The organism is Maritimibacter sp. 55A14, assembly GCF_003122205.1.
Taxonomy (GTDB): Bacteria; Pseudomonadota; Alphaproteobacteria; order Rhodobacterales; family Rhodobacteraceae; genus QEYE01.
This window is the reverse complement of sequence record NZ_QEYE01000027.1, coordinates 1-40,700: the sequence shown is the minus strand read 5'-3', so window position 1 is coordinate 40,700 and position 40,700 is coordinate 1. Positions and strand designations below refer to the sequence as shown.

39 protein-coding genes and 1 pseudogene are annotated in these 40,700 nt (G+C 68.2%); 23 read left to right on the top strand and 17 right to left on the bottom strand.

Annotated elements, in window-relative coordinates:
* The first annotated feature begins 233 nt into the window (after positions 1-233).
* Entirely contained in the window at positions 234-887 is a 654-nt protein-coding gene (locus tag DDZ14_RS17305; protein WP_109426228.1) for a pseudouridine synthase, read from the top strand.
* On the opposite strand, the gene DDZ14_RS17300 is transcribed toward DDZ14_RS17305, so the two are convergent.
* Positions 884-2,860 (bottom strand): FAD-dependent oxidoreductase, encoded by a 1,977-nt coding sequence (locus DDZ14_RS17300; RefSeq protein ID WP_109426227.1) that lies wholly within the window; start codon positions 2,858-2,860, stop codon positions 884-886. The genes DDZ14_RS17305 and DDZ14_RS17300 overlap by 4 nt on opposite strands.
* Positions 2,861-3,061: 201 nt before the next feature.
* On the opposite strand from DDZ14_RS17300, the gene DDZ14_RS17295 reads away from it, so the two are divergent.
* Positions 3,062-3,286, top strand: a complete 225-nt coding sequence (locus DDZ14_RS17295; protein ID WP_109426226.1) for a hypothetical protein — start codon at positions 3,062-3,064, stop codon at positions 3,284-3,286.
* A 9-nt stretch (positions 3,287-3,295) separates the two neighbouring features.
* Here DDZ14_RS17295 and DDZ14_RS17290 read toward each other — a convergent pair whose 3' ends face one another.
* Together DDZ14_RS17290 and DDZ14_RS17285 are read right to left on the bottom strand one after the other, a co-directional pair.
* On the bottom strand, positions 3,296-4,174 hold the full coding sequence (locus DDZ14_RS17290; protein ID WP_109426225.1) for a crotonase/enoyl-CoA hydratase family protein: 879 nt from the start codon (positions 4,172-4,174) through the stop codon (positions 3,296-3,298).
* Positions 4,171-5,613: an aldehyde dehydrogenase family protein gene (locus DDZ14_RS17285; RefSeq protein WP_109426237.1), complete on the bottom strand. Its 1,443-nt coding sequence runs from the start codon at positions 5,611-5,613 to the stop codon at positions 4,171-4,173. The genes DDZ14_RS17290 and DDZ14_RS17285 overlap by 4 nt, the downstream gene beginning before the upstream one ends.
* Before the next feature lie 141 nt (positions 5,614-5,754).
* Here DDZ14_RS17285 and DDZ14_RS17280 point away from each other — a divergent pair, with 141 nt between their 5' ends.
* Positions 5,755-6,411, top strand: coding sequence for a peroxiredoxin (locus tag DDZ14_RS17280; protein ID WP_109426224.1), 657 nt, complete (start codon positions 5,755-5,757; stop codon positions 6,409-6,411).
* 36 nt (positions 6,412-6,447) lie between these two features.
* Here DDZ14_RS17280 and egtB read toward each other — a convergent pair whose 3' ends face one another.
* From egtB to rbfA, 10 genes are all read right to left on the bottom strand, one after another.
* Positions 6,448-7,656 carry an ergothioneine biosynthesis protein EgtB gene (egtB, locus tag DDZ14_RS17275; protein ID WP_233252631.1) on the bottom strand — a complete coding sequence of 403 codons (1,209 nt, stop codon included), beginning with the start codon at positions 7,654-7,656 and terminating at the stop codon, positions 6,448-6,450.
* 252 nt (positions 7,657-7,908) lie between these two features.
* On the bottom strand, positions 7,909-10,032 hold the full coding sequence (pnp, locus tag DDZ14_RS17270) for a polyribonucleotide nucleotidyltransferase (RefSeq protein WP_109426223.1): 2,124 nt from the start codon (positions 10,030-10,032) through the stop codon (positions 7,909-7,911).
* 205 nt (positions 10,033-10,237) lie between these two features.
* Positions 10,238-10,507, bottom strand: a complete 270-nt coding sequence (gene rpsO, locus DDZ14_RS17265; protein ID WP_109426222.1) for a 30S ribosomal protein S15 — start codon at positions 10,505-10,507, stop codon at positions 10,238-10,240.
* A gap of 135 nt (positions 10,508-10,642) precedes the next feature.
* Positions 10,643-10,927, bottom strand: a complete 285-nt coding sequence (locus DDZ14_RS17260; protein WP_109426221.1) for a DUF5665 domain-containing protein — start codon at positions 10,925-10,927, stop codon at positions 10,643-10,645.
* 75 nt (positions 10,928-11,002) lie between these two features.
* Positions 11,003-11,902 carry an alpha/beta fold hydrolase gene (locus DDZ14_RS17255; protein ID WP_109426220.1) on the bottom strand — a complete coding sequence of 300 codons (900 nt, stop codon included), beginning with the start codon at positions 11,900-11,902 and terminating at the stop codon, positions 11,003-11,005.
* A 17-nt stretch (positions 11,903-11,919) separates the two neighbouring features.
* A complete protein-coding gene (locus tag DDZ14_RS17250) occupies positions 11,920-12,435 on the bottom strand; it encodes a DUF1643 domain-containing protein (RefSeq protein ID WP_109426235.1) in 516 nt (171 codons plus the stop codon).
* 46 nt (positions 12,436-12,481) lie between these two features.
* Complete coding sequence (locus DDZ14_RS17245) at positions 12,482-14,116, bottom strand: hypothetical protein (protein ID WP_109426219.1); 1,635 nt, start codon at positions 14,114-14,116, stop codon at positions 12,482-12,484.
* A gap of 125 nt (positions 14,117-14,241) precedes the next feature.
* Complete coding sequence (gene truB, locus DDZ14_RS17240; RefSeq protein ID WP_109426218.1) at positions 14,242-15,150, bottom strand: tRNA pseudouridine(55) synthase TruB; 909 nt, start codon at positions 15,148-15,150, stop codon at positions 14,242-14,244.
* 82 nt (positions 15,151-15,232) lie between these two features.
* Positions 15,233-15,991 (bottom strand): phosphodiester glycosidase family protein, encoded by a 759-nt coding sequence (locus DDZ14_RS17235; protein WP_109426217.1) that lies wholly within the window; start codon positions 15,989-15,991, stop codon positions 15,233-15,235.
* A complete protein-coding gene (rbfA, locus tag DDZ14_RS17230) occupies positions 15,988-16,413 on the bottom strand; it encodes a 30S ribosome-binding factor RbfA (protein ID WP_109426216.1) in 426 nt (141 codons plus the stop codon). The genes DDZ14_RS17235 and rbfA overlap by 4 nt, the downstream gene beginning before the upstream one ends.
* A gap of 117 nt (positions 16,414-16,530) precedes the next feature.
* Between rbfA and dapB the strand changes: the two genes are divergently transcribed.
* On the top strand, positions 16,531-17,340 hold the full coding sequence (gene dapB / locus DDZ14_RS17225; protein WP_109426215.1) for a 4-hydroxy-tetrahydrodipicolinate reductase: 810 nt from the start codon (positions 16,531-16,533) through the stop codon (positions 17,338-17,340).
* 192 nt (positions 17,341-17,532) lie between these two features.
* Here the strand turns inward: dapB and DDZ14_RS17220 are convergent, their stop codons facing one another.
* On the bottom strand, positions 17,533-17,727 hold the full coding sequence (locus DDZ14_RS17220) for a DUF1674 domain-containing protein (protein WP_109426214.1): 195 nt from the start codon (positions 17,725-17,727) through the stop codon (positions 17,533-17,535).
* 49 nt (positions 17,728-17,776) lie between these two features.
* Here DDZ14_RS17220 and DDZ14_RS17215 point away from each other — a divergent pair, with 49 nt between their 5' ends.
* The 11 genes from DDZ14_RS17215 (at position 17,777) to DDZ14_RS17170 (ending at position 30,828) form a co-directional block, all read left to right on the top strand.
* Positions 17,777-19,075, top strand: coding sequence for an RsmB/NOP family class I SAM-dependent RNA methyltransferase (locus DDZ14_RS17215; RefSeq protein WP_109426213.1), 1,299 nt, complete (start codon positions 17,777-17,779; stop codon positions 19,073-19,075).
* 93 nt (positions 19,076-19,168) lie between these two features.
* Entirely contained in the window at positions 19,169-20,938 is a 1,770-nt protein-coding gene (locus DDZ14_RS17210; RefSeq protein WP_109426212.1) for a heparinase II/III family protein, read from the top strand.
* A gap of 34 nt (positions 20,939-20,972) precedes the next feature.
* Positions 20,973-22,562, top strand: coding sequence for a bifunctional phosphoribosylaminoimidazolecarboxamide formyltransferase/IMP cyclohydrolase (gene purH / locus DDZ14_RS17205; RefSeq protein WP_109426234.1), 1,590 nt, complete (start codon positions 20,973-20,975; stop codon positions 22,560-22,562).
* A 4-nt stretch (positions 22,563-22,566) separates the two neighbouring features.
* Positions 22,567-23,052, top strand: a complete 486-nt coding sequence (gene lspA / locus DDZ14_RS17200; protein WP_109426211.1) for a signal peptidase II — start codon at positions 22,567-22,569, stop codon at positions 23,050-23,052.
* 52 nt (positions 23,053-23,104) lie between these two features.
* On the top strand, positions 23,105-23,623 hold the full coding sequence (locus tag DDZ14_RS17195) for a DUF3035 domain-containing protein (protein ID WP_199221369.1): 519 nt from the start codon (positions 23,105-23,107) through the stop codon (positions 23,621-23,623).
* A gap of 84 nt (positions 23,624-23,707) precedes the next feature.
* On the top strand, positions 23,708-25,102 hold the full coding sequence (locus tag DDZ14_RS17190) for a M16 family metallopeptidase (protein WP_369915276.1): 1,395 nt from the start codon (positions 23,708-23,710) through the stop codon (positions 25,100-25,102).
* The gene (locus DDZ14_RS17185; protein WP_109426232.1) at positions 25,102-26,409 is read left to right on the top strand and encodes a pitrilysin family protein; all 1,308 of its coding nucleotides are present in this window, start codon (positions 25,102-25,104) and stop codon (positions 26,407-26,409) included. The genes DDZ14_RS17190 and DDZ14_RS17185 overlap by 1 nt, the downstream gene beginning before the upstream one ends.
* A gap of 297 nt (positions 26,410-26,706) precedes the next feature.
* On the top strand, positions 26,707-27,003 hold the full coding sequence (locus DDZ14_RS19490; RefSeq protein ID WP_146193174.1) for a hypothetical protein: 297 nt from the start codon (positions 26,707-26,709) through the stop codon (positions 27,001-27,003).
* 192 nt (positions 27,004-27,195) lie between these two features.
* On the top strand, positions 27,196-29,052 hold the full coding sequence (gene mutL, locus DDZ14_RS17180) for a DNA mismatch repair endonuclease MutL (RefSeq protein WP_109426231.1): 1,857 nt from the start codon (positions 27,196-27,198) through the stop codon (positions 29,050-29,052).
* Positions 29,049-30,224, top strand: a complete 1,176-nt coding sequence (locus DDZ14_RS17175; protein WP_109426209.1) for a DNA recombination protein RmuC — start codon at positions 29,049-29,051, stop codon at positions 30,222-30,224. Before mutL ends, DDZ14_RS17175 begins: the two co-directional genes overlap by 4 nt.
* 202 nt (positions 30,225-30,426) lie before the next feature.
* On the top strand, positions 30,427-30,828 hold the full coding sequence (locus DDZ14_RS17170) for a DUF3775 domain-containing protein (RefSeq protein ID WP_109426230.1): 402 nt from the start codon (positions 30,427-30,429) through the stop codon (positions 30,826-30,828).
* 184 nt (positions 30,829-31,012) lie between these two features.
* Here the strand turns inward: DDZ14_RS17170 and DDZ14_RS17165 are convergent, their stop codons facing one another.
* Both DDZ14_RS17165 and DDZ14_RS17160 read right to left on the bottom strand, forming a co-directional pair.
* Complete coding sequence (locus DDZ14_RS17165) at positions 31,013-32,158, bottom strand: saccharopine dehydrogenase family protein (RefSeq protein ID WP_109426229.1); 1,146 nt, start codon at positions 32,156-32,158, stop codon at positions 31,013-31,015.
* A gap of 24 nt (positions 32,159-32,182) precedes the next feature.
* Positions 32,183-33,247 (bottom strand): annotated as a pseudogene (locus DDZ14_RS17160) (saccharopine dehydrogenase); the annotation flags it as partial.
* 202 nt (positions 33,248-33,449) lie between these two features.
* Here DDZ14_RS17160 and DDZ14_RS17155 point away from each other — a divergent pair.
* Positions 33,450-33,977: a universal stress protein gene (locus DDZ14_RS17155; protein WP_109426208.1), complete on the top strand. Its 528-nt coding sequence runs from the start codon at positions 33,450-33,452 to the stop codon at positions 33,975-33,977.
* An 87-nt stretch (positions 33,978-34,064) separates the two neighbouring features.
* Positions 34,065-34,991, top strand: a complete 927-nt coding sequence (locus DDZ14_RS17150) for a DMT family transporter (protein ID WP_109426207.1) — start codon at positions 34,065-34,067, stop codon at positions 34,989-34,991.
* Between the two features lie 163 nt (positions 34,992-35,154).
* Here DDZ14_RS17150 and DDZ14_RS17145 read toward each other — a convergent pair whose 3' ends face one another.
* Positions 35,155-35,580, bottom strand: coding sequence for a cupin domain-containing protein (locus tag DDZ14_RS17145; RefSeq protein WP_109426206.1), 426 nt, complete (start codon positions 35,578-35,580; stop codon positions 35,155-35,157).
* Between the two features lie 106 nt (positions 35,581-35,686).
* On the opposite strand from DDZ14_RS17145, the gene DDZ14_RS17140 reads away from it, so the two are divergent.
* From DDZ14_RS17140 to DDZ14_RS17115, 6 genes are all read left to right on the top strand, one after another.
* Positions 35,687-36,610 carry a LysR substrate-binding domain-containing protein gene (locus DDZ14_RS17140; protein WP_109426205.1) on the top strand — a complete coding sequence of 308 codons (924 nt, stop codon included), beginning with the start codon at positions 35,687-35,689 and terminating at the stop codon, positions 36,608-36,610.
* A gap of 269 nt (positions 36,611-36,879) precedes the next feature.
* Positions 36,880-37,251: a 30S ribosomal protein S12 gene (rpsL, locus tag DDZ14_RS17135; RefSeq protein WP_109426204.1), complete on the top strand. Its 372-nt coding sequence runs from the start codon at positions 36,880-36,882 to the stop codon at positions 37,249-37,251.
* 63 nt (positions 37,252-37,314) lie between these two features.
* A complete protein-coding gene (gene rpsG / locus DDZ14_RS17130) occupies positions 37,315-37,785 on the top strand; it encodes a 30S ribosomal protein S7 (RefSeq protein ID WP_109426203.1) in 471 nt (156 codons plus the stop codon).
* Between the two features lie 19 nt (positions 37,786-37,804).
* A complete protein-coding gene (gene fusA, locus DDZ14_RS17125; protein WP_109426202.1) occupies positions 37,805-39,946 on the top strand; it encodes an elongation factor G in 2,142 nt (713 codons plus the stop codon).
* Positions 39,921-40,520, top strand: coding sequence for a hypothetical protein (locus tag DDZ14_RS17120; protein WP_146193173.1), 600 nt, complete (start codon positions 39,921-39,923; stop codon positions 40,518-40,520). The genes fusA and DDZ14_RS17120 overlap by 26 nt, the downstream gene beginning before the upstream one ends.
* Positions 40,521-40,573: 53 nt before the next feature.
* A partial coding sequence (locus tag DDZ14_RS17115) for a GTP-binding protein (RefSeq protein WP_233252549.1) occupies positions 40,574-40,700 on the top strand: 127 nt, incomplete at its 3' end.

Genomic DNA, 40,700 nt, shown 5'->3' with positions numbered 1-40,700 from the left:
CCGCACCCCGCTGGCCCGATACGGCTGCGCTGTGTGATGGCTACACCGTATCGGGCCAGCTACCCATGCCCAAAGGGGGGTCATTTTTGGACGCCTATAGGAGGTCAATATTGGATGCCGTTTGACACGCGGCGCCCGTGGCGCGGACGGGCGCCTCCGGCGGGGATATTTGGAGCAAGAAGAAAATGGCGGTTCCACTTGACCCGGGCAGGTCGAGCGGGAAAAAGGGCGCCATGACGCCGTTCCGCTACAGCCCGCCCGACCTGCCGCTGGAGGTGATCCATCACGACCATCACCTGCTTCTGGCCAACAAGCCCTCGGGGCTGCTGTCGGTGCCGGGCAAGGGGCCGGAGATGGCCGATTGCCTGCTGGCGCGGGTCCAGGCGGCCTTTCCCGAGGCACTGCTGGTGCATCGGCTCGATCTCGACACGTCGGGCGTGATGGTCTTCGCGCTGACGCCCGAGGCGCAGCGCCATCTGGGGCTTCAGTTCGAGCGCCGCCATATGCGCAAGGGCTATGTCGCGCGGGTGGCCGGGCACGTGGCGGAGAAGACCGGCAGTGTCGATCTGCCGCTGATCGTGGACTGGCCGAACCGGCCGCGCCAGAAGGTGGACCGCGAAGCGGGCAAGCCGGCGCTGACCGAATGGCGGGTGATGCGGCGCGAGGCGGCGGCGACACGGGTGCGGCTTTACCCGCGCACCGGGCGCAGCCATCAGCTCAGGGTCCACATGCTGGCGATGGGCCACCCGATCCTGGGCGATCCGCTTTATGCCACGGGGCCGGCGCTGACGGCGGCGCCGCGGCTGCAGCTCCATTCCGAGAGCCTGCGGTTGCGCCATCCCGATGGCGGCATCGGCATGACCTTCAAGGCGCGCTGTCCGTTCTAGAGGTCAAGCGCCAGGCGGCGCCCCTCATGAAAGGCGAAGGGCGCGAGCCGTGGCGCCACGCAATCGCCGATCATGCGGATATCGAGATCGGCCAGGTCCGCCGAAAGCGGGTCGAAGGCGCGGTTGGTGGTGGACATGACCAGCGCCGTGGCGGCGATGCGCGTTTCCGATCCGTCGAGCAGGTTGCGCAGCGTCGCGCCGTCGCCATGCCAGCGGGTGACGAGGTGCTCGGGCAGCAGGGTCGCGCCCAGCCGCGCGAGCCGCTGGCGAAGCGGCAGGTCGGCGGAGGTCCGCGCGATCCCGGCCCCCACCATCGGGTCCGGCGTGACAAGGGTCACGCGGTGGCCCTGCTCGGCCAGGTGCCACGCTGTGCCGCAGCCGCGCCAGTGGCCGCCCTCGTCATAGACGATCACCGCCTCGCCCAACCTCGCCTCGCGCCGCATCACCGCCTCGGGCGAGAAGACGCGGCCGGCCTCCAGCCCCGGCAGGCGGTCGGCCTCGGGCATCCAGCGCTGGATGCCGTTCTCGTCGGGCAGCGAGCCGGTGGCCAGCACAACCACATCCGCCGCGGCGGCGCGGATCTCGTCGGCCTCCAGGAAGGCGTGGCGGCGCAGCCGGACCTGGAGCCGCTCGAACTGGCGCTCGTACCAGTCGAGAAGGTCGAGGATCTGGGCGCGGCGCGGCTGCATCCCGGCCAGCCGGAACTGGCCGCCGGTCTCGCCCGAGGCCTCGGCGATCTCCACCGAATGGCCGCGTTCGGCGGCCACGCGCGCGGCTTCCAGCCCGGCGGGCCCGGCGCCGACCACCAGCACCCGGCGCGGCGTCTCGGCGGGGGTGAAACGGTCGCCGCCCCATTCGTGCTCGCGCCCCGCGGACGGGTTCACGAGGCAGGAAATCCAGTAGTCGCGCGACCGGCGCCCCCAGCACATCTGGTTGCAGGAGATGCAGCCGCGCACGTCGCCCGCGCGGCCCTCGGCGGTCTTGCGCGCCAGGTGCGGATCGGCGATCTGGCCGCGCACGATCGACACCAGATCGGCCTCGCCCGCGGCGATCACCGCCTCGGCGTTGTCGGGCGTGCGGATATGGCTCTCGGACTGCACCCTGGCATGGGTCAGCGCCGATTTCAGCGCCGCCGTGGCCGGCGTCGTCAGCTTCTCGCCATGCACGAAGGTCGGCATCAGCCGGTCGAAATCGAGATAGCCGCCGGAGCCGCAGGTGACATAGTCCAGATGCCCGGTCGCATCGTGGACCGCGACCGCCTCGGCCAGTGCCTCGATGCCCAGCGTCACGTCGTAGCTGTCGGAATGGCTGACGGCGAGGCCGATGACGAAATCCTCGCCGCAGGCGGCGCGGATGCGTTCCAGGATGGTCCGCGAGAACCGTGTGCGGTTCTCAAGGCTGCCGCCCCAGCGGTCGTCGCGGCGGTTGGACCAGGGGGTCCAGAACTGGTCGAGCAGCGAATGGTAGGCGGCCCAGATCTCGACCCCGTCGAATCCTGCTTCACGGCAGCGTCGGGCCGCCTGAACGAAGCCCTCGACGATCTCGCCGATCTCGGCCTCGGTCATGGCGTGGCTGCCGTCGCTGTCATGGTAGGAGGGTCCGCCCGACGGTCCCCAATGCGGCGCGAAGCTCAGGTCGGAATCGCCGTGCTGGCCGACATGGTAGAGCTGTTGCAGCACCACCGCGCCGGCCTCCTTCACCGGCTCCACGATCTTGCGGAAGGCCGGGATCACCGCGTCGTCGGAATGCCGGAAATTGCCCCGCGTCAGAACGCCCGTGCGGTGGACCGGCATCGGCTCGGCCACGATCATCGCCGCGCCGCCCAGCGCGCGTTCCAGCAGATAGGCGCCGAATTGCGGGCCCGGAAGGCCGTCGCGGGCCATGTTGGCGGTATGCGCCCCGAAGGTGATGCGGTTGCGCAGCGTGTGGCCGCGCAGCGTGAGCGGGGACATCAGGCGGGGGTGGTCGGTCATCGGGCGGTTCCTCCTTCGGACGGGCCCAGCCTAGACGGGAGGCACGCCAGTCCAAAAGCGTGGCCGCGACATCGGGGCGTCGTTTGCTGCCCGGCGCATTGCATCAGTATATGTGATGTTATGACTATCAATCATTCATTTCACTAATCTTGCGCGTGCCCCTATCTCCTCACCAGCACACCCTAAACGATGGAGAGAGACATGGCACATATCGCATCCACCGGCCTTCGCGGCCCGAACAACTCGGCGTTCCTGCTGCGCGCGGCGGCGCTTGTCGCCCTGGGCATCGCGGTTGGCGGCGCACTGAGCGAGGCGCCCGATACCACCTCTGGACCGGAAATTTCCCGCAGCGCGGCGGATCCGCTGGCGGCCGAGGACTGGCACGGCAATGTGCGCCGGTCCCAGTGGGGCGCGGCGGCCCGGTAACGGGCGCGCTCAGCGTTCCGGGTTGGCCGGGCGGTCCAGGGTCCAGTCATAGGTGCCGCTGTCGCGCTCCTGGACCGCCTGTTTCCAGCCCGCGGTTTCGGCGCGGCGCTTGAAGGCCATGCCTTCGGGCGAATGCCGGGTGATCCCGTCGAAGATCGTGGCGAGGCGCTGGGTCTCGTTGAGGCCCATCGCCTCGATCGCCTGGTTGATCACCATTTTCTGCATCGCAAGCTGGTTGACCGGCACCGAGCACATGCGGGCGGCCAGCGCGTCCACCTCGGCGTCGAGCGCCGCCTCCGGCACCGCTTTCAGCACCAGCCCCATCGCCGCGGCCTCCGCCCCGGAGATGCGGTCGCCGGTGAACATCATCCGCTTGGCCTTCTCCGCGCCCAGCCGGTAGACCCACATCGCCGTGGTCGGGCAGCCCCAGACGCGCGTCGGCATGTAGCCGATCTCGGCGGTATCTTCCATGACGACGAAATCGCAGCAGAGCGCGATGTCGGACCCGCCCGCCACGGCATAGCCATGCACCTTGCAGATCACCGGCTTCAGCGCCCGCCAGAGCGACATGAAATGCTGGTTGTTGGCCCACATGAAACGATAATCCTGCACCGGGTCCCAGGGCATGTCCTGGGTCAGGGGATTGTCCTTCTGCTGCGCGTAATGGGCCAGGTCGTAGCCGGCGCAGAACGCCTCGCCCGCGCCGGCGAGGACGATCACATGCACCTCCGGGTCGGCCTCGGCGCGGGCCACCGCCGCCGAGAGCGCGCCGGGCAGGTCGTCATCGATGGCGTTCAGCACCTCGGGCCGGTTCAGTGTGATGCGCGCGATGCGCCCGTCGCGGGCATAGAGGACCTTGTCCTGCGGCGATGCGCCCGGTGCGCTCATGCGTCCTCGCCCCAGCCGCTGACGGCCTTGACCTCCAGGAAATCCTCGATCCCCCAGACGCCGCCTTCGCGCCCGTTGCCCGACGCCTTGACGCCGCCGAAGGGGCTGCCGGCGCCCCGCGGCTGGCCGTTCATCTCGACCATGCCCGAACGCAACCGCCGCGCCACGCGGTTGCGGCGCGCGCCGTCGGTGCTCTGGACATAGTTGGTCAGCCCGTAGGGCGTGTCATTGGCGATGGCGACGGCCTCGTCCTCGCTGTCGAAGGGGATCATCGACAGGACCGGGCCGAAGATCTCCTCCTGCGCGATGGTCATGTCGTTCTGGACATCGGCAAAGACGGTGGGACGCACGAAATAGCCGCGGTTCACGCCCTTCGGCCGGCCCAGCCCGCCCGCGATCAGCCGCGCGCCCTCATCCATGCCCTTCTGGATCAGGCCCTGCACCTTGTCGAACTGCGCCTGGCTGACCAGCGGGCCGATATGCCGCCCGGACTGGTCCGCGGGGCCGACCTGGGTTCTCTCGGCGGTGTCGCGGGCGATCTCCACCGCATCGTCGTAGATCGAGCGTTCCACCAGCATCCGGGTGGGCGCGTTGCACGACTGGCCGGTATTGTTGAAGCAGTGGATCACGCCGCGCTTCACGGCCTTCTCGTCGGCATCCGCGAAGATCAGGTTGGCGCCCTTGCCGCCCAGTTCCAGATGCACGCGCTTGAGCGTGTCGGCCGCGTTCTTCGAGATCGCAACACCCGCGCGCGCCGACCCGGTGAAGGAGACCATGTTGACATAGGGGTGCCCCGAGAGCCGCGTGCCCACGCCCGCACCGTCGCCGTTCACCAGGTTGAAGACGCCTTGCGGGACATCGGCGCGGTCGATGATTTCGGCGAAGAGATGCGCCGAAAGCGGCGCGATCTCGGAGGGTTTGAGCACCATCGTACAGCCCGCCGACAGCGCCGCGATCACCTTCAGCGTGATCTGGTTCATCGGCCAGTTCCATGGCGTGATGAGCGCGCAGACGCCCACGGGTTCATAAAGGATGCGGTCGTTGGGGGCATGCTCCCCCAGCATCCGCTCGAACTGGAAATTCTTCGCGGCGCGGATGAAATTCTTGATGTGCCCGGTCCCGGCGCCGACCTGCTGGGCGCGCGCCATGTCGATGGGGGCGCCCATCTCCAGGCTGATCGCCTGCGCCATGTCCTCGGCCCGCGCCTGGTATTCTTCCAGAATGCGCTCGATATAGCCGATGCGCTCATCCGGGGGCATCGGCGCCCACCATTGCAGCGCGTCGCGCGCCGCGGCCACCGCGTCATCGACGTCGAGCGCGCCGCCCAGCGAAATCACCGCACAAGGCTCCTCGGTGGAGGGGTTGATGACCTCGAAATCTCTGCCTGCCTCCGGGTCGGTCCACATCCCGTCGATATAGAACTGGCGCTTGTCGAGCATTTCGGTCTCTCCGTGAAACTGGATTTGCGCGCAGAGTGTCACCGCCGCCGGCAAACCGCAAGACGAGGGGCTGACAAGTCCGCTGCCAGGGTACAGATTAGAGATGTTACCTCGACAGGGCTTTCAAAGGGAGACAGGAAGATGGGACTCCGGATCAACGATACTGCGCCGGACTTCACCGCCGAGACGACCGAAGGGAAGATCAGCTTTCACGACTGGATCGGCGACGGCTATGCGATTCTGTTCTCGCACCCCAAGGATTTCACCCCGGTCTGCACCACGGAACTGGGCGCGATGGCCGGAATGATCGACGAGTTCGCCAAGCGCAACGCCAAGATCATCGGCATCTCGGTCGATCCGGTCGATGACCACAAGCGCTGGAAATCCGACATCAAGGCGGTGACCGGCAACGATGTCAGCTATCCGCTGATCGGCGATCCGAACCTTGAGGTTGCCAAGCTCTACGACATGCTGCCGGCCGGCGAAGGCGGCACCTCGGAGGGGCGCACGCCCGCCGACAACGCGACCGTGCGCACCGTGTTCATCATCGGCCCGGACAAGAAGGTGAAACTCGCGCTCACCTATCCGATGACGACGGGGCGGAATTTCGACGAGATCCTGCGCGCGCTCGACTCGATCCGGCTGACCGCCGAGCATCAGGTGGCCACGCCGGCCAACTGGAAGCGGGGCGAGGACGTGATCATCACGCCAGCGGTCTCCAACGAGGACGCAAAGCAGCGCTTCGGCGAATACGAGACAGTGCTGCCCTATCTGCGCAAGACCAAGATGCCGACCTGACAGGCGGCGCGGCCCCCGCAGGCATCCGCGGGGGCCTCAGCCATCGGCGGCCAGCCTGAGCCCGCTGAACTGCCAGCGTTTCTCGGGCTGGAAGAAGTTGCGGTAAGTGGCGCGCACATGGCCCGGCGGCGTCGCACAGGAGCCGCCGCGCAGTACATATTGCCCGTTCATGAACTTGCCGTTGTATTCGCCGACCGCGCCTTCGGCCACCCGGAAGCCCGGATAGGGCGCGAAGGGGCTGGCCGTCCATTCCCAGACATCGCCGTAAAGCTGCGCCAGCCCGCCACCGTTTGCCGGCGCGGGCCGCAGCCGGCCGCTGTCGAGCATGTTGCCCTCGGGCGCGACGCCGTGCGCCGCGCGTTCCCATTCGAACTCGGTGGGCAGCCGGCACCCGGCGAAGGCGGCGAAGGCGTCGGCCTCGAAATAGCTGACATGCGTGACCGGGGCGGCGGGGTCCACCGGCTGCGGGCCGCGCAGCGTCATCGTCCACCGTTCATCGTCGCGCCGGTACCAGTAGAACGGCGCCTGCCAGCCCTCGGCCTGTACCGTGGCCCAGCCGTCCGACAGCCAGAGCGCCGGCGTGGCGTAGCCGCCGCCCTCGATGAAGGCGATCCATTCGCCGTTGGTGACGGCGCGCGAGGCCAGGCGGAACGGCTCCAGCCAGTGCTTGTGGCGCGGACCCTCGCAATCGAAGGCGAAGCCGCCGCCGTCATGGCCGAACGCCTCCAGCCCGCCATTGAAAGCGATCCAGTCGAGCGGCTCGGCTCCGGTTTCGGACACGCCCAGCGGCTCGGACGGGCGGAAGGCGGGCCGCAGCGGGTTCTGCGCGAAGAGGTGCAGGATATCGGTCTGCATCAGTTCCTGATGCTGTTCCTCATGGTTGATGCCCAGTTCGGTCAGTTCCAGAACCTCCGGCGCGGGGGCGCTCTCCAGAAGCTGCGCCATCGCCGCGTCCACATGGGCGCGGTAGTCCATCACCTCCGCCAGCGTGGGGCGCGTGATCATGCCGCGGCGGGGGCGCGGATGTCGGCTGCCCAGCGCCTCGTAATAGGAATTGTAGAGATAGGGGAACCGGTCGTCATGGCGGGTGTAGCCGGGCAGATGCTCCGCCAGGATCATTGTCTCGAAGAACCATGTCGTATGCGCCAGGTGCCATTTCGCGGGGCTCGCGTCCTCCATCGACTGCACGGTGGCGTCCGCGTCGCTGAGCCCCTCCGCCAGCCAGAGGCTACGCTCCCGCGTCACGGGCAGCCGGTCGCGCAGGGCCGTTTCGGGGGACGGGGCGGGCTGCGGGCGGGACCGGTCTCGGGCATGGGGCCTCCTGAAGCGATATGGCGCGTATGCGCCGGAACCTAGGCCGATTGACTGTCCGCGCAACCCCGCCACGGCACGGGCGCCCCGAGCGCCGCGCGACCCGATCGAGACCGCCCATGGCGGCACGACGAAAAAGGCCCCGGCGTTTCCGCCGGGGCCCCTGAGTTCCACTTCAAGCGCCGATCACGCGTCTTCGGTGATCTCTTCGCCGGTTTCCTGGTCGACCATCTTCATGCCCAGCCGGACCTTGCCGCGGTCGTCAAAGCCCAGGAGCTTGACCTTCACCTCCTGGCCCTCCGACAGTACGTCGGAGGGATGCTTCAGGCGTTCGCGCGCGATCTGGCTGACATGCACCAGCCCGTCGCGCTTGCCGAAGAAGTTCACGAAGGCGCCAAAATCGACGATCTTGACCACCTTGCCCGTGTAGATCTGGCCTTCTTCCGGCTCCGCCACGATCGCGTGGATCATGTCATGAGCGCGCTTGATCGCGTCGGCATCGGCAGAGGCGATCTTGATGATCCCCTCGTCGTTGATGTCGACCTTGGCGCCGGAGGTTTCCACGATCTCGCGGATCACCTTGCCGCCCGAGCCAATCACTTCGCGGATCTTGTCGGTGGCGATCTGCATGGTCTCGATCTTCGGCGCATATTCCGAGAATGATCCGGCCTCGCTCAGCGCCTTGGACATCTCGTCCAGGATGTGATGGCGCGCGTCCTTGGCCTGCGCCAGCGCCTGTTTCATGATCGCCGGCGTGATGCCCGCCACCTTGATGTCCATCTGCAGCGAGGTGATCCCGGCCTCGGTGCCCGCCACCTTGAAGTCCATGTCGCCGAGATGGTCCTCGTCGCCCAGGATGTCGGTGAGCACGGCGAACTGGCCGTCCTCTTCCAGGATCAGGCCCATCGCGATGCCCGCCACCGCCGATTTCAGCGGCACGCCCGCATCCATCATGCTCAGCGAGGAGCCGCAGACCGTGGCCATCGAGGAGGAGCCGTTCGACTCCGTGATCTCGGAGACGAGCCGGATCGTGTAGGGGAAGTCGGTCGCCGGCGGCAGCACCGCCTGAAGCGCCCGCCAGGCCAGTTTCCCATGCCCGATCTCGCGCCGTCCCGGAGGGCCGACACGCCCCGCTTCGCCGACCGAGTAGGGCGGGAAGTTGTAGTGCAGCAGGAAGTTGGAGCGCGAGTTGCCGTGCAGCGCGTCGATGATCTGCTCGTCCTCGCCGGTGCCCAGCGTGGTGACCACCAGCGACTGCGTCTCGCCGCGGGTGAAGAGCGCCGAGCCGTGGGTGCGCGGCAGGATACCGGCCTCCGACACGATGGGCCGCACGGTGGTGCGGTCGCGCCCGTCGATGCGCGCGCTGCCCGCGATGATGTCGCCGCGCAGGACCGAGGATTCGAGCTTCTTGAACGCGGCGCCGAGATTGGCGTCTTCCAGCTCTTCCTCGCCAAGCTGCGCCTTGACGGCCTCGCGCGCCGCGGCGATCGCGGTCGTGCGTTCCTGCTTGTCGCGGATCGCGAAGGCCGCGCGCATGTCGGCCTCGCCCAGCGTCTTCACCCGTTCGCAGAGCGCGCTGTAATCCGGCGGCTGGAAGTCGAAGGGCTCCTTCGCGGCATCCTCGGCCATGTCGATGATCATGTCGATCACCGGCTGAATCGCGTCATGGCCGAACTGGACCGCGCCCAGCATCTCGTCTTCCGAAAGCTCGTAGGCTTCGGATTCGACCATCATCACCGCGTCCTTGGTGCCCGCGACAATAAGATCGAGCCGCTGCTCGGGGTTGGAACGCAGGTTCTGCATGTCGTCCACGGCCGGGTTGAGCACATAGTCGCCATCGGCGAAGCCCACACGGCAGCCCGCGATAGGGCCGAGGAACGGGATGCCCGACAGGGTCAGCGCCGCGGAGGTCGCGATCATCGCGACCACGTCCGGGTCGTTCTCCAGATCGTGGCTCAGCACGGTGCACATCACCAGCGTTTCGTTCTTGAAGCCCGGCACGAAGAGCGGGCGGATCGGCCGGTCGATCAGGCGCGCGGTCAGCGTCTCCTTCTCGGACGGGCGCGCCTCGCGCTTGAAGAAGCCGCCGGGCACCTTGCCCGCGGCATAGTATTTTTCCTGGTAATGGACAGTCAGCGGGAAGAAGGGCAGGTCCGGCCGCGGTTCCTTGTTGAAGGTTACGGCGGCCATCACGCTGGTCTCGCCCAGCGTGGCGACGACGCAGCCATCGGCCTGACGCGCGATCTTGCCGGTCTCCAGGGTCAGCGTCTCGCCGCCCCATTCGATTTCTCTTTTGACGATATTGAACATCTGTTTTCCTGTCTTGGGCGCGGGGACCCTCCCCGGCCTCTCGTGTCGTACGGGCCGTATGCCCGTGGCTTCATGGGGGTTTTGCGTTCCTGCCCACCCCGAGAAGCCCGGCGGGGGAGGCTGCGGTTGAGGCGGCGGCCCGAAGCCGGGCCGGCGCTGTCGTGAAAACGAAGACGCGCCCCGGAGGGCGCGGCTCGGTGTCTCCTCAGCGGCGGATGCCCAGGCGCTGGATGAGATCGCGGTAGCGCGCCTCGTCCTTGCCGCGCAGGTAGTCCAGCAGCTTGCGGCGCTGGGCGACGAGTTTCAGAAGCCCACGGCGGGAATGGTTGTCCTTCTTGTGGGTCTTGAAATGCTCGGTCAGCGTCGAGATGCGCGAGGTCAGGATCGCCACCTGGACTTCCGGCGAACCGGTGTCGCCGTCCTTGGTGCCATATTCCTTGATCAGCGATTGCTTCACATCGGCAGTGATCGACATCGGGGTCTCCTTTCGGATTGTCTATGGCGCGAGCCGGGATGTCGTCCAGCAGGGCCCGTGGAGAAAACCCGCCCGGTGCCCGGACGGATGGGGCCATATAGGGGAATTGCCCCGAAATGAAAAGCGGAAATCCGGCTATTCGGCCGCCTCGATCTGCTCGGCGATCTGCTTCGCCCACTCACCGATCACCGGCAGGAAGTCGATCTGCGAGAGCAGGAAGACCGCGATCGAGACCAGGATCGTCGCACCCATGACCGAGCCCAGCCCGAATGCCATGCCGCGGGCGAAGTTGAAGCCCAGCAGTTTCGGCAGGTTGTTGTGCATCCGCACGAATCGGTGCCGGTTGAGCCGCTGCAACTCGCCGCGAAGGGCGGCGAGTTCCTCGGCCAGCCGCGCGTCGCTGTCCTGATCCTGTGCCATCGGCGGCTCCGTACCTTTTTGCCGGGCAAGCCTGTCGGATGCGCGGCGCCGGGTCAATCTGGCGCGCATCGCGGCTCAGCCCCCGCCCGGAAAGGCCGGCGCCAGCGCGGCCAGCACGGCCTCGGGCGCTTCCTCCATGGCGAAATGCCCGCAGCCGGAGACCGGCAGGCCGGTGACTTCCCGCGCCCAGCGCCGCCAGATGCCCAGCGGATCGCCGGTCTGCGCGGGAAAGCCGCCCTCGGCCCAGACGTAATGCAGCGGCGCCTCGATGCGGCGCCCGGCATCGCGGTCGGCGCGGTCCAGGTCGCGGTCGATACCGGCCCCGGCGCGGTAATCGGCGCACATCGCGGCGACGCGCGCGGGATCGCTTGCCTGCCGGCGATAGGCTTCCAGCGCGGCGGGCGCGAAGGCGTCGAGTGTCCTGGACGCGGTCCAGCTTGCCAGCGTCCAGTCGATATAGGCCACCGGGTCGGCACCGATCATCCGCTCGGGCAGCGGGGCGGGCTGTGCCAGAAAGGTCCAGTGATAGGCCTTCAGCGCCAGTTCCGCGGTCCAGGCGTCCCAGAAGTCGGCCGTCGGGACGATCTCGATAATGCCAAGCCGCCGGATGCGCTCGGGCATGTCCAGCGCCATGCGATAGGCCACCCGCGCGCCCCGGTCATGACCGATCAGGTCGGTGCGCTCCATCCCCAGCGCATCCATCAGCCCGGCGACGTCGCGGGCCATTTCGCGCTTGGAATAGGTGCGGTGGTCGGTGTCGTCGGCGGGCGCGTCGCTCTGACCATAGCCGCGCAGGTCGGGCACGATCACCCGGTAGCGGCGCGCCAGTTCGGGCGCCACCCGCGCCCAGCACATGTGGTTCTGCGGATAGCCGTGCAGCAGGATGAGCGGCGCGCCCTCCCCGCCCTCATGCACCGACAATCGAATGCCGTTCGTCTCGACGAAACGCTGCTGGAACCCGGCGATTCCGGACATGGCTTTCCCCCTCGCTCTCAGGCCGGGCCGGGCCAGGGCTCCGGCTGCACTGCATATCCAATATAGAGCGGATGCTTGGGATGTCCCGCCTTGCTGAGGCCCAGATGGTGCAGCGCCCGCCCGGTGCCGCGCATCAGTCGCTCCACTTCAGGGCCGCGGTCCAGATGCGCGCCATGTGTGCCCCAGGCGCAGACGATGCTGTCGGCCCAGCCGCAGCCCTCCAGGATGGCGGCGTCGTTCTGCGGCCCGACCGGGTTGGCGGTGGCGCGCATCGCGCGCGGATCGGTCGCGCGCCAGCCGAAGATGTTGCAGACCCGGAAGGCGCCGAAGCCCAGCGTGCGGGCCCGCCGCTCGCAGCGCTCCACCGTGGGATCGTTCTGCACCTCCGTCGCGGTGGAGGGGTTGAGCATCACGAAAAGCGCCCGCCGGCCCGCGCCGTCCCAGACGCGCGTGAGCGCATAGCGGTAGCGTTCGCAATCGGAATAGACGGCAGTGGAGGCCGCGTCGCCTTTCAGATGGGTGCGAGTGATCATGCGCTGTTCATGGCCCGAAAGCCGCGCCCGCCGCAAGTCCCCGCGCTCAGAAAGGCCAGTCGTGCCGGCTGACCGTGTCACCCGTGCGGCTGTGGAAACGGAAGCTCTCCATCGGGGACGCATCGAGCGATTCTCGGTCGAGAAGTACTTCATCGAACGGCCCCGCGATTGCGTCGTCTATCGCCAGATACTCCATGCCGTCCCTCTCCAGCCGGGCCACCAGCCGGTCCCGGCCTGCGATCCGCGCGAAGCGGGCGAAGCGGATGCGCGCGGCTTCCAGCACCGGTGCCGCCCCGAGATAGAGTACCGCGCGCGCGCCATCGCGAGCCGCGAAGATCATCTCTTCGCGGTCGGTGGAATAATCTCCAAGGAGTGCGGTATCGAAACTGCCGATCAGTTGACCGTCGATATGACGCAGCGCCCGGCCCTCGCGATGGACGAAGTAGTGGACCCGGCCCGCGTCGTCGATATCGAGCTTGGTGACCTTGTCCCCCGGTTTCAGCGCCAGTTCGCGCTCGCCCGTGACAAGGCGCGGTTTCTCGGGGTCGTTGACATAGATGACGTAATGGGCGCCGCTGGGCGATGTCCGGGGCGTGAAGGCCGTGCCCGCCGGGAAGGTTCCGACCTCCCGGTCGCCCAGGACGATATGATCTTCGCTGCCATCATTGTATCCATAGGCAAGCTGCGCCGTCTTGCCGGCGAAATGATAGCCCGACATGGCGTCGCCGCCGAGCGGCCCGATCTGTTTGCCGTCGATCTCGAAAAAGAGCTCGGACGTCTCGTCCGCGGCTTTCCGTTCGCCCAGATAGCCATAATGCCTACCGTCCGAGGACAGGACCAGACGGCCGGAATTCGTGTAGCGCAACCCGCTCGGCCTGCCGTCGATAACGGCCTCGACCTCGCCGTCGATCCGGCGGATGAGCGCCACGCCCGAGCCGTCGCCGCTCAATTCCACCGCCAGCAGCACATCGTTGCCCTCGGTTATCGTTCCATTGTGGATCATCCAGTAGCCGTCGGTCTTGAGCACTGCGAAGACGTACCCCTCGCCCGCGACGGCCTGTGTCGCAACAAGACTGCGGGCGTTTTCCAGGGGCTCTGATATGGGCTCGCCATCGCGGAAGACCCGCAACTCCCCGTCGAGCGTCAATGCGAGATAAAGCAGTTCCCGCCCTGCGGCCGGGTAATGCTCATAGACCGACTTGTAGGGTCCGAACCGCTCGCCGTTGCGATAGGCGAACGCCTCGCCGTTCTCGTAGGTGCGGAACATCGCCGCGCCGCCGTCGAGCGACCAGAGCAGCTTGTCGGAATAGTCTACGTAATTCTTTCCCATGTCCGGTGACCAGTAGATGAACCGGCCTTCGACGTCCTTGCCCAGATGGGCCAGGGACATGTTCCCCTGGGGTTGCGCGAAATAGCGGCTCGCGGCCTGACCCTTGCCGTTCAGGTAGTAGCCGGTAAAGGGCAGCCGCCCCTCCGTACTCAGATACACATCCACGCCGTCGCTGCGGCGCACCCACAAGGCGAGCCCGGAGCCGTAGGCGCGGAAAAGGTGCAGATCGGCCCCCTCCGGAATGGTATAGACAGCCTCAGTGGCGGTTTCGATGGGCTCGGGCTCGGCGCCGAGCAATGCGGGCGCAAGGCCGAAAGTGGCCAGCCCCGCAGCGAGAATTGTACGCAACATCGCATTTCCCCCGTGAACGGCCGGTCTCCGCGGTCCGGTCCATTGGGGCCGGAGCGCCTTGCCTGCCGGGCAATGACATGATGTGATCCTAGCACAATCCGGTGCAGCATTCACCGCGCGGCGCGTCAGAGGTTGAACACCCGGCTCGGATGCAATTCGCCCGTCTTGTAGATGCCGATGGCCACCGGCTTGCCCTGGTAGGAGGCCCAGGCCTCCTCGCCATATTCGGCTTCGGAGGTCAGCACCATGCCGGGATTGCCGTTCCGCAGCCGCGCCGCACCTTCGGGCGTGCAGCGCAGTTCCGGCAGTTCGGCCAGCCCGGTTTCCAGCGGCAGCAGGTAGCCGTCGAGCGCCGGGTCACCCGCCATCTCGTCCAGCAGCGCGAAGTCGATGCCGTCTTCCGCTTCGAACGGGCCCGACCATATGCGGCGCAGTGTTACCACATGGCCCAGGCAACCCAGCGACGCGCCCAGGTCGCGCGCGATGGCGCGCACATAGCCGCCCTTGCCGCAGACCATCTCCAGTTCCACGTGATCGGCATCCGGCCGCGCGACGAGGCGCAGCAACTCCACCCAGAGCGGCCGCGCCGCCAGATCCAGCGCCTCGCCCTCGCGCGCCAGCCTGTAGGCGCGCTCGCCCTCGACCTTGACGGCGGAATACTGCGGCGGCACCTGCATGATCTCGCCGGTGAACTCACCCAGCGCGGCCTCGATCTCGGCGTCGGACGGGCGGCTGTCGGACCGGGCGGTGATCGCGCCCTCGGTGTCGTCGGTCTCGGTTGCCACGCCCAGCCGCACGGTAAATCGGTAGGCTTTCAGCGCGTCTGTGATATAGGGCACGGTCTTGGTGGCTTCTCCGAAAGCCACCGCCAGAACGCCGGTCGCCAGCGGGTCGAGCGTGCCGGCATGGCCCGCCTTGCGCGCCCCCAGCGCCCAGCGCGCCTTGTTCACGACCGCGCTCGAGCTTACGCCGGCGGGCTTGTCCACCACCAGCCAGCCGGAAATATCGCGTCCCTTGTTGCGTCTGCGTCCCACGCGCGCCGTCCCCCGATAATTCTGCGAAGCCGTCCGCTACCCGCACGGCGCGCGCCCGTCAACATCCCCTTGGCGGCGGCGGTCACTCCGCAGGACCGCGGATCACACCCAGGATCGGCCCCATCGGGCGGCCCACATCCGACCGGTTCAGTCCGGGCGCATGCAGTTTCGAGACGTTTCCGTCCAGGAAGAGCGCGTCGGGCAGGCCCAACCCGTCGCGGAAGAGCCGGGCGAATTCGTGGAAGGTGACCGGCTGCTCGGAAATCGCAAAGACCACGCGGCGCCCGTCGCCGGAGACGCCGACGCCGTTGCGGATATGGCGCGACGTGCTGTCGGGCAGGAAGCGCGGGTGCAGCGCGCCGCCGATCACCAGCATCGGGCCGGATTGGGTGGCGAAGCGGCAGGCCGGCGGATCGGTCATGTAGTGCTCCGATTCGATCACCGCCGCGCGGCCGCGCATGACGCAGAAGACGCCGTTCGGGCGCAGGCCGAAATTCCCGACCCCGCCGCCCAGCGTCGCCGGCGCGACCTCGTGCCCGTCTTCGATGTAGAGGCCCACAGGCGCGCGGTCGGGATGGTACATCCCGCCATTCATCGCGAAGGAGAGGCGCCGGTCGCTGCGGGCCAGGTCCTCGTCGAGCCGATGGAAGCTGGCATAGGGCATGCCGTCCGGGGCGCCCAGCCAGAGCCGGATCTCGTCGCGTGCCGCATCGGCCTCGCAAACGGTATAGGCCAGCCCGTCATGGGCCAGCGGCCGGCAGGCGGCGGGATCCGGCGCCGCCGTCGCCGCGGGTCCGACGAGCAGCAGCGCCGCCCCCAGAAGCCCGCGCCAGCCGGTCATTCCTCCGCATCTCCGGGCGCATCCCCGGACCGCGCGGTGTCGCGCGCCACTTCGGCGCTTTCCAGCAGGCGGCGGGTTTCGTCCATCCGGTCGAAGGTCTCGTCGAGCGCGAAACGCAACTCGGGCGAACGTTTCAGGTCCAGCTTTCGGTCGAGCTGGTGGCGCAACTCGCCGCGGTTGCGTGCCAGCGCCTCCATCGCGGCCTCACGCCCCTCGCCGCCGAGCGGCAGAACATAGACCGTGGCCACACGCAGATCGGGCGAGCAGCGCACCTCGCCCACGGTGATCGACATGCGGTTCAGGTCCGGGTCGTGAACGTCGCCCTGGTTGAGCACGTCGGAGAGCGTGCGGCGGATCAACTCACCCACGCGCAATTGCCGCGTCGACGGGCCGGCGCCGCTGTTGAAGGATTTCTTGGACATGGCTTGCACCTCTCGCCCCGCACATAAGCGATGGACGGTTCTGCCGCAACCGGGGCTTTGACCGCCCGCGCCGGAGCGGCTAGAGGATGGCGGAGTTCCGCAGAGAGGAGAGCCGCGATGACCGAAATGACCGGGATCGCCGTGCTGGGCGCGTCGGGCCGCATGGGCCGCATGCTGATCGAGACCGTGCGCGGGCGCGAGGACGCCGCGCTGGTGGGGGTGACGGAACGCGCCGGCCATGACTGGATCGGGCAGGATATCGGCGAATGCCTGGGCGGGCCGCCGCTGGGCGTCGCGGTTTGCGACGACCCGCTTGAGGTCTTCGCCCGCGCGCAGGCGGTGATCGACTTCACCGCGCCGGCGGCCACTGTGGAGCATGCCGCGCTGGCCGCGCAGGCGCGCTCCACCCATGTGATCGGCACCACGGGACTTTCGGACGCGGACCTGGCGAAGATCGCCGCCGCGGCCCGCCACGCGGTGATCGTGCGTGCCGGCAACATGAGCCTCGGGGTCAATCTGCTGGTGCAGGTGACGCGGCAGGTGGCGGCGGCGCTGGATGCCGACTGGGATATCGAGATTGTCGAGGCGCATCACCGCCACAAGGTCGACGCGCCCTCGGGCACCGCGCTGATGCTGGGGGAGGCGGCGGCCGAGGGCCGCGGCGTGACGCTGGCCGATGTGGCCGACCGCGGGCGCGACGGGATCACCGGCGCGCGGCGGCGCGGCGATATCGGCTTCTCGGCGATCCGCGGCGGCGACGTGGTGGGCGAGCATGACGTGATCTTCGCCGCCGAGGGCGAGCGCATCCGGTTGAGCCATATCGCGAGCGACCGGCGGCTCTTCGCCCGCGGCGCGGTGCGTGCCGCGCTCTGGGGGCAGGGGCGCAAGCCGGGCGAATATTCGATGCTGGACGTGCTGGGGCTCTAGGATCGCCCTTGCCGTGGGCGGGTTGCGCCGCCTGCGGCGGCGGTTTTTCGCCTCCGGCGGGGATATTTCGGGCAAGAAGAAACGGGCGCGGGCGATCCGCGGCGGTGAGGCGCGTGCAGTCCGGGGCAGGAGGGTTGAGAATGCGTGCAGCACCGGCGCCACACCGCCTTGTGGTTGCGATACGCGCCCGGCTCAGAAATCGCTGGCGATCCCCTTCTTCTCCCAGTCCCCGAAGCGGGTGGGTTCCGGGCCGTCGCGGCCGCCCTGTTCGGGCGGCAGGCCGGGCGGTTGCGCGGCCTTGCGGCGGGCCTCGGCCTCGGCCAGGGCGCGGCGGGCTTCTGGGGACAGGTCGGGGGGCAGGTCGTCGGTTCCGGATGTGTCGGTCATGGCCCATGCTTTCTTGTGCCGCTCAGCGGCTTGATATACGCCGCAGCCCATGACGGACAAGCCCCCGCCCCTCGATCCCGCCGGCCTGGCGCCGCGCCGCGCGGCGCTGGCGCTTCTGCACGCGGTGCTGGCCGAGGGCTGCACGCTCGACGAGGCGAGCGGGACGCTCGCGCGGCTGGCGCCGCCCGAGCGCGCCCGCGCCGAGCGGCTGGCGCTTGCAGTGCTGCGCAACCTGCAACGCGCCGACCGGGTGCTGGCGCCGCACCTGGCCAAGACCCCGCCCCCCGCCGCGCTTGCGGTGCTGCGTCTGGCCACGGTGGAGCTCTGCGCCGACCGCGCCGCGCCGCACGGGGTCGTCGACGCGGCGGTGCGCCTGGTGCGCGCCGGTCGCCGGACCCGGCACCTGGCCGGGCTCGCCAATGCCGTACTGCGCAAGGTGGCCGCGGGCGGGCCGGAGATCTGGCAGGCCGCGCCGCCCGACATGATGCCCCCCTGGCTCCGCAGCCCGCTGGTCCACGCCTGGGGGCGCGAAGCGGTGCGCGGGATGGAAGCCGCGCATGCCGCGGGCGCGCCGCTCGACCTGACGCTTAAGGACCCCGAGGACCGGCAGGGCTGGGCGGCAGCGCTGGGCGCGCGGCACCTGCCCACCGGCAGCCTGCGGCTGGACGCGCCGGGCCGGGTCTCGGCGCTGCCGGGCTTTGCCGAGGGTGCCTGGTGGGTGCAGGCCGCCGCCGCGGCCATCGCGGCACGGGTTGCGGGCGATGTCGCGGGTGCGCGGGTGCTCGATCTCTGCGCCGCGCCGGGGGGCAAGACGATGCAGCTTGCCGCCGCCGGCGCGGATGTCACGGCGCTCGATATCTCCGGCCCGCGGATGGCGCGGCTGGGCGAGAACCTGACGCGCACCGGGCTGGTCGCGCACCGGGTGGTGGCGGATGCGCTGCACTGGCGGGCGGAGGTGCCATTCGACCTGGTGCTGCTGGACGCGCCCTGCTCGGCCACCGGCACGATCCGCCGCCATCCCGACCTGCCGCATGTCACGACCGCCGCCGATGTTGAGGCGCTGGCCGCGCTTCAGGCGGCGCTGATCGACCGGGCGGTGGAGATGGTGCGCCCCGGCGGGGACCTTGTCTTCTGCACCTGCTCGCTGCTGCCCGAGGAGGGCGAGGCGCAGGTCGCACGCGCGCTGGAGCGTCATGCCGGGCTGCGCCTGCGGCCCATCGCGCCCGAGCCGCTGGGCCTGGGGCCGGAACTGGCCACGCCGGAGGGCCTTCTGCGTCTGCGCCCCGACCACTGGCCGGAGCTGGGCGGAATGGACGGCTTCTGCATTGCGCGCCTGGCGCGGGACTGACGCCCGGGCGCCGGCTTTTGGCGGTGACAGCGCCGCCCGTCGCGGCTATCCTCGGTCCCGGCAAGATCGAGTGGACACCCAATAAAAACACACATGTCCGAAACGTATCAGGAAGCGCCATCCCCCGGCTCCAAGGGCGCGCAGCGCTGGACGCGGGGCCTCAACCGGCTGCAGGCCGGGCTGGCCGGGTTCGCGCGGCCCGCAACCGCGTTCGTCTCGCAGCCCGAGCCGCGCACCATCGGCAGCCATGCCCGCGGGCGGCAGCTTCTGGCGGGCAATTTCATGTTCGGGGGCCATCTGATCGAGGCGCCGGGCGCGATGATCTGGAACCTCGACCCGCCCGAGCCGCCCTTCGAGGAAGCCCTGCACGGCTTCACCTGGCTCGACGATCTGGCCGCCGTGGGCGACAGCGCGGCGCGGCAACTGGCGCAGGACTGGCTGCGCGAATGGATCGCGCGCTTCGGCGCCGGGCGCGGGCCGGGCTGGACGCCTGACACCACGGGCCGGCGCATCATCCGCTGGATCAACCACGCGGTGATGCTGCTCGGGGCGCAGCCGCGCGACCGCTCGGCGGCCTATTTCCGCTGCCTGACCCGGCAGACGGTCTTCCTGGGCCGGCGCTGGCGCAGCGCGGCGCCCGGCCTGCCGCGATTCGAGGCGCTGACCGGGCTGGTCTATGCCGGCCTGGCGCTGGAGGGGATGGACCGCCTGGTGGCCCCGGCGACCCGCGCGCTGGCGGCCGAGTGCCGCCGCCGCATCGGGGCGGAGGGCGGCCTGCCGACACGCAACCCCGAAGAACTGCTGGAGGTCTTCACGCTGCTCACCTGGGCCTCGGCGGCGTTGAGCGAGGCCGGACAGATGCCGCAGTCCGACCATCTGGCCGCGATCGAGCGCATCGCGCCCACCCTGCGCGCGCTGCGCCATGCCGATGGCGGGCTGGCGCGGTTTCACGGCGGCGGGCGCGGGCTGGAGGGCCGGCTCGACCACGCGCTGGCCGCCGCGGGGGTGCGCGCCGCCGCCCCGGCGGGGCTGGCGATGGGCTATGCGCGGCTTTCGGCGGGCCGCACCAGCCTGGTGATGGACGCCGCCGCGCCGCCACCGACGCCGGTCTCCTACAATGGCCACGCCTCGACCCTGGCGTTCGAGCTGACCTCCGGGCGCCGTCCGCTGATCGTCAATTGCGGCGCGGGCGGCACGTTCGGCGAGGCCTGGCGGCGGGCGGGCCGGGCCACGCCGTCGCATTCCACGCTGACGATCGACGGATTCTCCTCCTCGCGGCTTGGGCCGAAGGGCTGGACCGGCAACCGCTTCCGCGAGTTGCTGGTGGACCAGCCCGGCGACGTGCGCTGCCATCGGCTGGCGGGCGAGGCGGGCACGAGCCTGCTGGCCAGCCATGACGGCTATGCCCCGACGCACGGCCTGACCCATGTGCGCCGCCTCACGCTCAGCGCCGACGGGCGCAACCTGGCCGGCGAGGACACGCTGGGCGCACTCTCCGAGGAGGACAGGATGCGATTCGAGCAGGTCATGGACCGCACGGCGCTGCAAGGCGTGGGCTACGCGCTGCGCTTCCACCTGCACCCGGATGTGGACGCCACGCTGGACATGGGCGGCACCGCGGTCTCCATGATGCTCAAATCCGGCGAGATCTGGGTTTTTCGCCATGACGGCGCCGCGGAACTGGGGCTGGAACGCAGCGTCTACCTGGAAAAGGGCCGCCTCAAGCCGCGCGCGACAAAACAGATCGTTCTATCTTCCGTCGTGATGGATTATGCGAGCCGCATTGGCTGGTCTCTCGCCAAGGCGCAGGAGACACCGACCGCGACGCGCGATGTCGCGCGGGACGAGGAACCGGCCGACTGAGACCCTGGCCACTGACCCCGAGGAACTGCATTTCATGACCGATCTCGTGCCCGTCCGCCGCGCGCTCCTTTCCGTTTCCGACAAGACCGGGCTGGAGGACCTGGCCCGTGCGCTCGATGCGCGCGGGGTCGAACTCGTCTCCACCGGCGGCACCGCGCGGGCGATCCGCGAGGCCGGGCTGGCAGTGCGCGACGTCTCCGAGATCACCGATTTCCCCGAGATGATGGACGGCCGCGTCAAGACGCTGCACCCGATGGTGCATGGCGGGCTGCTGGCGCTGCGCGACAATGCCGAGCACCGCGCCGCTATGGAGGCGCACGGTATCGGCGCGATCGACCTGCTGGTGGTCAACCTCTACCCGTTCGAGGAGACAGTGGCCAAGGGCGCCGATTACGCGACCTGCATCGAAAACATCGACATCGGCGGTCCGGCGATGATCCGTGCCGCGGCCAAGAATCACGGCTTCGTCAACGTGGTGGTGGACGTGGCGGACTACGCCCCCCTTCTGGCCGAACTGGAGGCCAATGACGGCGCCACGCGCCTGGCCTTCCGGCAGCGGCTCGCGCAGGCGGCCTATGCCCGCACCGGGGCCTATGACGCGGCGGTGTCGAACTGGATGGCGGGCGCGCTGGGCGAGACCACGCCGCGCCGCCGGGTCTTCGCGGGCAGCCTGGCGCAGGAGTTGCGCTATGGCGAGAACCCGCATCAGGGCGCCGCCTTCTATACCGACGGGACGGGTCGCGAGGGCGTGGCCACGGCCCGGCAGCTTCAGGGCAAGGCACTGAGCTACAACAACATCAACGACACCGACGCGGCCTATGAACTGGTGGCGGAATTCGATCCGGAAGCCGCCGCCGCCTGCGCGATCATCAAGCACGCCAACCCCTGTGGCGTGGCGCAGGGCGACACGCTGGCCGAGGCCTATGCCCGCGCATTCGATTGCGACCGCACCTCGGCATTCGGCGGGATCGTGGCGCTGAACCGCCCGCTCGACGGTGCGACGGCGCGCGAGATCGCCGAGATTTTCACCGAGGTGGTGATCGCGCCCGGCGCGGACGAGGCCGCGCGCGCCGTCTTCGCCGCCAAGAAGAACCTGCGCCTGCTGGTGACCGGCGGTCTGCCCGACCCGACCGCGCCGCTGCTGGCCTACAAGCCCGTCGCCGGCGGGATGCTGGTGCAGGACAAGGATGCCGGGCGGCTCGACCCCGCAGCGCTGCAGGTGGTCACGAAACGTGCGCCTTCGGAGACCGAGATGGCCGATATGCTCTTCGCCTGGAAGGTCGCCAAACACGTCAAGTCGAACGCCATCGTCTATGCGCGCGGGGGCGCGACCGTAGGCGTCGGCGCGGGGCAGATGAGCCGCGTGGACAGCACCCGGATCGCGGCGCGCAAATCGGCGGACATGGCCGAGGTGCTGGGGCTGGAAGACCCCACGACCAAAGGCTCGGTCGTGGCATCGGACGCGTTCTTTCCCTTCCCCGACGGGTTGCTGGCCGCAGCCGAGGCCGGGGCGACGGCGGTGATCCAGCCCGGCGGTTCGATGCGCGACGCCGACGTGATCGCCGGCGCCGACGAGGCGGGCCTGGCGATGGTCTTCACCGGCATGCGTCATTTCCGGCACTGACCCGATGCGCTGGTTCTGGATCACGGCGATATCCACCTTTGCGCTCGACCAGTTCTCGAAGCTGGCGGTGGTGCACTGGCTGGGGCTCAGGCATGTCCTGGCCATCGACGTGATCCCGCCGCTTCTCAATTTCCGCATGGGCTGGAACCGGGGGGTGAATTTCGGCCTCTTCGCCAATAACGCGGAAGTGATGCGCTGGGTGCTGACCGGGCTGGCGGTGGCGGTTTCGCTGGGGCTGGTCTGGTGGGCGGCGCGGCACCTGCGCCGGCCGCTGCACCGCGCACTGGCGGGGGCGGTTCTGGGCGGCGCGCTGGGCAACGCGCTCGACCGTGTGCTCTATGGCGCGGTGGCGGATTTCCTGAACATGTCCTGCTGCGGCATCGACAACCCCTATGCCTTCAACATCGCCGATGTGGCGATCTTCGGCGGCGCGATCGGGCTCGTGGTCCTGGGCGCGAGCCATGACGGCGGGGCCGAGAAGAACGGGTGACGCGGCCGCACGATTGCGCTAGATACAGGCCCGAGAGGCGAGGGAGGTCCGCATGACGGGTTTGCGCAACATGCTGGTGCTGGGGCTGGTGGCCCTGATGGCGCTGTCGGCCTGCGGCGGCAAGCGCCAGGCAGCGCTGCGCGACGCGGGCCCCGACGAGTTCGGCGTGCTGCCGAACCGGCCGTTGCAACTGCCCGAGAATTTCGCGGCCCTGCCCGAGCCCCTGCCGGGGGCGCCGAACCTGGCCGATCCGCGCCCGCAGGCCGATGCGGTGGCCGCGCTGGGCGGCAATCCGGCGGCGCTCAACGCCGACGGGGTGCCCGGCGCCGACGGCAACCTGGTGCGTGCGGCCAGCCGCTATGGCGTGGCCAGCGACATCCGCGAGGTCGTCGCCGTCGAGGATGCCCGCATCCGTCCCGAGTCGCGCCGCCGAAACCGCGTGATGACCCGAAGCCTGAAGCGCAAGGCCAGGGCCTATCGCAAGATGGTTCTCGACCCCTATGCCGAGAATGAGCGCTTCCGGGCCCGCGGCGTGGCCACGCCCAGCGCGCCGCCGGCGCGGCTGCGCTGAGCCGGCGCCGACGCGCGGGGGCGTTGAAAACCCGGTCAAAGCGCGTATCTCTTGCTGAAGCGTCCGGAACCGGGAGTTGAGAATTTGACATTGCGAAAGCTGCTGGGCGTGCTCGCCGTCGCCCTTCACGCCGCCCCTGCGGCCCATGCCGCGGAAAACGTCACCACCTTCACGCTCGACAACGGTCTGGAGGCCGTGGTGATCGAGGATCACCGCGCCCCGGTCGTGGTCCACATGCTGTGGTACAAGGTCGGCTCCGCCGACGAGACCGCCGGCAAGTCGGGCATCGCGCATTACCTGGAACATCTGCTCTTCAAGGGCACCGACGACATGGCACCGGGGGAGTTCTCGGCCACGGTCAAGGCCAATGGCGGCTCCGACAACGCTTTCACCTCCTACGACTATACCGGCTATTTCCAGCGCGTCGCAGCCGACCGGCTGGGCCTGATGATGCGCATGGAGGCCGACCGCATGCGCGACCTTGTGCTGACAGAGGAGGACGCGGCAACCGAGCTCAACGTCATCATCGAGGAACGCAACCAGCGGGTGGAGAACAACCCCGGCGCGCTCTTCTCCGAGCAGCGCATGGCGGCGGCCTATCTCAACCACCCTTACGGCCGTCCGGTGATCGGCTGGCGTCACGAGATGGAGTCGCTGACGCGCGAGGACGCGCTGGCCTTCTACCGCCGCTACTACGCGCCCAACAACGCGATCCTGGTGGTCGCGGGCGATGTCGACCCGGCCGAAGTGCAGGCCCTGGCCGAAGAGCATTACGGCCCGCTGGAGCCGACGCCGGGTCTCGGCCCGCGGGTACGCCCTTCCGAGCCGCCGCAACGCGCCGAACGCCGCATCACCTATGCCGATCCGCGCGTCGCGCAGCCATATGTGATCCGCAGTTACCTGGTGCCCGAACGCAATCCCGGCGATCAGCGCGAGGCCGCCGCGCTTACCCTGCTGGCGGAACTGCTGGGCGGGTCCGGGCTAACCTCGGCATTGGGGCACGAATTGCAGATCGAGGAGAAGCTGGCGGTCCAGACATCGGCCTTCTACGGCGCGACCAGCTATGACCCGCCGGGCTTCGGCATCTATGTCGTGCCCGCCGAAGGTGTCACGCTGGAGGAAGCGGAGGAAGCGATGGACCGCGTGCTGGCCGGGTTCCTGGAGGAGGGCGTGGACGCCGCGCAGCTCGAACGGATCAAGACGCAGCTCCGCGCGAGCCTGATCTACGCCCTGGACAGCCTTCAGGGCCAGGCCCGGCGCTATGGCGAGGCGCTGACCTCGGGGCTGACCGTGGCGGATGTGGAGGCTTGGCCGGAGGTGCTGCAATCGGTCACCGCGGAGGAAATCGTGGCCGTGGGCCGCAAATATCTCGACCGCCGCCGCGCCGTTACCGGCCGGCTGGTGGACGGGGACGGCACCGCCCCCGCGCCGGAGGGCGCAGCGCCCGTCGACCCGCAGAGCACGGAGGTCACCCAATGATCCGCGTCTGTCTCGCCGCCGTCCTCGCGGTCGTCCTGTCGCTGCCCGCCCGCGCGGTGGAAATCCAGGAAGTCACGTCGCCCGGCGGCATCACCGCTTGGTTGGTGGAGGAGCATTCCATCCCCTTCGCCGCCATCGAACTGCGCTTCCGGGGCGGCGCCAGCCTTGACACACCGGGCAAGCGCGGCGCGGTCAACCTGATGATGGGCCTGCTCGAGGAAGGCGCGGCCGATATGGACGCGCAGGAATTCCTCGTCGCGCGCGAGGAACTGGCCGCCGATTACGGCTTCGACGCCAGCAACGACACGGTGTCGGTCTCCGCCCGCTTCCTGACCGAAAACCGCGCGGCCTCGGTCGACTTGTTGCGCAAGGCGCTGACCGAGCCGCGATTCGACCCCACCGCGCTGGAACGCGTGCGCGGACAGGTGCAGTCGATCATCGCCGACAACGCCAAGGACCCGCGCCATATCGCCAACGCCACGTTCGACCGCATGGCCTTCGGGGATCACCCCTATGGCTCGTCGCTCAACGGCACGGCGGCGAGTGTGGCGGCGCTCGACCGCGACGACATCATGGCCGCTCACAAGGCGGCGCTGGCCCGCGACCGGGTCTATGTCGGGGTGGTCGGCGACATCACTGCCGAGGAACTGGGTCCGCTGCTGGACAGGCTGCTGGGCGGCCTGCCCGCCGAGGGCGCGCCGATGCCGAAGGAGGCGCCCTGGATGCTGGAGGGCGGCGAGACCGTCGTGCCCTTCGCCACGCCGCAATCCGTCGCCGTTTTCGGCCATCGCGGCATGCGCGAGGACGATCCGGATTTCTTCGCGGCCTACATCCTCAACCATATCTTGGGCGGCGGCGGCTTCGGCTCCCGGCTGATGGCGGAAGTGCGCGAGAAGCGCGGCCTGACCTACGGCGTCTACAGCTACCTCGCGCCGATGGACCATGCCGAACTGATCATGGGGCAGGTGGCTTCGGCCAACGCCACCGTGGGCGAGGCGGTGGAGGTGATCCGCGCGGAATGGCGCAAGCTGGCGCGCGACGGTATCACGGCGGCCGAACTGGACGAGGCCAAGACCTATCTGACCGGGGCCTTCCCGCTGCGCTTCGACGGCAATTCCACCATCGCGCGTATCCTCGCAGGCATGCAGATCACCGGCCGGCCCATCGACTATATCGACACCCGAAACGACCGCATCGAGGCCGTGACGCTGGACGAGATCAACCGCGTGGCGGGCGAGTTGCTCGACCCCGAGGCGCTGCATTTCGTCATCGTGGGCGAGCCCGAGGGCATGGGCGCCGGCAACTGACCGCACCCGCCATCCCGCTGGTCCGGGCCGCTGCGACACCGCCGGGGGAGGGCCAGTCATGAGCCATCTGGCCGAGATCGACACCGGGCTACGCGGTGCCGCCCTGGGGCTGCTCTTCCTGTTGGGTTGAGCTATCTGTATCCCGAAGTCCGGTGCATCCTGGACTGGATCGAGTAGTATGCGGCCTCGGGAAATGGTGCCTGCGCAATTGCAATGGGTGCTCGTAGGTGGGGCCTTCGCCAATGTTGGTACAATTTTGCCCTGAGCGTGGCCGTCAATGAAAGAGTGAACACCGTAATGACTGTTACATATGAGGAAATAAAGGCCCTGTATCCAGGCAGCACTCACCGCGTAAGTCGCAACTTCATTAAATCGAAAGAATTTAATTGGATTGAAGATTTTGGACCAATGGGCACGATGATGCCATGTACCTGTTACGTTTTACAAGGCGAAGTCACCTATCAATTCGGCGATCAGAAAATCAATATTTCCGAAGGCGAATGCAAGGAACTGCCTGGTGGGGAGTATACACTCCATATAGGCGAAGGGGACGTTGAGATCGTCAACGTTTGGAAGCTTCCTTTCGACACTTGAACTTGGGCTCAGGTACACAAGCCGTTCGCTCCTCCGGGGGATTGGTGAACGTTGGCGCATTCGGACCGCGCGGCCGCCGGACTGAGGTCTGGTGGTCCGTCGACGCCCTGCGCGGGTTGGCGCGGATCACGGAGGCCGCTCCGTGAAGAGGGGAGTGGTCGAATCAAACCGTACCATGCTAGTTATGGTATGATGTTTGCCCCGGACCCCAATATAGGCGACGCTCTGCCCGTCATCCGTCAGCTCGACGAGGCCGCGATCAACCGCATCGCGGCCGGCGAGGTGGTGGAACGCCCGGCCTCCGCCGTCAAGGAACTCGTGGAGAACGCGCTCGACGCCGGGGCCTCGCGGATCGAGATCGCCCTGGCCGATGGCGGCAAGACGCTGATCCGCGTCACCGACGACGGCTGCGGTATCCCGGCCGATGCGCTGGCGCTGGCCGTGGCGCGGCACGCGACCTCGAAGATCGACGGGACCGACCTGCTCAACATCCATTCCTTCGGCTTCCGGGGCGAGGCGCTGCCGTCGCTGGGTGCGGTCGGGCGGCTGACGCTCACCTCCCGCGCCGCGGGCGCGGCCGAGGCCGCGTCGCTCACCGTCGATGGCGGGCGGGTGGAGCCGGTGCGCCCCGCCGCGCTGGCGCAGGGCACGGTGGTGGAACTGCGGGGGCTCTTCCGCGCCACGCCCGCGCGGCTGAAATTCCTGCGCAGCGACCGGGCCGAGACGCAGGCGATCGGCGACACGGTCCGGCGCCTCGCGATGGCCGCGCCGCATGTGGCCTTCGTGCTGCGCGACCTCTCCGGCGGGGGCGAAGGGAGGGTAAGCTTCCGCGCCGATGCCGAGACCGGCGACATGTTCGGCGCGCTGCGTGGCCGGCTGGCGCGGGTGCTGGGCGCGGAGTTCGCCGAGAACGCGCTGGCCATCGACGCCGAGCGCGAGGCGCTGCGGCTGACCGGCTATGCCGCGCTGCCGACCTATTCGCGCGGCACGGCGGTGGCGCAATACCTCTATGTCAACGGCCGCCCGGTGCGCGACCGGATGCTGACCGGCGCGCTGCGCGCGGCCTATATGGATTTCCTGAGCCGCGACCGGCACCCGGCGGCGGTGCTCTTCATCGATTGCCCGCCGGAACAGGTGGACGTGAATGTCCATCCCGCGAAATCCGAGGTACGCTTCCGCGAGCCGGGTCTGGCGCGGGGGCTGATCGTCTCGGGGCTGCGGCACGCGCTGGCCGGGGCCGGGCACTGGGCCTCCACCACCGTTGCCGGGGCCACGCTGGGCGCTTTCCGGCCCGAATCGGCGGCCCAGGACGGACCACGCATCTACCAGATGGACCGGCCCTCGCCCGGCGCGCGCCAGGCCGCCTTTGCGGCGCAGGCCCCGGAGGCACCCGGCTTCGCCGAAACCGCGCAGCCCTTCGCCCGCGCCGAGGATGTGACGGAGGGCGATGCGGACGCGCAGGCACAGGCGCAGCCGCTCGGCGCGGCCCGCGCGCAGCTTCACGAGAATTACATCATCGCGCAGACCGCCACCGGCATGGTCATCGTCGATCAGCACGCGGCCCATGAACGGCTGGTCTATGAGCGGCTCAAGCGCCAGATGGCCGAGCGCGGCGTCGCGGCGCAGGCGCTTCTGATCCCCGAGATCGTGGAACTGGGCGAGGACGGCGCGGCGCGCCTGCTGGCCCATGCCGATGCGCTGGCAGAGCTTGGCCTGGGCATCGAGCCCTTCGGCGGCGGCGCGGTCGCGGTGCGGGAGACCCCCGCCGTGCTGGGTGAGGTGGACGCCGCCGCGCTGATCCTGGACATCCTGGACGAGCTGTCGGATCTGGATGACAGCCAGGCCGTGCGGGCGCGCATCGATGCGGTGCTCTCGCGCATGGCCTGCCACGGCTCCGTCCGCTCCGGCCGGCGGATGCGCGCGGAGGAGATGAATGCGCTCCTGCGCGAGATGGAGGCGACGCCGCATTCCGGCCAGTGCAACCATGGCCGGCCTACCTATGTGGAACTCAGGCTGGCCGATATCGAGCGGCTCTTCGGGCGCAGATGATCCAGGTCGGCGATATCACCCTGAGTCTCGACGACCCGCTGGTGATCGGCGCGGGCGTTCTGGGCGCGGTCCTGCTGGCGCTGCTGGTGCTTGTGGTCGTCTCGATCCGCTCGGCGGCGCGCTCGGCCCGCGCGGCGGAGCCGCTGGCGCAGCACATGGTGGCGTTGGGCGAACAGGTGCGCCAGCTTTCCGACGGGCAGCACCAGCTTTCGGGCGGCCTGAAACACGTCTCGGAGGCGCAGGCGCTGAGCCAGGAGCGCATGGTCCAGACCATGGAGCGGCGGTTGGAGGAGGTGCAGAAGGCGATGGGCGAGACGCTGCACGGCACGGCGGTGCGCACCACGCGCTCGCTTACCGAATTGCAGGAGCGGCTGGCCACCATCGACAAGGCGCAATCCAATATCGAGAAACTGTCGGGCGATGTGCTGAGCCTTCAGGACATCCTTTCGAACAAGCAGACCCGCGGCGCATTCGGGGAGATCCAGCTCAACGACATCGTCTCCAAGGCGCTGCCGTCGGATGCCTATGCCTTCCAGGCGACGCTGGGCAACGGGCGGCGGGCGGATTGCCTGATACATCTGCCCAACCCTCCGGGGCCCATCGTGATCGACAGCAAGTTCCCGCTGGAAGCCTATGAGGCGCTGCGCCGCGCCGGCACGCCGGAGGAGACGAACCGCGCCGCGCAGGCGCTGCGCCAATCGGTTCGCAGCCATATCCGGGCGATTGCCGAGCGCTACATCATCGAAGGCGAGACGGCCGATGGCGCGCTGATGTTCCTGCCCTCCGAGGCGGTCTATGCCGAGCTGCACGCGAATTTCCCCGAGACGGTGCGCGAAGGCTTCGCGGCGCGGGTCTGGATCGTCTCGCCGACCACCTGCATGGCGACGCTCAACACGATGCGGGCGATCCTCAAGGACGCCCGGATGCGCGAGCAGGCCGGGGCGATCCGCAAGTCGCTGGCGCTCCTGCACCGGGATGTGGAACTGGTGGTGGAGCGGGTGGCCAAGCTCGACACGCATTTCACGCAGGCGCGCAAGGATATCGAACAGATCACCACCGCCGCCGAGCGCGCCGGAAAGCGCGCCGAGCGGCTGGACAATTTCGATTTCGAGGAACTGGCCCCCGAAGCCGACGCCGAGCGCGTGATCCCGCTGACGCGCCCAAAGAACTAGGCGGCAGAGCGGTTTCGCACGCGAAACCGATTTATTAACAATCAGTTAAATGATTTGGCTGTCGGGGTGCCGGTTGCGGCCAGCCGGTTCCTGCCGGAACCGGCCCATTTCCGGCTGGTCGGTCCCGGTCCCGCGACGCGGCCTCTTGCCGCGCAGCCCGGTTGGCCGCAGAATGCGGGGTGCCCCGATGGAGGAGACCCCGATGCCCGACGACCTGGAGATCAATCCCGAAAAGATCGCCCGCGTGATCATCCGCGCCCGCGAACTCGACGTGAAGGTCGCCCGCTGGGATAGGCCCGGGGACGATGCGGACGCGGACACGATCCTGGAGAACCGGCCGAGCGACGGCACCGAGGCGGAACTGCGCCAGTACATCGCCGATCTGAACGATGATGAGAAGGCCAGCCTCGTCGCGGTGATGTGGATCGGCCGCGACACCTATGACGCGGACGAACTGGCGGAGGCGGTCGAGACCGCCAAGGCCGAGGCGACCGGACCGACGGAGGACTACCTTCTCGGTGTGCCCCTTCTGAGCGACTTCCTGGAGAGCGGACTCGAAAAGCTCGGCTACTCGGTAGAGGAGGTCGAGGAGGGTCTGCTCTGAGAAGCCATCATGATGCGCGCCTTCGGCGCAAGTCCATTCCTTGCGCCCGCCTGCGGCGGCCGCGCTGCCTCCGGCGGGGATACTTGAAGCAAGAAGAAAGTGCCGGGACTCCCCTTCTTCTTGCCGGAAATATCCCGGGGGTGCGGGGGCTGGCCCCCGCCCGTCACCGGGATCAGGCCAAGACTCAGATCATGTGATCAGCGACCGCGAGATGCTGGGCCAGGCTTGCCACCCGGGTCATCCAGCGGTCCACCAGGTTCGGCGCGTCCGGAACGGCGCTGACGCCGGGCGGGATCTCGCCGGCCAGCACCGCCTCCACGGCGAGCGAGACGGGAACCGAGACAAGCCGCGACATCGCGGTGCCGCGCGCATCGCCCCAGGCATCCATCACGTAGGTCTTGTGGTAGACGGTGCGCCCGTCGCGTTCGGCCTTCAGCCCGACGCAGAGCACGACGCGGTCGGGTTCGCCCGGATCGTATGCGTTCTCGGCCCAGAACCTGTCGGACATCTCCTTGAGCCGTGCCTCGCCTTCCGGCCCCTCCAGGGTCTCGATCTCGGCGAAGACATCGGCCCAGGCTTCCGACCAGCCGTCGAGGCGCAGCGTGCCGCGCACGAATTGCTGCACGTTCCAATTCGGATCGAAGCCGTATTCGGCCATGAAGGGCAGCGAATCGCGGTTCGGGTAGACCTCGAACGTCTCGGGTTGCGGCAGCGGTGCGGTATAGGAGGAGAGTGCGTTCCAGGGCCGGTCCACGACCAGTTCACGGCCTTCGGAAATCGAGCGCGACGGCGATTTCAGCGCCTTGAGCACGCCGAGCGGCGACCAGCTGAACTTGTAGCGGAACGGGTTCGGTGTCTTCGGGATGCCGCCGCAATAGGACGTGAAGGAGAGCGTGTTGGCCGGATCGAAACCTTCCGAGGCGCGGTAGTCGGCCATCAGCCAATGCGCCATCGCGTGGTCGATGCCCGGATCGAGGCCGACCTCGTTCACGAGGCAGAGCCCGGCCTCGCGCGCCTGCGCGTCGAGCGCACGCATCTCCGGCGAGATATAGCTGGAGGAGACGAAATGCGCACCGCGCTTCAGGCACAGTTCAGCCAGCGGCACGTGCCAGTCGCCCGGCAGCATCGAGACGACGACATCGCCCTCCTGCAACGCTGCGCTCAGCGCGTCCATGTCGAAGGCGTGGATCTCGCGCGTCAGATCGCCGATGGCGGCCTCGGCCTTGTCGGTGGAGCGGTTCCAGACCGCCACGTCGTAGCGCGCCTCGATCATCCTGCGCAGGCCTGGCACGGCCGAAAGCCCTGTGCCGCACCAGTGCACGCGCGCCATCCGGGACGCGTCGGGGCGGCGGGAGACATTGCGGTCGAAGACCGCCCTGGCGCGCGCCCAGATGCCGGTGCCGATGCGGTCGAGCGATTTGAGTACCGGCAGAAGCTGGGCCGAGAAATCCTCGGAGGCCTCCACCGGCAGCATCGAGGGCAGGTTGTCGATCGCGGTGATGTCGAGCGGCCGCGGCGCGTCGGCCACGCGCAGCACCGGTGCGTCGAAGCTGGTTGCGCGGTCGTAGACCGGGATCGGGTTCCAGGCGCTGCCCGGATCGCAGGACACATCGCTGATGACGCTCAGCCGGCGCGGGGCCGCCAGCGCGTCGCGGTCCACGAAGACCGGCACCCCCGGCCCCGCGAGGATGCAGTTCACGAAGATGTCGTGGTCGAGGATTTCCGGGAACGGGCCGCCATGCGCCGTCTCCTCCATGTCCCAGCGCGTCACCGGCAAGCCGAGCGCGTCGGCGAGATCCCCAGCGCCGGTGCCCACGCGGCCCTTGGCCCCGATGATGATGACCGAGGGTGTCCCGGCGCCGTTCGAGCGCGCTGCCTCCAGGTCGCCGCGCAGTTCCTCGACCAGCGCCGCACGGGAGGGATAGACATCCGCCCGGTCAGGGCCCGGCAGATCGCCCGCCTGCTGCGCGACCCAGGTCTTCACCCCCATCGCGGCACCGGCGAAGCCGGCCCAGTAGCCGAAGGCGGCAACGCGGCGGCCGTCCTCGTCGGTCAGGTATTCCAGATCGTAGAGCGCGCCGCCGCCGGCCTCGAACCGGCGCAGTAGACGGGCGGCGTCCGGCTGGCCCTTGAAGGCATGGCCGAACATGATGTGGCGGTGGTAGAGCGGCGTCGCCTCGTCGGGCAGTTCCTTCAGTCCGAAGATCAGCGCCGAGAGCGCCGCGCCGGGCCAACTGCCTTCGGCGGCGATCTCGCATCCGGCGTCACGATAGGCGTCGGTGGGGATCGCGCGGTGCGGGCTTTCCTCGACCGTGACGCGCCCGCCCATGGCGATCAGTTCCGCGGCGCCCGCGGGCGTCAGGCCGACGCGCTGTTCGTTGGCACGGCTTTCCGCGCGGACCCAGAGATGTGTGGACATGCGTGGCCTCCCTCTTCGCAACTGTCCCGAGGTCTAGACCGAAGCGCGCCGAATGCCAATGCGGCTCCGCGCGCGGCGCAAGGCAAAAATCCGGCGCCGGGATTGACCTGCGTCAACGCACCGGGGGGCGGCTCCGGATATGCTGTTTCCCAAGCCTGCCGGGCGAGGATGTCCGGCGCTGCATTCATCAGGGAGGGAGGACATGACAAAGCAAATTCTCGTGGCGACCGACGGCTCCAAGACCGCGGGCAGGGCCGTCGCCTTCGCATCGGAGATGGCGGCGCGATTCGAGGTGCCGCTCACCATCCTGCATGTACTGCACCACGACCGGCCACCGCAGGAAATGAGCCACATGGCCGACGTGGAGCACATGCTCGACGACGTGACGCGCCGCGCCGAGCCGGATTTCGTCAACACACCCGGCACGATGGCCGATCTCTTCCGTGCGTCCACCGATTCCGACAAGCGCGCGCGGCTGGTCATGATGATCGGCGATCATATCGTCGACAACGCCGCCGAGGATGCCCGCAAGGCCGGGGTGACATCGGTGGACACGCGCGTGGCCGATGGCGACCCGGTGGAGACGATACTCGACACGGCGCAGGATGTCGGCGCGGACATGATCGTGGTGGGCAGCCGCGGGCTGGGCGGGCTCAAGGGTCTGCTGCTGGGCAGCGTGTCAGACAAGGTAAGCCGGCACGCGCCCTGCACCGTGACGACCGTGCGCTGAGCACGGGCGGCGATGTCGCAATCGGGCTAGGCGCGCCGGGGCGCGGCTGATAACCGGGTGGGGTCCGAGAGCGGAGCGGCCTGTCCGATGATCCCGAGCGACAACATGCGCGCGGCGCTTTTCATGGCCACGGGGATGGCCGGGTTCACGCTGAACGATACCTGCGTGAAGCTGGTGACGGCGCATCTGCCGCTCTTCGAGACGATCTTCCTGCGCGGACTGGCGACGATTGTCATGCTCGCGGTGCTCTGCGCGGTGCAGGGGCATCTGCATTTCCGCATCCCGCGGCCCGACTTGCGGGTGATCGGCTGGCGCACCTTCGGCGAGATCGGCGCGACAATCTGTTTCCTGACCGCGCTGATGCACATGCCGCTGGCCAATATCACCGCGATCCTGCAGTCGCTGCCGCTCGCCGTCACGCTGGCGGCGGCGGTCTTCCTGGCCGAGCCGGTGGGCTGGCGGCGAATGGCGGCGATCGCCGTCGGTTTTGCCGGTGTCATGCTGATCGTGCGGCCCGGCACCGAGGGGTTCGACCGCTATTCGGTGCTGGCTCTGGTCGCGGTCGCTTTCGTGGTGCTGCGCGATCTCTCTACGCGGCGACTGTCGCCGGGGGTCAGCACGGCGATGGTCTCGCTCCTGACGGCGCTGGCGATCACCACGATGGGCGGTCTGGTCTCGCTGGCCGAGGGCTGGGTGATGCCGCGGCCTGCCGACCTGGCACTCGTCGTGCTGGCGGGCGTCTTCATCGTGGGCGGCTACGTCTTCCTGGTCGCGGCGATGCGCGTGGGGGAGATCGCGATGGTCGCGCCGTTCCGCTATGTCAGCCTGGTCTGGGCGCTGGTGCTGGGCTGGGCGGTGTTCGGCGATTTCCCGTCGTCGCTGACGCTGCTGGGCGCGGGGGTCGTGGTGGGCACCGGGCTCTTCACCTTCTACCGCGAGCACGCGCTGGCCAAGGCGCAGGCGCGCGAGAGGCTGGCGGCAACCGGCGGCGCGGGCCGGCCCGGTGCGGTATAGAGCCACGTTCGGAAAACCCGATTGGAAGTGGTAACGACGGCCCTTGGGACCACTGGCAAATTCGGAGACGAGCCGCGCGGCGGGCTGCGCCGGTGTTCCGCGTGCGGGGCGACGGACAGAAGTCGGCGCAAGGCCATCTGTCGCAGATCGGACGCAGACCGCGCTAAACCGGGTTCAGGTCGCAGACGATCGCCGTGGCCGGCGTGTCGCCGCGGTTGTGGAACCAGTGGACGGTGTCGGCGTCCTCCAGGATGCTGTCCTTGCCGTCCGCGCTGAAAGTGGTCTCGCCCTCGGGCCGGCCCTCGACCCAGTCGCCGGAGATGACCTTCACCAGGCCGGGCCGTTTCTCATGCCCGTGCTGGGCGATCTGCCCGCCGGGTGCGATGGTGATGGCCCGCAGTTGCATCATGTAGCCGTCGAGTCCGGTCTGGCGCGCGATCATCTCCGCGTCGAGCTTGCCCAGGGCCTCGACCCCGAGGCCCTTGTGTTCCGAGGGGCCCGACATCTGCCCCAGCGCCATGCCCGCGGCAAGGCCGAGGGCTGCGGCGGCGGCAGTCGTGACGGCGGTTGCGAACCTGTGACGTTTCATCCCGGTCACTCCCTGTTTTGATTAATTCCGGCAAGAAGCGTAAGATCGTTGGGAGAGCGGGCCAAATGAAACGATTTCGCGCTTCGCTGAGAGGAGTTCACCCGCCATGAGACGCAAGCTGCCGCCCTTTCCGGCCTTGCGCGCCTTCGAGGCCGCCGCCCGGCTGGGCAGCTTCAAGGACGCGGCGGAGGAGCTTTGCGTCACGCCCTCGGCGATCAGCCACCAGGTCCGCACACTGGAAGAGTTCCTGGGCAGGACGCTCTTCCTGCGTGGCGGAAACCGGCTGGAGCTGGCACAGGACGGGCGGGTCTATCTCGCGCAGGTGGGACCGCTGCTGGACCGGCTCGACGCCTCCACCCGGATGGTGGCGGGGGAGGTCTGTGCCGGGCCGCTGCGGTTGAAGATGACCGAGGGCTTCCTGAATCGCTGGCTGATGCCGCGCCTGCACCGCTTCGTGGCGCAATACCCGGAGGTGGAGATTGCCGTGGAGACCGGCCTGCCGCCCACGGATTTTCGCGGCGGGGCGCTGGATGTCGTCATCCACTGGGGCGACGCGCCGGTGCCGGGCGTCCGGGTCGAGCCGTTCATGTCCTCCACCCGCAGCCCGGTCTGCAGCCCCGCCTATCTGGAGGCCAATCCCGACCTGACCCGCCCCGATGCGCTGCTGGACAAGGTGCTGATCCGCGACGAGGTGGCCGATGGCTGGGCGGAATGGTTCGCGCTGACGGATGCGGCGGGCCGCTGCCCGGAAGGCGGCCCGGTTTTCGCGCATTGCGAGCTGACGATGAGCGCGGCCGAGAACGGGCTTGGCGTCGCGCTGGGCTATCTGGGCATGATCGGCGAGAGCCTGCGAAAGGGCGATCTGGTGGCGCCGTTCGCGCTGGAATCCGCATCGCGCACGATCTATTCCATCGCCTGCGAGGAAACCCGCGCGGACGATCCCAGGATCGTGGCCTTCCGCGGCTGGCTGCTGGACGAGGTGCTGGCGGATGGGCCTCCTGCGTCGGAGCGGCTGCGCGCGGCGGAGTAGCGCGGAAATCGCCGCGCAGTCCACGCGAAGCCGCGCCGGGGCTGTTGACAACCCCACCGACTCCCCCTATTAGCGCGCTACTTGCCCGTGGGACCTGTGTCTCATTGGCTGCGAAAGCCACAATTGGCGGTCAAGATCCTGGCCTCGGCCACGATCCTCTGGAATTCCACCGCGGCGGTCCCGAATGGTCGGGGTCGCATGCGGTTTTGGCGTTTTGCGGACGCGCGGGCGCTTTGAGATTTGAACGTGTTGAGAGACGGGGAACCGGCATGCCAACGATCCAACAGCTGATCCGCAAACCGCGGCAGCCGAAAGTGAAGCGCCAGAAGTCGATGCATCTGCAGTCCTGCCCGCAGAAGCGCGGCGTCTGCACGCGCGTCTATACGACCACTCCGAAGAAGCCGAACTCGGCCATGCGGAAAGTCGCCAAGGTCCGTCTGACCAACGGCTTCGAGGTCATCAGCTACATTCCGGGCGAGAAGCACAACCTTCAGGAGCACTCGGTGGTCCTGATCCGCGGCGGCCGGGTGAAGGACCTTCCGGGCGTCCGTTATCACATCCTGCGCGGCGTGCTCGACACGCAAGGCGTCAAGGACCGTCGCCAGCGCCGCTCCAAATACGGCGCCAAGCGCCCGAAATAAGGGTTTCGGGCGCCCCGGCTTCGATCCGGGGCCTCGCCCGCAGAGGAAAAGAGGAACTAGGTCATGTCGCGTCGTCACGCCGCAGAAAAACGCGAAATCCTGCCCGACCCGAAATTCGGCGACCGGGTGATTTCGAAATTCATGAACAACCTGATGATCGACGGCAAGAAATCCGTTGCCGAGAGCATCGTCTACAACGCCTTCGACCGCGTCGAGACCAAGCTCAAGCGCGCGCCGGTGGAGGTGTTCCACGAGGCGCTGGAAAACATCAAGCCCTCGGTCGAGGTGCGCTCGCGCCGGGTCGGCGGCGCCACCTACCAGGTGCCGGTCGAAGTGCGCCCGGAGCGCCGTGAGGCGCTGGCGATCCGCTGGCTGATCAACGCCAGCCGCGCGCGCAACGAGAACACCATGGAGGAGCGCCTCGCAGGTGAGCTGATCGACGCGGTGCAAAGCCGCGGCTCGGCCGTGAAAAAGCGCGAGGACACCCACAAGATGGCCGACGCGAACAAGGCGTTCAGCCACTACCGCTGGTAAGAATTCAAGGCATCACATCATGGCACGCGAATATTCCCTCGGACGATACCGCAACTTCGGTATCATGGCCCATATCGACGCAGGCAAGACGACCTGCACCGAACGGATCCTGTTCTATACCGGCAAGTCCCACAAGATCGGCGAGGTGCATGACGGCGCCGCGACGATGGACTGGATGGAGCAGGAGCAGGAGCGCGGGATCACCATCACCTCGGCGGCGACCACGACCTTCTGGTTCCGCACCGAGGATGGCGAGAACCCGACCGGCATCTATGGCGACACGCCGCAGGAAGCCAAGTTCCGCTTCAACATCATCGACACGCCGGGCCACGTGGACTTCACCATCGAGGTGGAGCGTTCGCTGGCGGTGCTCGACGGCGCCGTGTGCGTACTCGACGCCAATGCCGGTGTCGAGCCGCAGACCGAGACCGTCTGGCGCCAGGCCGACCGCTACAAGGTTCCGCGCATCGTCTTCGTCAACAAGATGGACAAGATCGGTGCCGATTTCTGGAACTGCGTGCACATGATCAAGGACCGGACCGGGGCCATCCCGGCGCCGATCCAGATGCCGATCGGGGCGGAAGACAAGCTCGAGGGCATCGTCGATCTGGTGACCATGAAGGAATGGGTCTGGCGCGGCGAGGATCTGGGCGCGAGCTGGGTCATCGAGGACGTGCGCGACGAGTTGCGCGACAAGGCCGAGGAAATGCGCGCCGAACTGATCGAGCTTGCGGTCGAGCAGGACGACGACGCGATGGAAGCCTATCTGGAGGGCGAAGAGCCGGATCTGCCGACCCTGCGCAGCCTGATCCGCAAGGGCACGCTGAACATGTCCTTCGTGCCGGTCCTGGCAGGCTCGGCCTTCAAGAACAAGGGTGTGCAGCCGCTGCTCAACGCGGTGATCGACTACCTGCCCGGCCCGCTCGACGTGCCGCCCTATATGGGCTTCTCGCCGGATGACGAGACCGAGACCCGCAATATCGAGCGCACCGCCGACGACAGCCAGCCCTTCTCGGCGCTGGCCTTCAAGATCATGAACGATCCCTTCGTCGGCTCGCTGACCTTCACCCGTGTCTATTCGGGCACGGTGAAGAAGGGCGACGGCGTGATGAACTCGACCAAGGGTCGCAAGGAGCGCATCGGCCGGATGATGATGATGCATTCGAATTCCCGCGAGGAGATCGATTGGGCCGCCGCCGGCGACATCATCGCGCTTGCCGGCCTGAAGGAGACCACCACCGGCGACACGCTCTGCGATCTGCAGAAACAGGTCGTGCTGGAGACCATGAGCTTCCCCGATCCGGTGATCGAGATCGCCGTCGAGCCCAAGACCAAGGCCGACCAGGAGAAGATGTCGGCGGGCCTGGCCCGTCTGGCCGCCGAGGATCCGTCCTTCCGCGTCGAGACCGATATTGAATCGGGCCAGACCATCATGAAGGGTATGGGCGAGCTCCATCTCGACATCCTGGTGGATCGCCTGAAGCGCGAGTTCAAGGTCGAGGCCAATATCGGCGCGCCGCAGGTGGCCTATCGCGAGACGATCAGCCACAAGGCCGAGATCGACTACACCCACAAGAAGCAGACCGGCGGTTCGGGTCAGTTCGCCCGCGTCAAGCTGGAGATCGAGCCGACCGAACCGGGCGAGGGCTACAGCTTCGAGAGCCTGATCGTCGGCGGCACGGTGCCGAAGGAGTACATTCCCGGCGTCGAGAAGGGCATCGCCAGCGTGATGGACAGCGGCCCGCTGGCCGGCTTCCCGGTGATCGACTTCAAGGTCAAGCTGGTGGACGGCGCCTATCACGACGTCGACTCCTCGGTCCTGGCCTTCGAGGTCGCGGCGCGCGCCGCGATGCGCGACGGTCTCAAGAAGGGCGGCGCCAAGCTGCTCGAGCCGATCATGAAGGTCGAGGTCGTCACGCCGGAGGAATATACCGGCAACGTGATCGGCGACCTGACCAGCCGGCGCGGCCAGGTGCAGGGGCAGGAGACCCGCGGCAACGCGATCGTCATCAACGCCTTCGTGCCGCTGGCCAACATGTTCGGCTACATCAACAACCTGCGCTCGATGTCGAGCGGCCGGGCGAACTTCACCATGCAGTTCGATCACTACGAGCCGGTACCGCAGAACATCTCCGATGAAATACAGGCAAAATATGCGTAATCAACCAACACTTAACCGCCGGTCCGCCATTGCATTCGGGCTGATCTTCGCCCTTGGCGCCTGCGCGTCGGCTCCGGCTACCAAGGATGCTGGTGCCGCGATCGTTTCGCGGGGATACTCGGTCGATACTATGTCCCTGTCCGTCGCCGAGGGTGCCTCTGTGGGCGGACTGTTCAAGCAGGATCCCGGGGTGGTCAATCAGCTTGTCAGCCGGGTAGGTGGCGAGCTGAGGCAGAAGGCCGGGAATGTTCGCGGCGGTCCCAAGAAGGCGAATGTTTCGGTGAGCCTCACGCGGATATCCGTAGCGTCCGCAGCGAGCCGCAGCCTGATCGGTATGGATACCCAACTGAACGGTGACGTCGTGGTTACCGACGCGGCTGGTAACGTGCTGGCGCGGAAATCCAACGTCGAGTTTGTGGATAAAGGCGCGAAGAACACATCAACGTTCAATGGCATTCCTGTCGGCGCGCTTCTCAGCACCGTTGCCAATGCCGGCGGTGCTTCGAATGAGCAGAGGCTGGAACGTCTTTCGACCGGCTTCACCAACGAAGTTGTAGCTTGGCTTTCGCGCTAGGCAACTAACCCTATTTGTGCCCTGGTGACGGCGCAGAATACAAGGAGGCCATCATGGCAAAGGCAAAGTTTGAACGCACGAAACCGCATGTGAACATCGGGACGATCGGGCATGTTGACCACGGGAAGACGACGCTGACGGCGGCGATCACGAAGTATTTCGGGGATTTCCGTGCCTATG

What these genes read in the sequence shown, in the direction of transcription:
- DDZ14_RS17220 (WP_109426214.1), bottom strand. Translation starts at nt 17,727, where the DNA reads ATGACCGACACATCCGGAACCGACGACCTGCCCCCCGACCTGTCCCCA.
- DDZ14_RS17235 (WP_109426217.1), bottom strand. Translation starts at nt 15,991, where the DNA reads ATGACCGGCTGGCGCGGGCTTCTGGGGGCGGCGCTGCTGCTCGTCGGA.
- DDZ14_RS17140 (WP_109426205.1), top strand. Translation starts at nt 35,687, where the DNA reads ATGAGACGCAAGCTGCCGCCCTTTCCGGCCTTGCGCGCCTTCGAGGCC.
- DDZ14_RS17215 (WP_109426213.1), top strand. Translation starts at nt 17,777, where the DNA reads ATGACGGACAAGCCCCCGCCCCTCGATCCCGCCGGCCTGGCGCCGCGC.
- DDZ14_RS17300 (WP_109426227.1), bottom strand. Translation starts at nt 2,860, where the DNA reads ATGACCGACCACCCCCGCCTGATGTCCCCGCTCACGCTGCGCGGCCAC.
- DDZ14_RS19490 (WP_146193174.1), top strand. Translation starts at nt 26,707, where the DNA reads ATGACTGTTACATATGAGGAAATAAAGGCCCTGTATCCAGGCAGCACT.
- lspA (WP_109426211.1), top strand. Translation starts at nt 22,567, where the DNA reads ATGCGCTGGTTCTGGATCACGGCGATATCCACCTTTGCGCTCGACCAG.
- rpsL (WP_109426204.1), top strand. Translation starts at nt 36,880, where the DNA reads ATGCCAACGATCCAACAGCTGATCCGCAAACCGCGGCAGCCGAAAGTG.
- DDZ14_RS17120 (WP_146193173.1), top strand. Translation starts at nt 39,921, where the DNA reads ATGAAATACAGGCAAAATATGCGTAATCAACCAACACTTAACCGCCGG.
- DDZ14_RS17195 (WP_199221369.1), top strand. Translation starts at nt 23,105, where the DNA reads ATGACGGGTTTGCGCAACATGCTGGTGCTGGGGCTGGTGGCCCTGATG.
- rbfA (WP_109426216.1), bottom strand. Translation starts at nt 16,413, where the DNA reads ATGTCCAAGAAATCCTTCAACAGCGGCGCCGGCCCGTCGACGCGGCAA.
- rpsG (WP_109426203.1), top strand. Translation starts at nt 37,315, where the DNA reads ATGTCGCGTCGTCACGCCGCAGAAAAACGCGAAATCCTGCCCGACCCG.
- dapB (WP_109426215.1), top strand. Translation starts at nt 16,531, where the DNA reads ATGACCGAAATGACCGGGATCGCCGTGCTGGGCGCGTCGGGCCGCATG.
- DDZ14_RS17150 (WP_109426207.1), top strand. Translation starts at nt 34,065, where the DNA reads ATGATCCCGAGCGACAACATGCGCGCGGCGCTTTTCATGGCCACGGGG.
- rpsO (WP_109426222.1), bottom strand. Translation starts at nt 10,507, where the DNA reads ATGTCGATCACTGCCGATGTGAAGCAATCGCTGATCAAGGAATATGGC.
- pnp (WP_109426223.1), bottom strand. Translation starts at nt 10,032, where the DNA reads ATGTTCAATATCGTCAAAAGAGAAATCGAATGGGGCGGCGAGACGCTG.
- DDZ14_RS17290 (WP_109426225.1), bottom strand. Translation starts at nt 4,174, where the DNA reads ATGAGCGCACCGGGCGCATCGCCGCAGGACAAGGTCCTCTATGCCCGC.
- DDZ14_RS17250 (WP_109426235.1), bottom strand. Translation starts at nt 12,435, where the DNA reads ATGATCACTCGCACCCATCTGAAAGGCGACGCGGCCTCCACTGCCGTC.
- DDZ14_RS17280 (WP_109426224.1), top strand. Translation starts at nt 5,755, where the DNA reads ATGGGACTCCGGATCAACGATACTGCGCCGGACTTCACCGCCGAGACG.
- DDZ14_RS17260 (WP_109426221.1), bottom strand. Translation starts at nt 10,927, where the DNA reads ATGGCACAGGATCAGGACAGCGACGCGCGGCTGGCCGAGGAACTCGCC.
- DDZ14_RS17245 (WP_109426219.1), bottom strand. Translation starts at nt 14,116, where the DNA reads ATGTTGCGTACAATTCTCGCTGCGGGGCTGGCCACTTTCGGCCTTGCG.
- DDZ14_RS17175 (WP_109426209.1), top strand. Translation starts at nt 29,049, where the DNA reads ATGATCCAGGTCGGCGATATCACCCTGAGTCTCGACGACCCGCTGGTG.
- DDZ14_RS17255 (WP_109426220.1), bottom strand. Translation starts at nt 11,902, where the DNA reads ATGTCCGGAATCGCCGGGTTCCAGCAGCGTTTCGTCGAGACGAACGGC.
- DDZ14_RS17165 (WP_109426229.1), bottom strand. Translation starts at nt 32,158, where the DNA reads ATGGCGCGCGTGCACTGGTGCGGCACAGGGCTTTCGGCCGTGCCAGGC.
- DDZ14_RS17210 (WP_109426212.1), top strand. Translation starts at nt 19,169, where the DNA reads ATGTCCGAAACGTATCAGGAAGCGCCATCCCCCGGCTCCAAGGGCGCG.
- DDZ14_RS17295 (WP_109426226.1), top strand. Translation starts at nt 3,062, where the DNA reads ATGGCACATATCGCATCCACCGGCCTTCGCGGCCCGAACAACTCGGCG.
- mutL (WP_109426231.1), top strand. Translation starts at nt 27,196, where the DNA reads ATGTTTGCCCCGGACCCCAATATAGGCGACGCTCTGCCCGTCATCCGT.
- fusA (WP_109426202.1), top strand. Translation starts at nt 37,805, where the DNA reads ATGGCACGCGAATATTCCCTCGGACGATACCGCAACTTCGGTATCATG.
- DDZ14_RS17170 (WP_109426230.1), top strand. Translation starts at nt 30,427, where the DNA reads ATGCCCGACGACCTGGAGATCAATCCCGAAAAGATCGCCCGCGTGATC.
- DDZ14_RS17305 (WP_109426228.1), top strand. Translation starts at nt 234, where the DNA reads ATGACGCCGTTCCGCTACAGCCCGCCCGACCTGCCGCTGGAGGTGATC.
- purH (WP_109426234.1), top strand. Translation starts at nt 20,973, where the DNA reads ATGACCGATCTCGTGCCCGTCCGCCGCGCGCTCCTTTCCGTTTCCGAC.
- DDZ14_RS17145 (WP_109426206.1), bottom strand. Translation starts at nt 35,580, where the DNA reads ATGAAACGTCACAGGTTCGCAACCGCCGTCACGACTGCCGCCGCCGCA.
- DDZ14_RS17155 (WP_109426208.1), top strand. Translation starts at nt 33,450, where the DNA reads ATGACAAAGCAAATTCTCGTGGCGACCGACGGCTCCAAGACCGCGGGC.
- DDZ14_RS17285 (WP_109426237.1), bottom strand. Translation starts at nt 5,613, where the DNA reads ATGCTCGACAAGCGCCAGTTCTATATCGACGGGATGTGGACCGACCCG.